Source organism: Azospirillum terrae, from assembly GCF_053470425.1.
Window position 1 is genome coordinate 111,472 of record NZ_JBPXMR010000011.1, and the last position, 44,704, is coordinate 156,175.

At 68.9% G+C, this 44,704-nt stretch carries 47 protein-coding genes, 1 pseudogene and 1 riboswitch (1 of these 49 cut by a window edge); of the genes and pseudogenes, 25 read left to right on the top strand and 23 right to left on the bottom strand.

Translation table 11 applies throughout. The features are described from left to right. Positions 1 to 24 carry the 3' end of an HNH endonuclease gene (locus ACSVDD_RS23125; protein WP_448191760.1) on the top strand. 741 nt of this gene lie to the left of the window's left edge, so only the last 24 of its 765 coding nucleotides appear in the window; its start codon lies beyond the left edge, outside the window; it ends in the stop codon at positions 22 to 24. A 248-nt stretch (positions 25 to 272) separates the two neighbouring features. Here ACSVDD_RS23125 and ACSVDD_RS23130 read toward each other — a convergent pair whose 3' ends face one another. The 4 genes from ACSVDD_RS23130 to ACSVDD_RS23145 all read right to left on the bottom strand — a co-directional run bounded on the left by ACSVDD_RS23130 (position 273) and on the right by ACSVDD_RS23145 (position 4,145). Continuing rightward, positions 273 to 542 (bottom strand): type II toxin-antitoxin system RelE/ParE family toxin, encoded by a 270-nt coding sequence (locus ACSVDD_RS23130; protein ID WP_448191761.1) that lies wholly within the window; start codon positions 540 to 542, stop codon positions 273 to 275. After that, positions 533 to 706, bottom strand: a complete 174-nt coding sequence (locus ACSVDD_RS23135; RefSeq protein WP_448191762.1) for a hypothetical protein — start codon at positions 704 to 706, stop codon at positions 533 to 535. The genes ACSVDD_RS23130 and ACSVDD_RS23135 overlap by 10 nt, the downstream gene beginning before the upstream one ends. Before the next feature lie 313 nt (positions 707 to 1,019). Continuing rightward, positions 1,020 to 1,292, bottom strand: coding sequence for a hypothetical protein (locus tag ACSVDD_RS23140; protein WP_448191763.1), 273 nt, complete (start codon positions 1,290 to 1,292; stop codon positions 1,020 to 1,022). A gap of 12 nt (positions 1,293 to 1,304) precedes the next feature. Continuing rightward, positions 1,305 to 4,145: a [protein-PII] uridylyltransferase gene (locus ACSVDD_RS23145; RefSeq protein ID WP_448191764.1), complete on the bottom strand. Its 2,841-nt coding sequence runs from the start codon at positions 4,143 to 4,145 to the stop codon at positions 1,305 to 1,307. Positions 4,146 to 4,338: 193 nt separating this feature from the next. On the opposite strand from ACSVDD_RS23145, the gene ACSVDD_RS23150 reads away from it, so the two are divergent. Beyond that, complete coding sequence (locus ACSVDD_RS23150; RefSeq protein WP_448191765.1) at positions 4,339 to 4,758, top strand: Rap1a/Tai family immunity protein; 420 nt, start codon at positions 4,339 to 4,341, stop codon at positions 4,756 to 4,758. Between the two features lie 126 nt (positions 4,759 to 4,884). After that, positions 4,885 to 5,430: a fasciclin domain-containing protein gene (locus ACSVDD_RS23155; protein WP_448191766.1), complete on the top strand. Its 546-nt coding sequence runs from the start codon at positions 4,885 to 4,887 to the stop codon at positions 5,428 to 5,430. Between the two features lie 49 nt (positions 5,431 to 5,479). Here the strand turns inward: ACSVDD_RS23155 and ACSVDD_RS23160 are convergent, their stop codons facing one another. Both ACSVDD_RS23160 and metZ read right to left on the bottom strand, forming a co-directional pair. Then, complete coding sequence (locus tag ACSVDD_RS23160; protein ID WP_448191767.1) at positions 5,480 to 5,995, bottom strand: phasin family protein; 516 nt, start codon at positions 5,993 to 5,995, stop codon at positions 5,480 to 5,482. A 76-nt stretch (positions 5,996 to 6,071) separates the two neighbouring features. Beyond that, positions 6,072 to 7,277, bottom strand: a complete 1,206-nt coding sequence (gene metZ, locus ACSVDD_RS23165; protein ID WP_448191768.1) for an O-succinylhomoserine sulfhydrylase — start codon at positions 7,275 to 7,277, stop codon at positions 6,072 to 6,074. A gap of 44 nt (positions 7,278 to 7,321) precedes the next feature. After that, positions 7,322 to 7,401: riboswitch (SAM riboswitch) on the bottom strand. 106 nt (positions 7,402 to 7,507) lie between these two features. On the opposite strand from metZ, the gene ACSVDD_RS23170 reads away from it, so the two are divergent. The 3 genes from ACSVDD_RS23170 to ACSVDD_RS23180 all read left to right on the top strand — a co-directional run bounded on the left by ACSVDD_RS23170 (position 7,508) and on the right by ACSVDD_RS23180 (position 8,678). Next, entirely contained in the window at positions 7,508 to 7,957 is a 450-nt protein-coding gene (locus tag ACSVDD_RS23170) for an STAS domain-containing protein (protein ID WP_448191769.1), read from the top strand. Between the two features lie 113 nt (positions 7,958 to 8,070). Continuing rightward, positions 8,071 to 8,364 (top strand): type II toxin-antitoxin system CcdA family antitoxin, encoded by a 294-nt coding sequence (locus ACSVDD_RS23175; protein ID WP_448191770.1) that lies wholly within the window; start codon positions 8,071 to 8,073, stop codon positions 8,362 to 8,364. Then, positions 8,364 to 8,678 (top strand): CcdB family protein, encoded by a 315-nt coding sequence (locus tag ACSVDD_RS23180; protein ID WP_448191771.1) that lies wholly within the window; start codon positions 8,364 to 8,366, stop codon positions 8,676 to 8,678. Before ACSVDD_RS23175 ends, ACSVDD_RS23180 begins: the two co-directional genes overlap by 1 nt. 49 nt (positions 8,679 to 8,727) lie before the next feature. On the opposite strand, the gene mutS is transcribed toward ACSVDD_RS23180, so the two are convergent. Further along, entirely contained in the window at positions 8,728 to 11,361 is a 2,634-nt protein-coding gene (mutS, locus tag ACSVDD_RS23185; RefSeq protein ID WP_448191807.1) for a DNA mismatch repair protein MutS, read from the bottom strand. 174 nt (positions 11,362 to 11,535) lie between these two features. On the opposite strand from mutS, the gene ACSVDD_RS23190 reads away from it, so the two are divergent. Together ACSVDD_RS23190 and ACSVDD_RS23195 are read left to right on the top strand one after the other, a co-directional pair. Further along, the gene (locus ACSVDD_RS23190; RefSeq protein WP_448191772.1) at positions 11,536 to 12,045 is read left to right on the top strand and encodes a hypothetical protein; all 510 of its coding nucleotides are present in this window, start codon (positions 11,536 to 11,538) and stop codon (positions 12,043 to 12,045) included. A 103-nt stretch (positions 12,046 to 12,148) separates the two neighbouring features. Further along, complete coding sequence (locus tag ACSVDD_RS23195) at positions 12,149 to 12,799, top strand: outer membrane lipoprotein (RefSeq protein ID WP_448191773.1); 651 nt, start codon at positions 12,149 to 12,151, stop codon at positions 12,797 to 12,799. Positions 12,800 to 12,805: 6 nt separating this feature from the next. Here the strand turns inward: ACSVDD_RS23195 and ACSVDD_RS23200 are convergent, their stop codons facing one another. Genes ACSVDD_RS23200 through rsmI form a run of 6 tightly spaced genes read right to left on the bottom strand, consistent with a single transcriptional unit; the run spans position 12,806 to position 18,078 of the window. Beyond that, positions 12,806 to 13,555 carry a molybdate ABC transporter substrate-binding protein gene (locus tag ACSVDD_RS23200; protein WP_448191774.1) on the bottom strand — a complete coding sequence of 250 codons (750 nt, stop codon included), beginning with the start codon at positions 13,553 to 13,555 and terminating at the stop codon, positions 12,806 to 12,808. Positions 13,556 to 13,562: 7 nt separating this feature from the next. After that, on the bottom strand, positions 13,563 to 14,915 hold the full coding sequence (locus ACSVDD_RS23205) for a class I SAM-dependent DNA methyltransferase (RefSeq protein WP_448191775.1): 1,353 nt from the start codon (positions 14,913 to 14,915) through the stop codon (positions 13,563 to 13,565). Continuing rightward, complete coding sequence (gshB, locus tag ACSVDD_RS23210; RefSeq protein WP_448191776.1) at positions 14,912 to 15,871, bottom strand: glutathione synthase; 960 nt, start codon at positions 15,869 to 15,871, stop codon at positions 14,912 to 14,914. The genes ACSVDD_RS23205 and gshB overlap by 4 nt, the downstream gene beginning before the upstream one ends. Positions 15,872 to 15,902: 31 nt before the next feature. Further along, positions 15,903 to 16,736, bottom strand: a complete 834-nt coding sequence (locus tag ACSVDD_RS23215) for a SirB1 family protein (RefSeq protein WP_448191777.1) — start codon at positions 16,734 to 16,736, stop codon at positions 15,903 to 15,905. Positions 16,737 to 16,768: 32 nt separating this feature from the next. Then, entirely contained in the window at positions 16,769 to 17,137 is a 369-nt protein-coding gene (locus ACSVDD_RS23220) for a YraN family protein (RefSeq protein WP_448191778.1), read from the bottom strand. Further along, on the bottom strand, positions 17,134 to 18,078 hold the full coding sequence (gene rsmI / locus ACSVDD_RS23225; protein ID WP_448191808.1) for a 16S rRNA (cytidine(1402)-2'-O)-methyltransferase: 945 nt from the start codon (positions 18,076 to 18,078) through the stop codon (positions 17,134 to 17,136). The genes ACSVDD_RS23220 and rsmI overlap by 4 nt, the downstream gene beginning before the upstream one ends. 161 nt (positions 18,079 to 18,239) lie before the next feature. Here rsmI and ACSVDD_RS23230 point away from each other — a divergent pair, with 161 nt between their 5' ends. Further along, the gene (locus ACSVDD_RS23230; RefSeq protein WP_448191779.1) at positions 18,240 to 19,265 is read left to right on the top strand and encodes a penicillin-binding protein activator; all 1,026 of its coding nucleotides are present in this window, start codon (positions 18,240 to 18,242) and stop codon (positions 19,263 to 19,265) included. A 28-nt stretch (positions 19,266 to 19,293) separates the two neighbouring features. Beyond that, a complete protein-coding gene (locus ACSVDD_RS23235) occupies positions 19,294 to 20,172 on the top strand; it encodes a DMT family transporter (RefSeq protein WP_448191780.1) in 879 nt (292 codons plus the stop codon). A gap of 15 nt (positions 20,173 to 20,187) precedes the next feature. Here the strand turns inward: ACSVDD_RS23235 and ACSVDD_RS23240 are convergent, their stop codons facing one another. Then, positions 20,188 to 20,373, bottom strand: coding sequence for a hypothetical protein (locus ACSVDD_RS23240; protein WP_448191781.1), 186 nt, complete (start codon positions 20,371 to 20,373; stop codon positions 20,188 to 20,190). 253 nt (positions 20,374 to 20,626) lie between these two features. On the opposite strand from ACSVDD_RS23240, the gene ACSVDD_RS23245 reads away from it, so the two are divergent. Both ACSVDD_RS23245 and ACSVDD_RS23250 read left to right on the top strand, forming a co-directional pair. Next, positions 20,627 to 21,796, top strand: coding sequence for a zinc-dependent alcohol dehydrogenase (locus tag ACSVDD_RS23245; protein WP_448191782.1), 1,170 nt, complete (start codon positions 20,627 to 20,629; stop codon positions 21,794 to 21,796). 11 nt (positions 21,797 to 21,807) lie between these two features. Next, positions 21,808 to 22,317: a cyclase dehydrase gene (locus ACSVDD_RS23250; protein ID WP_448191783.1), complete on the top strand. Its 510-nt coding sequence runs from the start codon at positions 21,808 to 21,810 to the stop codon at positions 22,315 to 22,317. 6 nt (positions 22,318 to 22,323) lie between these two features. On the opposite strand, the gene hemW is transcribed toward ACSVDD_RS23250, so the two are convergent. The 3 genes from hemW to rph all read right to left on the bottom strand — a co-directional run bounded on the left by hemW (position 22,324) and on the right by rph (position 24,951). After that, positions 22,324 to 23,490 carry a radical SAM family heme chaperone HemW gene (gene hemW, locus ACSVDD_RS23255; protein ID WP_448191784.1) on the bottom strand — a complete coding sequence of 389 codons (1,167 nt, stop codon included), beginning with the start codon at positions 23,488 to 23,490 and terminating at the stop codon, positions 22,324 to 22,326. Continuing rightward, the gene (gene rdgB / locus ACSVDD_RS23260) at positions 23,478 to 24,077 is read right to left on the bottom strand and encodes an RdgB/HAM1 family non-canonical purine NTP pyrophosphatase (protein ID WP_448191785.1); all 600 of its coding nucleotides are present in this window, start codon (positions 24,075 to 24,077) and stop codon (positions 23,478 to 23,480) included. Before rdgB ends, hemW begins: the two co-directional genes overlap by 13 nt. A gap of 154 nt (positions 24,078 to 24,231) precedes the next feature. Further along, positions 24,232 to 24,951 carry a ribonuclease PH gene (gene rph / locus ACSVDD_RS23265; RefSeq protein WP_448191786.1) on the bottom strand — a complete coding sequence of 240 codons (720 nt, stop codon included), beginning with the start codon at positions 24,949 to 24,951 and terminating at the stop codon, positions 24,232 to 24,234. Positions 24,952 to 25,102: 151 nt separating this feature from the next. On the opposite strand from rph, the gene hrcA reads away from it, so the two are divergent. The 4 genes and pseudogenes from hrcA (at position 25,103) to ACSVDD_RS23285 (ending at position 28,477) form a co-directional block, all read left to right on the top strand. After that, positions 25,103 to 26,137 (top strand): heat-inducible transcriptional repressor HrcA, encoded by a 1,035-nt coding sequence (gene hrcA / locus ACSVDD_RS23270; RefSeq protein WP_448191787.1) that lies wholly within the window; start codon positions 25,103 to 25,105, stop codon positions 26,135 to 26,137. Between the two features lie 13 nt (positions 26,138 to 26,150). Further along, positions 26,151 to 26,768: pseudogene (gene grpE, locus ACSVDD_RS23275) on the top strand (nucleotide exchange factor GrpE); the annotation flags it as partial. Between the two features lie 150 nt (positions 26,769 to 26,918). Further along, positions 26,919 to 27,284, top strand: a complete 366-nt coding sequence (locus ACSVDD_RS23280) for a response regulator (protein ID WP_448191788.1) — start codon at positions 26,919 to 26,921, stop codon at positions 27,282 to 27,284. A gap of 29 nt (positions 27,285 to 27,313) precedes the next feature. After that, the gene (locus ACSVDD_RS23285) at positions 27,314 to 28,477 is read left to right on the top strand and encodes a glycosyltransferase (protein ID WP_448191789.1); all 1,164 of its coding nucleotides are present in this window, start codon (positions 27,314 to 27,316) and stop codon (positions 28,475 to 28,477) included. Here ACSVDD_RS23285 and ACSVDD_RS23290 read toward each other — a convergent pair. Further along, positions 28,455 to 29,348 carry a DUF1848 domain-containing protein gene (locus ACSVDD_RS23290; RefSeq protein ID WP_448191790.1) on the bottom strand — a complete coding sequence of 298 codons (894 nt, stop codon included), beginning with the start codon at positions 29,346 to 29,348 and terminating at the stop codon, positions 28,455 to 28,457. The two genes, ACSVDD_RS23285 and ACSVDD_RS23290, sit on opposite strands and share 23 nt — an antisense overlap. 92 nt (positions 29,349 to 29,440) lie before the next feature. Here ACSVDD_RS23290 and ACSVDD_RS23295 point away from each other — a divergent pair, with 92 nt between their 5' ends. After that, the gene (locus tag ACSVDD_RS23295) at positions 29,441 to 29,938 is read left to right on the top strand and encodes a hypothetical protein (RefSeq protein WP_448191791.1); all 498 of its coding nucleotides are present in this window, start codon (positions 29,441 to 29,443) and stop codon (positions 29,936 to 29,938) included. Positions 29,939 to 29,990: 52 nt separating this feature from the next. On the opposite strand, the gene ACSVDD_RS23300 is transcribed toward ACSVDD_RS23295, so the two are convergent. Beyond that, the gene (locus tag ACSVDD_RS23300) at positions 29,991 to 30,194 is read right to left on the bottom strand and encodes a hypothetical protein (protein ID WP_448191792.1); all 204 of its coding nucleotides are present in this window, start codon (positions 30,192 to 30,194) and stop codon (positions 29,991 to 29,993) included. 553 nt (positions 30,195 to 30,747) lie between these two features. Between ACSVDD_RS23300 and dnaK the strand changes: the two genes are divergently transcribed. The 4 genes from dnaK to ACSVDD_RS23320 all read left to right on the top strand — a co-directional run bounded on the left by dnaK (position 30,748) and on the right by ACSVDD_RS23320 (position 35,871). Next, positions 30,748 to 32,664, top strand: a complete 1,917-nt coding sequence (dnaK, locus tag ACSVDD_RS23305) for a molecular chaperone DnaK (protein WP_448191793.1) — start codon at positions 30,748 to 30,750, stop codon at positions 32,662 to 32,664. Between the two features lie 106 nt (positions 32,665 to 32,770). After that, positions 32,771 to 33,925 (top strand): molecular chaperone DnaJ, encoded by a 1,155-nt coding sequence (dnaJ, locus tag ACSVDD_RS23310; RefSeq protein WP_448191794.1) that lies wholly within the window; start codon positions 32,771 to 32,773, stop codon positions 33,923 to 33,925. A gap of 108 nt (positions 33,926 to 34,033) precedes the next feature. Continuing rightward, complete coding sequence (locus tag ACSVDD_RS23315; RefSeq protein ID WP_448191795.1) at positions 34,034 to 34,483, top strand: hypothetical protein; 450 nt, start codon at positions 34,034 to 34,036, stop codon at positions 34,481 to 34,483. Between the two features lie 260 nt (positions 34,484 to 34,743). After that, positions 34,744 to 35,871, top strand: coding sequence for a GGDEF domain-containing protein (locus tag ACSVDD_RS23320; protein WP_448191796.1), 1,128 nt, complete (start codon positions 34,744 to 34,746; stop codon positions 35,869 to 35,871). A gap of 24 nt (positions 35,872 to 35,895) precedes the next feature. Here the strand turns inward: ACSVDD_RS23320 and ACSVDD_RS23325 are convergent, their stop codons facing one another. Continuing rightward, positions 35,896 to 36,060 carry a hypothetical protein gene (locus ACSVDD_RS23325; RefSeq protein ID WP_448191797.1) on the bottom strand — a complete coding sequence of 55 codons (165 nt, stop codon included), beginning with the start codon at positions 36,058 to 36,060 and terminating at the stop codon, positions 35,896 to 35,898. A gap of 158 nt (positions 36,061 to 36,218) precedes the next feature. Here ACSVDD_RS23325 and ACSVDD_RS23330 point away from each other — a divergent pair, with 158 nt between their 5' ends. Beyond that, a complete protein-coding gene (locus ACSVDD_RS23330) occupies positions 36,219 to 37,442 on the top strand; it encodes an ABC transporter substrate-binding protein (protein WP_448191798.1) in 1,224 nt (407 codons plus the stop codon). Between the two features lie 86 nt (positions 37,443 to 37,528). Here the strand turns inward: ACSVDD_RS23330 and ACSVDD_RS23335 are convergent, their stop codons facing one another. The 3 genes from ACSVDD_RS23335 to ACSVDD_RS23345 form a co-directional block, all read right to left on the bottom strand. Further along, complete coding sequence (locus ACSVDD_RS23335) at positions 37,529 to 38,251, bottom strand: Bax inhibitor-1/YccA family protein (protein ID WP_448191799.1); 723 nt, start codon at positions 38,249 to 38,251, stop codon at positions 37,529 to 37,531. A 136-nt stretch (positions 38,252 to 38,387) separates the two neighbouring features. Further along, positions 38,388 to 40,901 (bottom strand): ABC transporter permease, encoded by a 2,514-nt coding sequence (locus tag ACSVDD_RS23340; protein ID WP_448191800.1) that lies wholly within the window; start codon positions 40,899 to 40,901, stop codon positions 38,388 to 38,390. A 1-nt stretch (position 40,902) separates the two neighbouring features. After that, a complete protein-coding gene (locus tag ACSVDD_RS23345; RefSeq protein WP_448191801.1) occupies positions 40,903 to 41,634 on the bottom strand; it encodes an ABC transporter ATP-binding protein in 732 nt (243 codons plus the stop codon). Between the two features lie 58 nt (positions 41,635 to 41,692). Here ACSVDD_RS23345 and ACSVDD_RS23350 point away from each other — a divergent pair, with 58 nt between their 5' ends. Genes ACSVDD_RS23350 through ACSVDD_RS23360 form a run of 3 tightly spaced genes read left to right on the top strand, consistent with a single transcriptional unit; the run spans position 41,693 to position 44,556 of the window. Next, a complete protein-coding gene (locus ACSVDD_RS23350) occupies positions 41,693 to 42,340 on the top strand; it encodes an arylesterase (RefSeq protein ID WP_448191802.1) in 648 nt (215 codons plus the stop codon). A 3-nt stretch (positions 42,341 to 42,343) separates the two neighbouring features. Beyond that, positions 42,344 to 43,501, top strand: coding sequence for an FIST signal transduction protein (locus ACSVDD_RS23355; protein ID WP_448191803.1), 1,158 nt, complete (start codon positions 42,344 to 42,346; stop codon positions 43,499 to 43,501). Between the two features lie 11 nt (positions 43,502 to 43,512). Next, on the top strand, positions 43,513 to 44,556 hold the full coding sequence (locus tag ACSVDD_RS23360; protein WP_448191804.1) for an aldo/keto reductase: 1,044 nt from the start codon (positions 43,513 to 43,515) through the stop codon (positions 44,554 to 44,556). Positions 44,557 to 44,704: the final 148 nt, after the last annotated feature.

The window sequence follows — 44,704 nt, forward strand, 5'->3', positions numbered from 1 at the left end:
CGCGCCATTGTCGGGGTTCGCTAGCAAGTACTCGCCTCATCGTTTCGGCAGAACTAATTCTCTTCAAATTTAATAAACGATGAGGTGCTCGTAATTGGGTCATTTGCTAAACGTAAAATTTGGCTCCTAATTTTAGATGCGTGGTGCAGTCTCAAATAACTATTCGCGGCACGACTCAGGAGTCCACTCCTGGCGCAAAGCGGACAGCGCCGAGCAGGGGAGGGCGTTTCCCCTGCCCCCCGGCCCATGAGCAGCCCTCGTAAGCATATGGGCTACAGACGGTTCTGCGCCCCATGCCAGACCCGCAGAATGGTGACTTGGACGGATGCCACGTCGTAGACGATGACATAGGGATGCACAGCGACCAATTCCCGCGCGCCGTCCGCCCGACAGCGCCCACGTTCAGGAAATTCAGCGAGGCTTTCGGCTGCGGCTCTGAGGCGGAGGGCTATGCGCCGTGCGGCTGCGGGATTGAAATGGCCGATGTAGGTACGGATAGCGATCAGGTCAGCAACGGCAGCCGGGGTGAAGACTACTTCCACGACGGTGCCGAACGTTCCTCGGGTGTGCCCCAGGTGTCGAGCCAGCTTGCGACGTCGCTCAAAGGGATCGTCTGCCCAGCCGCCGCCTGTGCCCGCGCTTGGGCAACGGCACGTGTCAGCGCCTCATCGTCGGTCGGCTCGAAAACAGTCGCAGGCTCGGCCATGTGCCACCTCCACTCCCAATATAGGCGCCGGACACGGACTAAGCCACGCCCCTCTTTGCGAGCCTCTGTCCGTCCTCCGGCATAGTCATTCGCGTCATGCAAATCGCCAAAACGAGTCGCCCTCCCCGTCCCATACCGTCGAGCCGAAGCGCTGACACACCAGCTCTCTTCATCGTCCTGGCCGTCCCCGGACTTGATCCGGGGATTGACCCGGCCATCCACGCCCCGCACGTCAGCGCCGGCCATCGTGGATGCCCGGGTCAAGCCCGGGCAGGACGGCATGGGGATGTGTCAGGACTTTCGTTCGGCGGTATCAACCCGCCCGCGCCGTCTCCGTGAAGAAGGCCTCCGTCACCACCACCGCCGTGGCCAGCGCCGCCCACAGTTCGCCGGGGATCATCGTGTCCGACGTGACCGAGAGGATCAGGCCGACCACGCCGGCCCACAGCGCCGAGAACAGCGCCGCGCCGCCCGCCGCCGGCATCCGGCCGTGCTCGCCGCTGCGCATGGTGCGGTAGGACAGCACGCCGGGGGCGGCGATCGACAGCGCGACGAGGATCTGGGCCAGAAACTGAAGGGGCAGCATCACCCTCCCCCCTCAGTCGGCCGCGTCGGCGGAGCGGGCGCGGCGCACCGGCGACTGCAAGGGCGGCTCGCCGGCCGGGTCGGCCAGGGCGTGCAGCAGCCGCTCGCGGATCTGCGCCAGCTTGGTGTCGTGCGTCACCTTCAACCCGAACACGTCCTTCACATAGAACACGTCGATGGCCTTCTCGCCGAAGGTGGCGATCTTCGCCGAGGAGATCTGCAAGGACAGGTTCGACAGCGCGCGCGTCACGTCGTACAGCAGCCCCGGCCGGTCGCGCCCGTTCACCTCGATCACCGTGTGGGTGGTGGAGGCGGCGTTGTCGATCAGCGCGCGCGGCGGCACGTGGAACACCCGCGCCCGGCTGGTCATCGGCGAGCGCCGGTTCGCCAGGTCCTGCAAGGGTTTCAACTGCCCGCCCAGCACCTTCTCGATGGTGACCGACAGCTTGGCGAGCTTGTCGCCGCCCTCGAAGGCGCCGCCGCTCACCGCGTCCTGCACCGAAAAGACGTCCAGCGCCATGCCGTTGGTCATGGTGAAGATCTTGGCGTCCACGATGTCCGCCCCGCTGGCCGCGAAGGCGCCGGACAGGCGCGAGAACAGGCCGTGGTGGTCGGTGGTGTGGATCGTCACCTCGGTCACCGCCCGGCCGCGATCGACCCGCGTCTCGACGGTGAGCGGGCGCTGGTCGCGCTCGGCCGAGCGCATCAGGCGGGCGTGGCGGCCCAGCGTCTCGGCGTCGAAGCTCAGCCAGTAGGCCGGGTAGCCCAGCGTCAGGTGCGCGTCGACCTCGGCCGGCTCGAAGTCGGCGGCCAGTTCCTCGCGCAGCGCGCCTTGCGCGGCCTGGATGCGGCGCTCGCGCCCCTCGGCGGACAGGCCGCCGGACATCAGCTCCTCGGAGCGGTTGTACAGCTCGCGCAGCAGCGTGGCCTTCCAGTTGTTCCAGCGCTGCGGGCCGACGGCGCGGATGTCCGCCACGCTGAGCACCAGCAGCAGGCGCAGGCGTTCGGGCGACTGCACCAGCGCCACGAAGTCGCGCGCGGTCTTCTCGTCCTCCAGGTCGCGCTTGAACGCGGTGAAGGTCATGGCGAGGTGCCAGCGCACCAGCCACGCCACGGTTTCCGTCTCCTCGGCGCTCAGCCCCAAGCGCGGGCACAGCTTTTCCGCCACGCGGGCGCCGAGCACGGAATGGTCGCCGCCGCGGCCCTTGGCGATGTCGTGCAGCAGAACGGCCACATAGAGCGCCCGGCGCGACACCACCTTGTGGATGATGTCGGACGACAGCGGCAGTTCGTCCTTCAGCTCGCCGCTTTCGATCTTGTGCAGGATGCCCAGGGCGAACAGCGTGTGCTCGTCCACGGTGAACACGTGGTACATGTCGTACTGCATCTGCGCCACCACGCGCCCGAAATCGGGCACGAAGCGGGCCAGCACGCCGGCCTCGTTCATCCGGCGCAGCGTGATCTCCGGGTCCTTGTTGCCGGTGACCATCTCCAGGAACAGCCGGTTGGCCTCGGGGTCGTTGCGCACCTTGGGGCCGAGCGCGGAGAGCGAGCGGGTGATCGAGCGCAGCGCGTTGGGGTGGATGTCCAGATCGTTCTGCTGCGCCACGTGGAACAGCCGGATCATGTCGATCGGGTGCTCGCGGAACTGCTTGTCGTCGCGCACGTTCAGGCGCTCGCCGTCCAGCACGAAGCCGTCGATGTCCTTGCGCCGGGTGAGCGCTGCGAGGCGCAGGATGTTGAACTTGGGCGGGCGCTTGGATTCCGCCTCCAGCGCGGCGCAGAAGATGCGCGTCAGGTCGCCGACGTCCTTGGCGACCAGGAAATAGTGCTTCATGAAGCGCTCGACACCCTTGGTGCCGGCGTGCTCGGTGTAGCCCATGCGGGCGCCGATCTCCGACTGCACGTCGAAGGTCAGGCGGTCCTCCATGCGGCCGGTCAGGTAGTGCAGGTGGCAGCGCGCCGTCCACAGGAAGTTCTGCGCCTTGGCGAAGCGCTGCGCCTCCTCGGGCAGCAGGACGTGCTTGCCGACCAGCTCGTCCACGTCGTCGACGCGGTAGAGGTACTTGGCGATCCAGAACAGCGTCTGGAGGTCGCGCATGCCGCCCTTGCCGTCCTTCAGGTTGGGCTCCAGCACATAGCGGCTGTCGCCCAGCTTCTGGTGGCGGCTGTCGCGCTCGGCCAGCTTGGCCTCGACGAACTCGGCGCCGGTGCCGGCGACGACCTCCTTGTCGAAGCGCTTCTTCAGCTCCTGGAACAGCTTGCGCGGACCCCAGAGGTAACGCGATTCCAGGATGGCGGTGCGGATGGTGAAGTCGGCCTTGGATTGACGGACGCACTCGTCGACGCTGCGCACCGCGTGGCCGACCTTCAGCCCGAGGTCCCACAGGATGTACAGCATGTACTCGACCACCTGCTCGACCCGCGGCGTGCGCTTGTAGGGCAGCAGGAACAACAGGTCGATGTCGGAGAACGGCGCCAGCTCGCCGCGGCCGTAGCCGCCGGTGGCGACGATGTCGAACTGCTCGCCCAGGGTCGGGTTGGCCGAGGGGAAGACGTGCATCAGCGTGAAGGCGGCCAGCGTGCGGATGAGCCGGTCGGCCAGATAGCAGTTCTCCCGCACGCACTCCTCGCCCGAGCCGCCGGTCTCGAAGCGGCTGCGCACCTCGGCCCGGCCGCGGGCGAGGGCGCCGCGCAGGCAGGCGATGACCGGCTGGCGCACCGCGTCGCCGGTGCCGTGCTGCTCGACCAGCGCGTTCAGCTCCTCCATCAGCTTCGCCTTGGAAATGATGGCCCGCCGGTTCGGGATCTCGCGGGGCGGGGCAGCGGAGGCGGCGGCGCGGGGGGACAGCATCGATGCAGGCTTTCCGGGCAGGCGGTGCGGAAGGACCCGACTATAGACGGTTTCCAAGGTGCGTGCACGGGGGACGGGGGCTTCGCGGCCCGAGCCTCGATTTGCGGTCAGCAAGCTACCGCGCAATTTCCGTTATGGAATGAGCACTAATTCTGTAGCCTTGTTGCGCATCATGCAGCGAACGGAGGGCTCCATGCGGAGCCTTGCCCTTGGTCTGGCACTTCTCTCTGTGCTGGCGGGCGGCGCCCACGCCGACAGCGACGCCGCCCTGCGCCGCGCCCTGGCGATCGAGAGCGTCTCGGATCTGGCGGCGGCCTGCCGCGGCATCACGGAGCTTGCCGGCCGGGAGGACGACCGGGACGAGACGTACCGGCTGCTGTCCTGCATCAGCTACGTCCGCGGCACGCAGGCCCTCTACGCGTCGTACCAGAAGGCATTCGGCACCCGGACCTTCTGCCTGCCGGCCGGGGTGACGCTGGGCGACCAGATCGGCGCGTTCCTCGCCTGGACGGACGCCAACCAGGACCGCCGCGGCGAGAACGCCGGGCAGGGCTTCATCGTCTCGCTGGTGCACGGCTTCCCGTGCGCGGAGACGGCCGAGCGGGCCCGCTGACCGGACCGGCCCTACCCCAAAATAAAATTCGACTCGACACCGTTTCCGGTGATCCGGGCGCTGAAAGCTGCCGTATCTGTGACGCAACCTCGCTGATGAGGTTCGTAAAAATCAAAAGGAAGCGTCATGAAGAAGACAGTCCTCGTGGCTGTTGCCACGATGTTGCTTGCCGGAACTGCTTATGCCGCGACGGAGAAGATGGTCGGCGGGGCAGCGATGTACTCCAACAAGACCATCGTCGCCAACGCATCCCAGTCGAAGGACCACACCACCCTGGTCGCGGCGGTCAAGGCGGCGGGGCTGGTGGACACGCTGAACGGCAAGGGTCCGTTCACCGTCTTCGCGCCGACCAACGAGGCGTTCGCCGCCTTGCCGCAGGGCACCGTGGACACGCTGCTGAAGCCGGAGAACAAGGCCCAGCTGTCGAAGATCCTCACCTATCACGTCGTCGCCGGCCGGATCGACGCCAGGGAGCTGGCAGCCGACATCAAGAAGGGCAACGGCAAGGCGGTGCTGAAGACGGTCGCGGGCGAGCCGCTGACCTTCATGCAGCAGGGCAGCCGGATCATGGTCGCCGACCAATCCGGCAACACCGCCGACGTCACCATCGCCGACGTGGCGCAGTCGAACGGCGTGGTGCACGTCGTCGACAAGGTGTTGCTGCCGAAGTGATGCGGCCGGGGATGCGGCGAGGGGGTTGTCGCCCTCGCCGCCGCCTCTCTTACCGGCGCTTCGCCAGACGGCGCGCGTTGGCGCTGGCGCGGCGGTGGAAGGCCGGCAGGCCGGCGCCGGCCAGACTGGCGGCGGACTCCACGAAATGCATGCCGGCGTTCATGCCGGCGCTGACGCTCTCTTCCCACCAGCGCTGCTGGATCCCCAGCAAATCCATGGGCGAGCGGCAGGTGCCGAGGCTGGTCACCGCCAGCGTCGCCGCCTGCACCGGGCCGGTGAACAGCGCCATCCAGGCGTGCTGAAGCTCGGCCACGCCGACCGCCATGGCGGTCGTCGCCTCGGCCACCGCTTCCATCTTCTCGGCACCCATGCGCACGAACTCGGGGTCGGTGATCGACATGGGGTCGTTCAGCGTCTCCGCCATCATCGCCGTGCGGTAACCAATGGTGCGGACCGCCGCCACGCCCAACTCGCCGTGCTTGCCGGCGGTGCGCGACAACTCGTCCACCACCGCGTTGAGACGTGCGGTGGTGCCCATCGGTCCGGTGGCCCGTCGATCCGCCATGTGTGCCCTCTTGCGCTGCAAACGGAAAACCCAACCCCCAACCCCAGAATGAGGGATGGGTTCCGTAGCGCGGGTTCTACGCGGAACGCAGCGCGCGGTCCAGATCCTCGACGATGTCCAGCGGGTCCTCGAGGCCGACCGACAGGCGGAGGAGGTCCGGGCGGATGCCGGCGCGGGCCTTGTCCTCGGGCGCCACCTTGGCGTGGGTGGTGGTGTCGGGGTGGGTGATCAGGCTCTTGGCGTCGCCGAGGTTGTTGGAGATCAGCACCATCTCCAGGCCGTTCATCAGGCGGAACGCCTCGTCCTTGCCGCCCTTGATCCGGAAGGCGACCATGGTGCCGCCGCCGGTCATCTGCCGGCGCGCCAGAGCGTGCTGCGGGTGGCTGGGCAGCGTCGGGTAGAGGACTTGGGCCACCTTGGGGTGGGTGGACAGGTATTCCGCCACGGTGGTGGCGGCCTGGGTCTGGGCGTTGACGCGCAGTTCCAGCGTCTCCAGGCCCTTGGCGAGGACCCAGGCGTTGAACGGGCTGATGGTCGGGCCGGTGTGGCGGACGAAGGGATGGATCACATCGGTGCCGAACTTGGCGTCGGACAGGATGATGCCGCCCAGGCAGCGGCCCTGGCCGTCGATGTGCTTGGTGGCCGAATAGACGACCACGTCGGCGCCGAACTCCAGCGGGCGCTGGAGCACCGGCGTGGCGAAGGCGTTGTCCACCACCACCTTGGCACCCGCGGCGTGGGCCAGATCGCACACCGCCTTGAGGTCGACGATCTCCAGCCCCGGATTGGACGGGGTTTCCAGGAACACCGCGGCGGTCGGCTGGGACAGCGCCTCCTCCCACGCCTGGAGGTCGGTGCCGTCGATCAGCACCGGCACGATGCCGTAGCGCGGGCAGAGGTTCTTGATGACGTGCAGGCACGAGCCGAACAGCGCCCACGGCGCCACGATGCGGTCGCCGGCCTTGAGGAAGCTCATCAGCGAGGCGAACACCGCGGCCATGCCGGAGGTGGTGGCGTAGGCCCACTCGGCGCCCTCGTAGCTCGCCAGACGGTCCTCGAACATGGCGCAGGTCGGGTTGCGGAAGCGCGAGTAGACCTGGCGCTGGCCGTCGTTGAGGAAGGCGCTCTCCGCCTCCTCGGCCGAGGCGTAGACGAAGCCGGAGGTCTGGAAGATCGCCTCCGACGTCTCGTCGAAGCCCGAGCGGTTGGTGCCGCCGTGCACCAGCTTGGAACGCGGGCGCAGCCCGGTGACGTTGGGTTTGCGGGTATCGGTCCTGGACATGCCGCCTCACACAAAAAAGCCCCGACCGTGTTACAGGTCGAGGCGCGGACGCGGCTCGGACCTTTTTAGCGGATTGTTTTACGTGGCCCGCAAGCCGGTCGCCCAAATCACCACGTGGACCCGGTTTTAGGCCCAGCCGGCCGGCGCGTCAAGCGTCCGTGCGGCAACGTCACGCAGGCGTATGCACAACGTCGGCATTGCCATAGTTCCGTTGCCGGATCATACAATTTTTGAAGTACTCCTACTCTGGTGACGACGTGCAATACCGCAAGCTCCATGAGCGCCACTTCACGCGGATGGTGGTCACCGGGCGCCTTACCGGCCAGGACGGTGACGGCGTGCGCGATCTGATCGCCGGGATCAAGCAGGCCTCCGACCGGCGGTGCGTGATCGACCTGACCGGCCTGGAGTTCATCGATTCCGCCGGCATCGGCATGCTGCTGGTGGTGAACGGCGAGGCGGTGGCGGCCGACAAGGCGATCGCCATGCTGGTCGCCGAGGGGCAGGTGAAGAAGGTCGTCACGCTGACCCGCATCGCCATGATCATCCCGCAGTACGACAGCCTGAAGGCCTATGTGGAGTCCTGCGTGCCGGAGGAAGTGCTGGCCGAGCACCCCTGCGCGCCCGGCGAAAACCCGCTGGCCCTGGCGGCGCGGGCGCTGAAGGTGGAAGCGGCGTAAATCGGCGTGCATAGGCCGCGGATCAGTCCGCATGACGGTTGCCGGCGGGACGGTGATGCTTGCCATCTTCGCTCATGTGTATCACCATACACACTGCGTGTAGGAGGTGGCTCATGAACCATGCGCAGAGGACTGAGGCGGGCTACGACGTCGAGGCGTCCAAGAAGCGCATCAACATTACGGTCAATGAAGATTTGCTGCATGTAGCCCAAGCGTACACCGACAATCTGTCCGGCACCATTGAGGCTCTCCTGGCCGCCTGGATGCAGACGGAGCGGCGAAAGCGGGAGAACGACCGGAAGCATCGGAAGAAGGTCGTGGCCGCCTGGAATGAGTTCGACGAAAAACACGGGCGCTTCGCGGACGAGTGGAATCGTGATTTCATGCCGGACGACGAGGGCCGCTGATGGCGCAGTTCGACGTGCACCGCAATCCCGGCCGTACGAAGACCGCCATTCCCTTCGTCCTCGTCGTGCAGAGCGACCGATGGGAGGAGCGGCCCGACCGGGTTGTCGTTCCGCTGGTGCTGGCCAGCGAGGTGAGCTACCGCGACAAGACGTTGAACCCGGAGTTCGTCATTGAGGGCATCGCGGTCCTTATGAATCCGCTCCAGATCGCGACCATTCCCAACAGGGTGCTCGGAGCTGCGGTGGGCAGCCTGGACAGCAAGTACGTTCAGGTCATCGCCGCGCTCGATGCCCTGATCGCCCAAGGCCGGTAGCACAAGCGCGACAGCCTGCGCGGCAGCGCGCCTGCGCTTTGACAGGCCTTTATCCCTTCAGCATCCCGCGCAACCGGTACAGCTCCTCCAGCGCCTGACGCGGGGTCAGTTCGTCGGGGTTGACGGCCTTCAGCGCCTCTTCGACCGCCGAAGGCTGAGCCTCCGCAGGCGCCGCAACGGCCGGCGCCGGGCGCTTCATGGCGGCGCTGAACAGCGGCAGATCCTCGGCGAGGCGATGAATTGCGGCGTTCTGGTCGCCGGCTTCCAGGATCTCCAGCACCTCTTCGGCACGGCCGACCACCGCCGCCGGAAGTCCGGCCAGCTTGGCGACGTGGATGCCGTAGCTGCGGTCCGCCGCACCGGCCGTCACCTCGTGCAGGAAGACCACGTCGCCCTGCCACTCCTTGATGCGCATGGTGTGGCAGTTGAGCGCCGGCAGCTTGGAGGCCAGCATCGTCAGCTCGTGGTAGTGCGTGGCGAACAGCGCGCGGCAGCGGTTCACGTCGTGCAGGCTCTCGACGCACGCCCAGGCGATGGACAGGCCGTCGAAGGTCGCCGTGCCGCGACCGATCTCGTCGAGAATGACCAGCGCGCGCTCGCCGGCCTGATTGAGGATGGCGGCGGTCTCGACCATCTCCACCATGAAGGTGGAGCGGCCACGCGCCAGATCGTCGGCGGCGCCGACGCGGCTGAACAGGCGGTCCACCACGCCGATGTGCGCGGCCTCCGCCGGCACGAAGCTGCCCATCTGCGCCAGCACGGCGATCAGCGCGTTTTGCCGCAAAAACGTCGATTTACCGGCCATGTTCGGGCCGGTCAGCAGCCACAGCCGGTTCTCCGGCGCCAGATCGCAGTCGTTGGCCACAAAAGGCCCGGCGTTCTGGCTGTCCAGCACCGCCTCGACCACCGGATGGCGGCCGCCCTTGATGGTGAAGCCCAGGCTGCCGTCCACCACCGGGCGGCTGTAGCGGCGTTCCGCCGCCAGTTCGGCCAGCGACAAGGACACGTCCAGCGCCGCCAGCGCGCGGGCGGCGTGCACGATCAGGTCAGCGCGGTCGGTGACCAGGGCGACCAGCTCCTCGAACAGGCCCAGTTCCACGGCCAGCGCCTTGTCGGCGGCCTCGGAAATGCGGCGCTCCAGGTCCGACAGCTCGACCGTGCCGAAGCGCACGGCGTTCGCCATGGTCTGGCGGTGCATGAACATCTCGCGGTTCTTGCCCGACAGCAGCTTGTCGGCGTGCGTCGCCGTGACCTCGATGTGGTAGCCGAGCACGTTGTTGTGCTTGACCTTCAGGGCCGGCACCCCGGCCAGCTCGGCGTATTTGGTCTGGAGCCCGGCGATGAGGCGCCGGCTCTCGTCGCGCAGCGTGACCAGCTCGTCCAGCGAGTAGGAATAGCCGGGCGCGATGAAGCCGCCGTCGCGCGCCAGCAGCGGCAGGTCGGGGGCGAGCGCCTGGGCCAGCCGGTCCACCAGCTCGAAATGCTCGCCCAGGTTCCGCACGATGGCGCCGAGGCCGTCGGGCAGGGGCGATACACGGGACAGCAGCGCCTTCACCTCGGCCGCCGCGCGCAGGCCGTCGCGGATGCAGGCGAGGTCGCGCGGGCCGCCGCGGCCCAGCGCGAGGCGCGACAGCGCGCGCTCCAGGTCCGGGCAGCGCTTCAGCACCTCGCGGCCATCGGCGCGCAGGCGGTCCTCGCCCAGCGCGAATTCGACCATGTCCAGGCGCTTGGCGATGGCGAGCGGGTCGGTCAGCGGGGCGGACATGTGCATCGCCAGCATGCGCGCCCCCGCGCCCGTCACCGTGCGGTCGATGGTGGCGAGCAGGCTGCCGCGCCGCTCGCCGGTCAGCGTGCGGGTCAGTTCCAGGTTGCGCCGGGTGGCGGCGTCGATCTCCATGACCGCGCCGGGGCCGACGCGGCGCGGCGGCGACAGGCGCGGCATGCGGCCCTTCTGCGTCAGCTCGACATAGCCGACGAGCGCACCGGCCGCCGCCACTTCCGAGCGCGTGAAGCCGCCGAAGGCGTCCAGCGTGCCGACCCCGTACAGCGTCATCAGGCGCTGCCGGCCGTTCTCCGAGTCGAAGCGCGGGTTGGCCTGGACGGTCAGGCGCTCCTTCCACTCGGCCCACAGCTCGAACAGGTCGGGGTCCTGGCACAGGCGCTCGGAGACCAGCACCTCCTGCGGTTCCAGACGGCCCAGCGCCGCGCCCAGGGCGGCGCGCTCCACCGGCTGCACGACCAGTTCGCCGGTGGACATCTCCAGCCACGCCAGCCCGAGCGAGCCCGCCACGTCGGCCACCGCCGCCAGCCAGTTGGAGGAACGCGCATCGAGCAGCGTGTCCTCGGTCAGCGTGCCGGGGGTGACGATGCGGATGACCGCGCGCTTCACCACCGACTTGGAGCCGCGCTTCTTCGCCTCGGCCGGGTCTTCCATCTGCTCGCAGATGGCGACGCGGATGCCGCTGCGGATCAGGCGTTGCAGGTAGGCTTCGTGGCTGTGCACGGGGACGCCGCACATGGGGATGTCCTCGCCCGCGTGCTGGCCGCGCTTGGTCAGCGCGATGTCCAGCGTGCGCGCGGCGGTGACGGCGTCTTCGAAGAACATCTCGTAGAAGTCGCCCATCCGGTAGAACAGCAGGCAATCGGAGTGCGCTTGCTTGATCTCGAGATACTGCGCCATCATCGGCGTGGCGTCGGGCAGGGAAACGGCAAGGTCGGACAAGGCAAACCCGGTGTACAGTGGTGTCTGAGGATGAAGGCGACCCTAGCACGGGATGCGCTCTGGCGCACCGCCCCAGCGGTTGGCTAGAGTGGGGTTGGCTAGAGTGGGTTCCCTGAACGTCGTGAGGAGAAGTCCGTGACGCAAGCGTCCGATACCGCAAACCAAGGCGAAGTCCGCGAAGTGGTGGCCCTGTTCGAGACGCGGGAGGCCTTCGACCGCGCGGTGAACGCCCTGCTGGCGTCCGGCTTCGCGCGCGAGGACCTGAGCGTGCTGGCCAGCCACACCTCGCTGGAAGCGTCCGAAAAGCGTCCGGCCACCCCGCGCGACGAGGCGCTGACCGGGCTGGTGGGCGAGCTGAAGTACGCGTTCCCGCTGACCACCGCCGGCCTGATCGCCATCGTCGGCGGCCCGATCGCCGCCAGCGTGGCGGCGCTGGTGGCCGCGGGCCTCAGCGGCATCGCCATCAAGGACTATTTGGACGAGCTGACCAGCCACCCGGAAACCGACGAGTTCGCCCGCGCGCTCGAGGCCGGCGGCGTCATCCTGTGGGTCCGCGCCGACAGCCCCACCGCTGAGCTGGACGCCAGCGCCGTGCTGACGCGCGAGGGCGGCAAGAACGTGCATGTGGCGGTGCGCGAGGAATAGAGGGGCGGCGCCGGCCGGTCTTGCCTGACCCCGGAAAATGTCGGGTGACTCCGGCCGGCGAATCCCCTATCAAACGCCCGAGCTTTCAAGCGGGTGAATCCTCGTGTTGCGATCCGTCACCTTCGGTCTGCTCGCCGTCGGACTCGCCGGCGTCGCGGGCTGCACCCCCAATTACTCGCCGAACACCTACGCCGCCGGCGCCGTCCAGCAGGCGAACAAAGTGGAGACGGCCATCGTCGTCGGCTTCCGGCAGGTCGCCATCAGCGCCAACGGAACCGTCGGCGCGGTGACCGGCGGTGCGGCCGGCGGCGTGCTGGGCTCGCAGAGCAGCACCTTCGGCGTGAACTCGGCGCTCGGCGCGGTCGGCGGCACGGCCATCGGCAGCCTGCTTGGCACCGCGGTCGAGCACGTCACCGGCGACACCAAGGGCTGGGAATACATCGTCCGCAAGCCGGACGGCACGCTGCTGTCGGTCACGCAGCACGAGGAGAAGCCCATCGCGCTGGGCCAGAAGGTGCTGGTCATCACCGGCAGTCAGGCGCGCATCGTCCCGGACTACTCGGTGGCGCCCGAACCGGCCCCCGCGTCGGCCCCCGCGCCGTCCCAGGACCCGACGCCCGCTCCGGCCAAGCCGAAGCCCGACGAGGTGACGGTGGCGAAGGAGCCGCCCCCGGCGGAACCGGCGGCGAACGCCACCCCGGAGCCCTTCGTGCCGGCACCGGTCCCGGCCGAGCCGGCGGTGCCACCGGCGTAACGTCCCCTACTCCACGCCGTTCGCCACCAGCAGCGCTTTGGCCGCCGGGCTGCCGAGGAAGCGCACGAAGGCGCGGGCACCCTCCGGGTTGGCGGCGGCGGTCAGCGCCGCGGCGGCGTAGCGGGTGTGGTTCTGCACCTCGGCCGGCAGCGGACCGACGAAGCTCAGGCCCTTGCCCCGGTACAGCATGATCTCGGTGATGGCGCCGAAGCCGATCTCCGGCCCCTTGCCCTTGATCAGGTGCTCCATAACGGCGGCGCCGTCCGGATAGCGCGTCGTCTTCTGCTTCGCCTCGTCCCACAGGCCGAGCTTTTGCAACAGCCCCTCGACGTAAACGCCCGTGGACGCTTGGTTGAACACCAGCGAGTCGGCACCGCGCACGGCGGCCTTCAGCGTCTCGGCGCTCGACAGGTCCGGCTGCGGCACGCCGTCGCGCACCGCCACGCCGACGCCGACGCGACCGATTTCGGCGCGCGCCTGCGGGTCGGCCTTGCCGGTGCCGACGGCCTCGTCGATCAACGCCGGGGGTGCGACCAGCACGTCGGCGGCCTCACCCTCCGCGAGCTTCTTGCGCAGAGCCGGCGCGGTGGCGAAGCGGATCGTCACACGGTCGCCGCTCTGCTGCCGGTAGGCATCGGCCGCCGCGGCCAAGCCGGGCTCGACCGCACCGGCGCTCAGCACCTGGATCTCGCCGGCCTGAACAGCCGTGGTCAGGAGGGCGAACGCCAGCAGGGCGGGAATCAACGCGCTTGCCATGGTGTCCTCAGCCGTTCAGGGATTGCAGCACCACCACCAAGCCCGACACCGGCTTGCCGTCCTGCAGCCGCAGATGCTCCTCGTCCATCTGGAGGATGCCGAACCCGCAGGCGGTGGCGACGCGGCGGACCTCGTCGCGGCTGTGGGCGAAGCGGCCGGAGGCGTTCAGGCGGAAAGGGCCGCCCTGCGGGCACAGCTCCATGGAGAACACGCAATATCCTTGCGGCTTCAGGCGTGCCTTGACCGCGTGCATCAGCGGCTCGGTGTTGCCGAAGTACGGCATCACGTCGCCGGCCACGATGAGGTCGAAGCGGCGCGGGTCGGCCGACAGCGAGGCGATGATCTCGGCGACGTCGAGTTCGTCGTAGAGATCCTTGCCACGGGCGATCTCGACCATGCCGGGGCTGAGGTCGACGCCCTTCAGGAAGGACGCCCGCTCCCGCAGCACCACGCCGCACAGCCCGGTCCCGCAGCCGATGTCCAGCACGGCGAGGCCGGAGCCGGGCACGTGCCGGTCCGTCGCCTTGGCGATCAGGCCGGGAATGCGGCATTGCAGCCCGTTCATCATGGACTCTTCGAAGCTGGCGGAGGCGCCGTCGAACACCGCCTTGACGTAGTCGGGGTCCGCCGTGTCGGGCGCGGAGCCGTTCAGCGTGGCGAGCATGTGCCGGGCGTAGCCGTCGTCCGGCGCCCGGAGCAGGATGCGCTCGAACGCGCCGGCCGCCTCGGCCTTGCGGCCGGACAGCCGGAAGGCGTTGCCGAGGTTGCGCAGGATGTGGACATCGTCCTTGAACCGCAGCAAGGCGGCCTCGCCGAAGCGGATCGCGTCCTCGTCGCGGTTGAGCCGCATCAGGCAGTCCATGCGCGACAGCACGATTTCGGCATCGTCCGGCGCCAGCGTGCCCGCCGCGCCGAACAGCTCCTCGGCCGCCTCGTAGGCGCCCTGGCCGTACAGGATGCCGGCCAGCTTGACGAAGCGGACCGGATCGTCCGGGGCAGCCTTCAGCGCCTCGTAGGCGAACATCGTCGCCTCGTCCACGCGCCCCACGGTGAGCATGTGTTCGGACAGCAGGCCGTTCGCCTCCGCATCGGCGGGCGCGGTCGCCACCGCCGCCGCCGCGTCCTTGATGGCGCCGACGAGGTCTTTGGCCCCGGCGCGCAGACGCGACCGCAGAATCAGGCCCGGCAGGTAGGTGTCGCACGCCTCCAGCGCCGCATCGAGGACGGTGAGGGCCTGCGACAGGCTGGCGGCGTCGCCTTCCTGCGCCAGCAGCCCCGCGGCGTCCACGGCGCGGCGGAGGTCGGCCTCCGGCACCGGAGCGGCCACGGGAGCCGGCGCCTTCCCGCCGGGCTCGCTCATGGCTGCGCCTTGTTCGCCGCGTGGCGGCGCTCGATGGCGTCCCACAGCGTGACTTCAAGCTGCGAGCCGTTCAGGCGGTTGATCTCCTGGATGCCGGTCGGCGAGGTGACGTTGATCTCGGTCATGTAGTCGCCAATCACGTCGATGCCGACGAACAGCAGCCCCTTTTCGCGCAGCACCGGGCCGATGGCGGCGCAGATCTCCTGCTCGCGCTTGGTCAGTTCGGTTTTTTGGGCGGCGCCACCGGCGTGGAAGTTGGCGCGCGCCTCGCCGTCCTGCGGCATGCGGCTGACCGCACCGGCCGGCTCGCCGTCGATGAGGATGATGCGCTTGTCGCCCTGGCGGATCTCGGGCAGGTATTTCTGCACGATCACCGGCTCGCGGTAGAGCTGGGTGAACATCTCCAGCAGCGAGCCGAGGTTCTCGTCGTCCGGCTTCAGGTGGAAGACGCCGGCCCCGCCGTTGCCGAACAGCGGCTTGACGATGATGTCCTTGTATTGGGCGCGGAAGTCGAGAACCGCCTGCTTGTCGGACGTGATCAGCGTTGGCGGCATCAGGTCGGGGAAGCGGGTGACGAACAGCTTTTCCGGCGCGTTGCGCACCTCGGCCGGGTCGTTCAGCACCAGCACCTTGGGCTGCACGTGTTCCAGGAGGTGGGTGGCGGTGATGTACGCCATGTCGAAGGGCGGGTCCTGCCGCATCAGGATGATGTCCATGGTCGACAGGTTCACCACGGACTGATCGCCCAGCGTGTAATGGGCGCCGCGCTTGCGCTCGACCGTCATCGGCCGCACGCGGGCGGTCAGAACGTTGCCGGTCAGCGACAGGTCGCGCGGGTGATAGTGGAACAGCCGGTGTCCACGCCGCTGCGCCTCCAGCGCCATCATGAAGCTGGAGTCCGTGTCGATGTTGATGGACTCGATGGGGTCCATCTGAAGGGCTACGGCGAGGCTCATGCATGGTCTCCGGGGGCTAATTCAGGCGTGTCTAATCTAGACGGTTCTTGAGCTGCTGGACCAACATGGCGGCCTGATGCAGCTGGTGGTCGCTGCCGCCCAGGCGGATGAAGGTTTCCAGGGCGGTGATGGCCTCGTCCAGGTTGCCGCGGTGCGCTTCCAGCAACCCGGTCTCGCGCCACAGCGCCGATTCGCCGGGCGCCATCAGGCGCATGCCCTCCAGCACGTCCAGCGCCTGCGGCACGTCGTTGTTCGAGAGATGGCGGAGCTTCAGGTTGTTTTGCAGGCGCAGCAGAATGTCGCGGTTGCCGACCGGCTGGTAGTAGGCGGGCTCCAGCTCGGCGGCGGTGCCGGCGGTGGCCTTCAGCAGCTCGCGCAGGTCGACGGCGGTGCGCACCTGCCCGGCGTTGAAGGGGTCGAGGATGGCGCGCTCGGCGTGCACGTCCAGGCGCACCAGGAAATGGCCGGGGAAGTTCAGCCCCACCATGCTCCAGCCCATGGACCGCGCGGCGTGCAGGTAGAGGATGCCCAGCGCCACCGGCAGCCCCTTGCGGCGGTCGATGACGCGCAGCAGGTTGGCGTTCTGCAAATCGTCGTAGGTGTCGGTGTCGCCGGTGTAGCCGTGGCGGTCGATGATCACCTCGTGCAGCAGGGTGATGCGCGATTCCAGGCAGTCGGTGTCGGGGTCGAAGCGCTCGGCCATGTCGCGGGCCAGCGCCGCCAGATGCCGGCGGTAGCGGTCGAGCGGCTGGTCGGAACGGTCCAGCGCGCCCAGGGCCAGCGCCGCCTCGGCGAGGTCGATGTCCTCGTCCGGCTGGTTGCCGATGCGGCGCAGGATCTCGCGGGCTTCGCGGCGGCTGTTCAACGGACGTGTCCTTAGTCTTTCCCTGGCCTGTCCTATAACCGCCAAGCGTCCACCAGGTGGCGCGGTATCGCGAAAGGGGTAACCAGCATCACGTCGAAGCGCAAGGTCAACCCGGCGTATTGCGGATTGGCGCCCAGGAAGACGTGCGCCGCCCGCGACAGCCGGCCGAGCTGGCGTGCGCCCACCGCCTCGCCCGCCGTTTGCCAGTCGCGCCGGGCCTTCACCTCGATCACCGCCAGCGTGTCGCCGCGCCGCGCCACGATGTCGATCTCGCCCAGCGGCGTCCTCAGCCTCGTGGCCAGGATGCGGTAGCCCTTCACCCGCAACAGGCCGCGGCACAGCGCTTCGGCAAAGCGGCCGTACCCCTCGCTGCGCCGCCGTCGTTCGTCGGTGGCCGTCATCGGCCGTCCTCCCGTGCCACTGCCCGGCTGAGTTCAAGAGCGCGGGCGTACACCTCGCGCTTCGGCCGCCCGGTCATCAGCGCCACCTCGGCCGCCGCGTCGCGCACCGACAGCCGGCCGAGAGCCTCGCGCAGCGCCGTGTCCACGTCCACCGCCTGCGCCTCGGCCTCGGCGCCGGGCGGGGCGACGACGATGACCACCTCGCCCTTCGGCGGGCCGGCCTGTTCGTAGTGCGCGGCGAGGTCGGGCAACGGGCCGCGCCGCACCTCCTCGTACAGCTTGGTCAGCTCGCGCGCCATCGCCGCTTCACGCGGTCCGAGCACGGCAGCCATGTCGGCCAGCGAGTCGGCCAGCCGTTGCGCCGATTCGTAGAAGATCAGCGTCGCCGGGACCGCCGCCAGCTCGCCCAGCGCGGTGCGGCGGGCGGCGCTCTTGTTGGGCAGGAAGCCGGCGAACAGGAAGCGGTCGCTGGGCAGCCCGGACAGCACCAGCCCGGTCAGCACCGCCGACGGCCCCGGCAGGGCGGTGACCGGCACGCCCGCCTCGACGCAGGCGCGCACCAGCTTGTAGCCGGGGTCGGAGACCAGCGGCGTGCCGGCGTCCGACACCAGCGCAATGGCTTCGCCCGCCTGCATGCGCTCGATGAGGACCGGACGCATCCGCTCGGCGTTATGCTCATGGTAGGAGACCAGCGGAGTCGTCACGCCGTGCAGGCCCATCAGCTTGGACGTGACGCGGGTGTCCTCGCAGGCGATGGCGCCGGCGCGCTTCAGCGTGTCGAGCGCGCGCAACGTGATGTCGGCCGCGTTGCCGATGGGCGTGGCGACGACGTACAGTCCGGCGGCCGGTTTACTTGAACGGCCGCTGCCGCTACCTTCACCGTGGCTTATGGCGCCGTGGCTGTGGGCCGGATCAGGATTGGAGACCTTCGGTGGCACGATTGGCGACACCTTTCTCGCGCTCTCGGGGGCCGCGGATCGCGCGCGGCCTGTGGGTGACGGCGGTTCTTCTGACGGCCGCCTGCGCGCCGAATGTAGCGGCCCCGCCGCCAGCGGCACAAGCGCCGCAATCCCCATCCGCCATTCAGCCTATGGGACCGGTGGTGCAGAAGGTGGCCTTGCTGCTGCCGCTGACCGGCCAGAACGCCGAAATCGGCCAGTCCATGCTGGACGCCGCCCAGCTGGCGCTGTTCGATGTGGCCGGCGAGCAGTTCCAGCTGCTGCCCCGCGACACCAAGGGCACCCCCCGCGGCGCCGCCGACGCGGCGCGGCAGGCCATTTCGGACGGTGCGCGGCTGATCCTCGGCCCGCTGTTCGCGCAGGAGGTCCAGGCGGTCAAGCCCGTCGCCAGCGGTGCGGGGGTGGAGGTGCTGGCCTTCTCCAACGACGCGACGCTGGCCGGCAACGGCACTTACATCCTGGGCTTCACGCCCACCGACCATGTCGGGCGGGTCACCGGCTTCGCCCGCTCGCGCGGGGTGACGCGATTCGTGGCGCTGGCGCCGCGCAGCCCCTATGGCAACGCGGTGCTCAACGCGTTGCAAACCTCGACGCAGCGATTCGGCGGGCAGGTGGCGCAGGTGGAGCGCTATGACCCGGCGTTGAGCGACCCCGCCGTCCCCGCCCGGCAGGTGGCGCAGGCCCCCGTCGCCCCGCAGGCGGTGCTGCTGGCGGAAACCGGCGAGCGGGTGAAGACGCTATCCTCGGCCTTGCTGGCCAACGGCGTGGACCCCGGCCGGGTCAAGCTGCTGGGTGCCGGCGTGTGGGACGAGCCGGGCCTGGGACGCGAGCCGGCGATGGTCGGCGGCTGGTACGCCGCCCCGTCGCCCGAGCAGCGCGCCGACTTCGAAGCGCGGTTCGAGGCGCTGTACGGCAAGAAGCCGCCGCGCGTCGCCACGCTGGCCTACGACGCCACGGCGCTGGCGGGTGCCCTGGCGCGCCTGGGCGGCCCGGCGCCGTTCGACACCGCCAACCTGACCAACCCGAACGGCTTCGCCGGTGTGGACGGGCTGTTCCGCCTGCGCCAGAACGGCGTGGCGGAGCGCGGTCTGGCCGTGCTGGAGGTGACCCCCGAGGGTTCGCGCGTCCTCGACCCGGCGCCGCAGAGCTGGGAAGTTCTGGGACAGTAACGCAAATCTCTCCGCACTGGATCTTACCTTGTCCCGTCCACTCGCCAATCTGGCGCTTCTCTTCACGGCGGCCATCTGGGGCGGCGCCTTTGTCGTCCAGAAGTTGGGGGGCGCGCACCTCGGACCGATGACCTTCACCGGCGTGCGCTTCCTGGTCGGTGCCCTGGTGGTGCTGCCGTTCGCGGTGCGGGCGTGGCGCAGCGCGCGGATCGACGGGCGTGACCGGTTGGTCATGCTGGCGGTCGGCTGCGCGCTGTTCGCGGGGTCGGTGCTTCAGCAGATCGGCGTCAACCACACGACCGCGACCAACGCCGGCTTTCTGACGACGCTCTACGTGCCGCTGGTGCCGCTGCTGGTCTTCGCCGTGGCGCGCACCACGCCGCATCCGGTGCTGTGGCCGGCGGCGGCGGGCTGCGTCGCCGGCACCTGGATGCTGAGCGGCGGCGGCACGCTGGATTTTGCGCCCGGCGATCTGTGGGTCCTCGCCTCGGCGGTGTTCTGGGCGGTCCAGGTCAGTCTGGTCGGTGCGGTGTCCGCACGCACCGGGGCGCCGACGCTGGTGGCCTTCGTGCAGTTCCTGATCTGCGGCGTGCTCAGCACCGCATGGGGCGTGGCGAGCGAGCCGGCCACCCTGGCCAACCTGTCCAACGCCGGCTGGGCCATCTTCTACACCGGCGTGTTGTCGTCGGGCGTGGCGTTCACCATCCAAGCGGTGGGGCAACGCTACACCGCCGCAGCGGACGCCGCGGTGATCCTCAGTTCCGAGGCGGTGTTCGCGGCGCTCGCCGGTGCGGTGGTACTCGGCGAGCAGCTTTCGGCGCAGCAGATGCTGGGCTGCGCGGTTATCCTGGCCTGCATCCTCGCGGTGGAACTCCTGCCGGCGTGGCTGGCGCCGCGGCCGGCGTAAAAGCCGCCGGCGGAATCAGTCGTTCCACGGATAGCCGCTGTCCACCTCGGCGAGGATGGCGGTCTCGCGGCGGGCGTCGCTGTGGTCGTGCAGCGGCAGCATGGGCGAGGGCGCGTGGTAGCGCACCTCGTGGCCCCGCTTGGGCGTCATGGCGCTGATCGTCGCGGCGTCGGGAACATGAAAGGGCAACGGACGGGGCATCTCGGATCTCCATCGGGAGAGGGGTGTCTGGTGGACGAACACTGCCACAGCGCCGCCTATTCCCGCTGTGAGACGGCCCACAGGAACACTCAACGGTCGCGCAGCCATTCTTCGAAGCTGCCGGACGGCGAGGGGGCCTCGGCCGACTGCGCCAGCGTCCGCGGGAACCCATTGCCGCGCGAAATGTCATCGCATCGAGGGGAACGGAGGGGCAGCGTGTGCGTGCCTGCCCGGCAACGATGGGAAACCAGCCATGAAAGCGCTGTGTTGGCACGGCAAAGGCGATATCCGCTACGACACCGTCCCCGACCCGACGATCGAGCACCCGCGCGACGCCATCATCAAGGTGACGAGTTGCGCCATCTGCGGTTCGGACCTGCACCTCTACGACGGGTTCATGCCGGGCATGGTGTCCGGCGACGTGGTCGGCCACGAGTTCATGGGCGAAGTGGTCGAGGTCGGCACCGACAACAAGGCGCTGAAGGCCGGCGACCGCGTGGTGGTGCCCTTCACCATCTTCTGCGGCGAGTGCGAGCAGTGCCGGCGCGGCAACTACTCGGTCTGCGAGCGCTCCAACCGCAACAAGGACATGGCGGACAAGCTGTTCGGCCACACCACCGCCGGGCTGTTCGGCTACACGCACCTGACCGGCGGCTATGCGGGGGGGCAAGCGGAGTACGTGCGCGTCCCCTTCGCCGACCGGACGCACGTGAAGATCCCCGATGGACTGAGCGACGAGCAGGTGCTGTTCCTCGGCGACATCTTCCCGACCGGCTGGCAGGCGGCGGCGCAGTGCGACATCCAGCCGACCGACACCGTGGCGATCTGGGGCTGCGGCCCGGTCGGCCAGATGACCATCCGCAGCGCCATCCTGCTGGGGGCGAAACAGGTCATCGCCATCGACTGCGTGCCCGAGCGCCTCAGCATGGCCAAGGCCGGCGGCGCCATCACCATCAACTTCGAGGACGAGAGCGTCATCGAGCGCCTCAGCGAACTGACCGGCGGCAAGGGGCCGGAGAAGTGCATCGACGCCGTGGGCATGGAGGCGCACACCACCGCCACGGTGGACGCCATGATGGACCGCGCCAAGCAGGCGGTGATGCTGGAAACCGACCGGCCGCACGTGCTGCGCGAGATGATCTACGTCTGCCGGCCGGCGGGCACGCTGTCGATCCCCGGCGTCTATGGCGGGCTGCTCGACAAGATCCCGTTCGGCGCCGCCATGAACAAGGGCCTGACCTGGCGCATGGGGCAGACGCACGTGAACCGCTGGACCGACGATCTGCTGAAGCGGATTCAGGAGGGTCAGATCGACCCGTCCTTCGTCATCACCCACACCGTCGGCCTCGATAAGGGGCCGGAGATGTACGACACCTTCCGCGAGAAGCGGGACGGCTGCGTCAAGGTGGTGCTCAAGCCTTAGGAGGTTACGCGATGGCGTACTATCACAACTCGACGGCGGACACGCTGGCGCGTGGCCTGGGGTGGTTCAGCATTGGATTGGGCCTGACCGAAGTGGTGGCCGGCCGCCGCCTCGGCCGCTGGCTGGGCATGGAGGAGCATGCCGGGCTGATCCGCGGCTATGGCGTGCGGGAGATCGGCGCCGGCATCGGCTTGCTGGCGGTGGGCGATCCGAAACCGTGGATGTGGGGCCGCGTCGTCGGGGACGCGCTCGACCTCGGCACGCTGGCGGTCGGGCTCGGCCGCGACAACCCGCGGCGCGACAACGTCGGCATCGCCATGGCGGCGGTGGCCGGCGTGACGGCGCTGGACATCGCCTGCGCCCAGATGCTGCGCGGCGAGGGCGAGCCGCAGGGGCCGCCGCGGAATTACAGCGACCGCGTCGGCTTGGCCCGCTCGCCCGCGGAGATGCGGGGTGCCGCCCGCAACGCGCCGATCGGCGAGGACATGCGCACGCCGAAGATGCTGCAACCGCTGGAGTAGGGGCTTTTACGCCAGCAGGCTGGACAGCACCGCGTTGAGGCGCTGGCGGCCCTCGGCGGTGGCGCGCAGGGCGGTGGCGTCCACCTCCAGGAAGCCGCCGTCCACCAAGCGTTTCAACGCGTGCGAGTCCACGAGAGCGTCCAGGTCGCGGCCGGTTTCCTCGACCAGACGGGCGCGGGCGACGCCTTCGGTCAGGCGCAGGCCCATCATCAGCAGCTCGGTGGCGCGGGAGTCGGCGTCGACGGCCTCCGGCGTGTGGCCGCCGTGGCCGTGGCGCTCGACGCGCTCCAGCCAGATTTCCGGCGCGCGGTGGGCGCGGGTGGCGTGCTTCGTGCCGTCCAGCGTCAGCCGGCCGTGCGCGCCGGGGCCGATGCCGACATAGTCGCCGTAGCGCCAGTAGGTGAGGTTGTGCCGGCTCTCCTCGCCGGGGCGGGCGTGGTTGGAGATCTCGTAGGCCGGCAGGCCGGCGGCGCCCAGCAGATCCTGCGTCGCCTCATAGAGGTCGCCGGCCAGTTCCTCGTCGGGGATCTGGAATTCGCCGCGCCGGTGGGCGGGGTGGAAGGCGGTGCCCTCCTCGATGGTCAGTTGGTAGACCGAGATGTGGCCGACCGCGAAATCCAGCGCGCGGGTCAGCTCGGCCTGCCACGCCGCGACGGTCTGCTCGGGCCGCGCGTAGATCAGATCGAAAGAGAAACGATCGAACGTTCGCGCCGCCAGGTCTATGGCGCCCAGCGCCTCGGCGGCGTTGTGCTGACGGCCGAGGAAGCGCAGGGACGCGTCGTCCAGCGCCTGGATGCCCAGCGACACCCGGTTCACCCCGGCGGCGCGGAACGCCTGGAAGCGGCTGGCCTCCACCGAGGTGGGGTTGGCCTCCAGCGTGATTTCCAGGCTGTTGGCGACGCGCCAGCGCTGCTGGATGCGGTCGATCAGCGCCGCCGTGGTGTCCGGGTCCATCAGCGAGGGCGTGCCGCCGCCGAAGAACACCGACGTGACGGTGCGGCCAGCCGTTGCGTCTGCGTAATGATCGAGTTCATGCAACAGCGCATCGCGCCAGCGCGGCTGGTCGATGCGCTCGCGGACGTGGCTGTTGAAATCGCAGTACGGGCACTTCGACTTGCAGAAGGGCCAGTGGATGTAGATCCCGAAGCCGGGATCGGGGACTATCTGAAGCATCGCTCCACAAGCTGGCGGAAGGCGTCGGCCCGGTGGCTCATCTCGTGCTTCTTGGCCGGGTCCATCTCACCGAAGGTAATGCCGTAGCCATTGGGAATGAAGATCGGGTCGTAGCCGAACCCCTTTTCCCCACGCGCCGGCCACACCAGCGTGCCGTGGCAGCGCCCCTCAACCGTCTCCACATGCCCGTCCGGCCACGCCAGCGACAGCGCGCAGACGAAATAGGCGGAGCGGTCGGATTTGCCCGCCAGCCCGTCCTCAACCTTTTGCATGGCGACGCGGAAGTCCTTGGTCGGGCCGGCCCAGCGCGCCGAGTAGATCCCCGGATCGCCGCCCAGCGCCGGCACCACCAGCCCGCTGTCGTCGGCCAGCGCGATGTGCCCGGCCTTGGCGGCGGCCAGAGCCTTCAGTTCCGCATTCGCAACGAACGTGCTGCCGGTTTCTTCCGGCTCGGGCAGGCCGAGGTCGATGCTGGACGCGAAATTCTTGGCGTAGGGCCGCAGCAGGTCGGCGATCTCCCGCACCTTGCCGGGATTGTGCGTGGCGATGACCAGCGTGTCGCCGGTGAAGTGGCGGGGGGTGGTCATGGTGAGGCGTTCCTTCTCAGTCCCCTCTCCCCCCTGGGGAGAGGGTTAGGGTGAGGGGGATGCGCGTGTGCCGGACGTACCGAAACGGCGGGACCCCCTCACCCCTACCCTCTCCCCAGAGGGGAGAGGGGAAAAGAGGTGGCCCGCAAAAGCCTCAGGCGATGCCCAGCGCCGCCTTCTGCAAGGCGGCCAGTTCGGCGATGCCCTTCTGGGCCAGGGTCAGCAGGTCCATGAACTGGGCCTGTTCGAAGGGCTTCTCCTCGGCGGTGCCCTGGATCTCGACGATGCCGCCGCGGCCCGTGAGCACGAAGTTCGAATCCGCCTGCGCGTTGGAATCCTCGGCGTAGTCCAGGTCGAGCACCGGCGTGCCCTTGTAGATGCCGCAGGACACCGCGGCGACCTGATCGGTCAGCGGCATCTTCTTCAAGGCACCGATGCTCATCAGGTGCTGGAACGCCAGATGCAGCGCCACGTAGCTGCCGGTGATCGCCGCGGTGCGGGTGCCGCCGTCGGCCTGGAGCACGTCGCAGTCCACCTTGATCTGCACCTCCGGCATGAGAGCGCGGTCGGTGACGGCGCGCAGCGCGCGGCCGATCAGGCGTTGGATCTCCTGCGTGCGGCCGGATTGCTTGCCCTTCGCCGCCTCGCGGTCGGTGCGCGAATGCGTCGAGCGCGGCAGCATGCCGTACTCGGCCGTCACCCAGCCCAGCCCGGTGCCCTTGAGGAAGCGCGGCACGCTGTCGTCGACGCTGGCGGTGCACAGCACGTGGGTGTCGCCGAAGCGCACGAGGCACGAACCCTCGGCGTATTTGCTGAAGCCGGGCTCCAGCGAAACGGTGCGCAGCTGGTCGGGGGCGCGGCCGGAGGGGCGCATCGGCAAAGGTCCTATGGTCGTTGAAATGGGGGGCGATCGGGCAGGGAAGCTAGCGCCCCGGCCCCCTTCCGTCCAGAGCCGGCGTTGATTCGCCCGGCCGACCCGCCTAAATTCCAACGCGCACTCCGCGCACGGGATTCGCAACCGCCCCATGATCACCGAGCTGAACCAAAGGTCGCGCGACATCTTCCGGCACATCGTCGACGCCTATGTGGCGACGGGTGAGCCGGTGGGCTCGCGCACGATCTCGCGGCGCCTCGGCATGGCTCTGTCGCCGGCGACCATCCGCAACGTCATGGCCGACCTGGAGGAGCTGGGGCTGCTGTACGCGCCGCACACCTCCGCCGGCCGCATCCCGACCGAGCTGGGGTTGCGCATGTTCGTCAACGGCATTTTGGAGGTGGGCGCGCTGACCGAGGACGAGCGCGAGTCCATCGAGGCCCAGTGCTCCTCCTCGGGCCGTTCGCTGCCCGACGTGATGCGCGAGGCGTCGGCCATGCTGTCGGGCCTGTCGCACTGCGCCGGGCTGGTGCTGGCGCCGAAGACCGACCGGGCGCTGCGGCACATCGAATTCGTCTCGCTGGGGCCGGGCCGGGCGCTGGTGGTGCTGGTCAACGAGGATGGGCTGGTCGAGAACCGCGTCGTCGAGGTGCCCATCGGGCTGCCCGGCTCGACCTTGCAGATGGCGTCCAACTATCTGACCGCCCGGCTGGTCGGCCGCACGCTGGACGAGGCGCGCAAGGAAGTGCTGCGCGAGATCGCCGACCAGCGCTCCGAACTGGACGAGGTATCCACGCGCGTCGTCTCGGCCGGGCTCGCCACCTGGGCGGGCAGCGCGGGGGACGGCCAGCTCATCGTGCGCGGACAGGCCAAGCTGCTGGAGGACGTCACCGCCCTGTCCGACCTGGAGCGCGTGCGCTCACTGTTCGAGGCGCTGGAAACCAAGGAGGCGATGCTGCGCCTGCTGGAAGCCACCGGGCAGGGCGACGGCGTGCAGATCTTCATTGGTGCTGAAAACGTGCTGTTCAATCATTCGGGCTGCTCGCTGATCATTTCGCCGTTCCAGAACAGCCGCGAGCAGGTCATCGGCGCCATCGGCGTCCTCGGTCCAACACGGATCAATTATGCCCGTATCATTCCCCTGGTGGACTACACAGCGAAAGTCGTCAGCCGGCTCATCGGCTGAGGCTTGCGCCCAAGAAAACAACGAGAGAGACATGAGCGACAACAACATCTCCGCTGGCAACACCCCCGCCGACGCCGAACTCGAGACCAACGGCCAGCCGGCCGCCGCAGCCCCCGAGGCCGGCGCGGACGAGCGCGTCGCCAAGCTGGAGGCCGAGGTCGCCAGCCTGAAGGACCAGCTGCTGCGCGCCATGGCCGAGACCGAGAACACCCGCCGCCGCGCCCAGCGCGACCGCGAGGACGCGTCGAAGTTCGCCGTGTCCAGCTTCGCCAAGGATCTGGTCAGCGTCGCCGACAATCTTCGCCGCGCGCTGGACGCCGTGCCGCCCGAGGGCCGCGAGCAGGACGAGATGCTCAAGAGCCTCGCCGTCGGCGTCGAGGCGACCGAGCGCCAGCTGCTGGGCGCCTTCGAGCGCACCGGCATCAAGAAGGTCGATCCCACCGGCGAGCCGTTCGACCCGAACTTCCATCAGGTGATGTTCGAGATCGAGAACACCGGCAAGCCCGCCGGCACGGTGGTCCAGGTGCTCCAGCCCGGCTACACCATCCATGGCCGCCTGCTGCGCGAAGCGATGGTCGGCGTCGCCAAGGCCCCGCCGGAAGCCGCCGGGCACGTCGACACCACGGCCTGAGCGGGGGCCTGACCGGGGGCGTGATTCGGAGCGCCGGGGGCGGCGTAACGCCGCACCGCTCCCGGCCTTGCGCAAACCCTTCGCATTTGTAACGATTCAAGTTTGTGCGGCGACGCACGGGCAAACAGGCCAGAAAGCAGGGACGAGACCGTGGCGAAGACGATCCTGACCGTCGACGATTCCAAGACCATCCGCGACATGGTGACCTTCACCCTGCAAAAGGCCGGCTACGCCGTGCAGGAGGCTGCGGACGGTTCCGCCGGTGCGGCGCTGGTGGCGAAGCAGAAGTTCGACTGCATCATCACCGACCTGAACATGCCGGGCATGGACGGTCTGGCGCTGACCAAGGCGGTGCGCGCCAGCGCCACCAACCGCGCCACGCCGGTGCTGCTGCTGACCACCGAGGCCGACCCCGCCAAGAAGACCGCCGGCCGCGAAGCCGGCGCCACCGGCTGGCTGGTCAAGCCCTTCAACCCGGAAAAGCTGATCGAGACGGTCAAGAAGGTCTGCCCGTAAGGGGCTTTGACCTCATGTAAGGAGCCACCGTGTCGGCGCCATTCCTCGACCGTGCGGCGTCCCTGGTGCATCTTGGGCAGCTCGACGACGCCGAGGCGGTCTGCGTCGGGGCCACCCTGACGGACCCGGCCGACCCACAGGGCTGGATGGCGCTGGCCGAGGTTCGCGGCCTGAAGAACGATGCCGCCGGAACCGTGACCGCCCTGCGCGGGGCCTGCCGGGCGGCGCCGGCCGACCCGGACGTCCTGACGGCCTGCGGCGGCACCGCGCTGGGGATGGGGCGCACGCTGGACGGCGTGCGCTGGCTGCGTGCGGCGCTTCGCCGGAATTCCACCCACCTCCCGGCCATGCGGGATCTCGCCACCATCGTCCGCATCCTCGCGGAACGGCCACAGCCTGTGCGCCCGCCGTTGGCGCCGCCCGGTGGCGACACAATGGTCTCCGCCATCATTTGCAGCCCGGACGGGGAGCGCTCGGCCCGTGCCGTCGCCCATTGGCACACGCTGCTGGCCGGCCGCCCCGGTGAGGTGATCGCCATCGTCGGTCCATCCTCGCTGTCCGCCGGCTACACCGAAGGGCTGGCGCGGGCCAGGGGGGAGGTCGTGGTGCTCTCGCACGACGACGTGACGCTGCCGGCCGACGCGGTGCACCGCATGGTCGCCCACCTGCGCACGGTGGACGTGCTGGGGCTGGCCGGCACGACGCGGCTCAGCGGGCCGGGGTGGGTGTCGTCGGGCTGGCCGTACCTGCGCGGGCAGGTCGTGCACGTTCTGCCGGACGGGGCGGGGTGCTCGGTATCCGTGTACCACCCGCATCACGGGCTGATGGGCGGTGTCCAGGCGCTGGACGGCCTGCTGATCGCGGCGCGGCGCGAGGTCGCCGCGGCGGTGGGCTTCGACGCGCGGACTTTCGATGGATTCCACCTCTATGACGTGGACTTCAGCTTCCGCGCTCATCTCGGTGGCTACCGGGTGGCGGTCGCGGGGGACATTCCGGTGCTGCACGCCTCGACGGGCAGCTTCGACGCGGCGTGGGCCGAGGCCGCCGACGCCTTCGCCGCCAAGTTCGCCGGCCGGCTGGCAGCACCGATCGCGCGCACCGACACCTACCTTCAGGTGGACTTTGGCGAACCGGCCCCAGCCTTGCGGTTCTGCCGGGCGCTGGCGCGGCTCAGCCCCGCGCCGCCGGGCTGAACAGGAACTCACCCTCCGGGTCGTGCGCCTGGAAGCGGGTGCGCGCGGTGGTGCGGCTCGACACCGCGTAGCAGTAGACGCAGCCGTGCGGGCAGGTGTCGTAGGCGCCGATGTCGCGGCTCTCGGCGCACAGGCAGCCGGGGCGGTTGCCCTTCTGCTTCGCCATGACGGCGGCGCCGGCCACGTCCGACAGCCGGGCGGCATCGACGCAGCGCGCCGCCGTCACGCCGGGCACGTCCGTCAGGTCCGGCTGCGTGCAGATGGTGAGCGCCATGCCGTGCCCGGCCGCGATCCTCAGGAGGTCGGCGAGCAGGGTGCGCTTCTCCTCCGCGTCCGGGTCGTGCCAGGAGAACGCCGCCGCCCGCGCCGCCACGTCGAGGTTGCGGGCGGTCTTGCGGTAGGGCTGCATGAAGGAGGTGGTGACCTCGTCCGTCACGCCGCGCAGCGCGCCGGCCAAGCGGGCGAAGGTTTCCCGGTGCCAAGCCGGCGGCGTCAGCGTCGTGACGACGATGGGGTCGTAGCGCCACACCACCGCCCGCGGCCCCCAGCGGTCGCGGACGGCGCGCATTTGGGCGGCGGCGTCCTCCCAGGCGATGACCGAGCGCTCCAGCGCGCGGGGATAGGCGGTGACGGTGACCTGCGCGACGAACGGGGTGCGGCGGGCGTCCACCACATCCAGCGCGTCCCGGAAGGGGGCGAGATTCCGGGTCCAGAACACGAAGCCATCCACCGCCGCGGGCGTCAGGTCCACCCGCCCCGGCGGTCCGCCGTAGGGGTTGACGACGCGGGCGTACCCCGCCGCGAGGCGGTTGAGGAACCAGCGGCCGTAGAAGGCCGGAATGTCGGTGCGATAGCTGGCGGAAACGATCATCGGACTTTCATGGGACGCCGCTTGCCGCCGATCAAGGCTGGACCGGCGGCCCGAACGCCTTATGGTCACGGCAGCCGAGCGCGGAGGAACGGATGAACGAGGACTGGAAAGCGGTGGAGTGGGCCGGGACGGTGCGCTTCCGTGTGCCCATGGACTGGACGGTGTCGTCCGAAGACCGCGAGGGGATCGAGGTGGTGGCCTTCCATCCCCCAACCTCAAATCCGGGGGATTCCGGCGGTGGCGCCCTGCGCGTGCTGGCCGACGAGCGCACCCCGCGCCCCGGCGAAGCGGCGGAGGCGGTGCTGCACGAGATGGTGGTGCGCTTCGTGCGGCCGGACGACGGGCGGGTCAGCGACCGCAGCGTGGAAGACCGCGAGGACGGCGTGCGCCTCGCCCAGGCCGCCATGGTGACCGACGAGGACGGCCGGGAGGAGAGCCACTACCTCTGGCTGCTCGGCCATGTGCGGGACGGGCGGGTGCGGGTGGCGATGTTCAGCTACACGATGCCGGCGCTGTTCGACGGGCAGGAGCCGCACGTCTCGAACCTCGCCGGGCTCGACGCCGCAATCCGCGCGGCGGAGCTTTTGTAAGGATGCCCTGCGCCGGGGACGGGAACCGCCCCCGGAAAACCAGCGCTCCCTATCAGCAGTGGCCGACGCCGCCGGCCATCAACGCCTTCATGTGCATGGCCTTGGGATCGGCGGCCGTCGCGGCATCCTCGGCAGCCATGGCGGCCAGCCCGATGAAGCGCGCCAGATCGTCGAGATCCACGCGCGCGGCGTCGTCCTTCAGGCTGTCGAGGCAGGATTTGATGGCAAGCGCCACGCCACGCCGATCTTCGAACATCAGGTCACCCTTCAACCGGTTGTCTGCCGAGATATTATTCGCGGGCAGCAACGTTCTTACCGCAAGACCGTGCACCGCGTTACCGCAGCATATAACATAAATGCGCAGCTATCTCACTATTAGAATCTTGAGACATGCAGTAGTGGACGGGCGGTGACAATTGGTCGCGCATGCCACAGACAATCTTTTATTGTTAACGGAAGGTTAACTATCGGGGTTTGTCCAGGATTGCTTAGTTGCAGCACTATCATCATACTTCGCGCATCGGTAAGACTTGTCCCGTTTGGCTCCGCATACAAAACATATCACTGTATGCAGCCATGTTCTCATGTTCCGAGAGGCAGCGACGGCCGGCCGGCGCCCCCGTTCGCCCGATTGTGTCAACTTCGCGCACCGACGATGGCTTGAGGACGTTGCACGCCGTGACGCACCTGCCTATATCTCCGGCGACAGTCGCGTTCACCCCGACCGTTCCAACCGAACCGAATGGGGATCACGGCGGTGCCGGTTCACTGGGCCGCCGCCGATCTGCCGGAAAACAGAGGTTTTAGACATGAGCAAAGTGATTGGCATCGACCTCGGCACCACCAATTCGTGCGTGGCCGTGATGGAAGGCTCCAGCGCCAAGGTGATCGAGAACGCCGAGGGCGCGCGCACCACCCCGTCCATGGTGGCCTTCGCGCAGAACGGCGAGCGTCTGGTCGGCCAGCCGGCCAAGCGTCAGGCGGTGACCAACCCCGAGAACACCCTTTTCGCCATCAAGCGTCTGATCGGCCGCCGCTACGACGATCCGCTGACCGAGAAGGACAAGGGTCTCGTGCCCTACAGGATCACCGCGGGCGACAACGGCGACGCCTGGGTGGAGTCGTTCGGCAAGAAGTACAGCCCCAGCCAGATCAGCGCCTTCATCCTCGGCAAGATGAAGGAGACGGCGGAGAATTATCTGGGCGAGAAGGTGACCCAGGCGGTCATCACCGTCCCCGCCTACTTCAACGACGCCCAGCGCCAGGCCACCAAGGACGCCGGCAAGATCGCCGGCCTGGAAGTGCTGCGCATCATCAACGAGCCGACCGCGGCCGCACTCGCCTACGGCCTGGAGAAGAAGGGCGCCGGCACCATCGCCGTGTACGACCTGGGCGGCGGCACCTTCGACATCTCCGTGCTGGAGATCGGCGACGGCGTGTTCGAGGTGAAGTCGACCAACGGCGACACGTTCCTCGGCGGTGAGGATTTCGACGCCCGCATCATCGACTACCTCGCCGACGAGTTCAAAAAGGAACAGGGCATCGACCTGCGCAAGGACAAGCTGGCCTTGCAGCGCCTGAAGGAAGCGGCGGAGAAGGCGAAGATCGAGCTGTCCTCGACGACGCAGACCGAAGTCAACCTGCCCTTCATCACCGCCGACCAGTCCGGGCCGAAGCACCTCAACGTCAAGATGACGCGCTCGAAGCTGGAAGCCCTGGTCGACGACCTCGTCCAGCGCACCATCGAGCCCTGCAAGGCGGCCCTCAAGGACGCCGGGCTGAAGGCCAGCGAGATCGACGAAGTCATCCTCGTCGGCGGCATGACCCGCATGCCGAAGGTCTTCGACGCGGTGAAGCAGTTCTTCGGCCGTGAGCCGCACCGCGGCGTCAACCCGGACGAGGTGGTCGCCATCGGCGCCGCCATCCAGGGCGGCGTGCTGAAGGGCGAGGTGAAGGACGTCCTGTTGCTCGACGTGACCCCGCTGTCGCTGGGCATCGAGACGCTGGGCGGCGTGTTCACCCGTCTGATCGACCGCAACACCACGGTGCCGACCAAGAAGTCCCAGGTCTTCTCGACCGCCGAGGACAACCAGACGGCCGTGACCATCCGCGTCTTCCAGGGCGAGCGCGAGCTGGCCGCGGACAACAAGATGCTGGGCCAGTTCGACCTTGTCGGCATTCCGCCGGCCCCGCGCGGCGTGCCGCAGGTCGAGGTGACCTTCGACATCGACGCCAACGGCATCGTCTCGGTGATGGCCAAGGACAAGGCGACCGGCAAGGAGCAGCAGATCCGCATCCAGGCCTCGGGCGGCCTGTCGGACGCCGACATCCAGAAGATGGTGAAGGACGCCGAAGCCCACGCCGGCGAGGACAAGAAGCGGCGCGAGCTGATCGACGCCCGCAACCAGGCGGACGGCCTGATCCACACCACCGAGCGTTCCATCAAGGAGGGCGAGGGCAAGGTCCCGGCCGCCGAGAAGGAAGCCGCGGAGCGCGCCATCACCGAGCTGAAGGCGGTGCTGGACAGCGAGGATCTGGCCGCCATCAAGGCGAAGACCGACGCGCTGGCCCAGGCCTCCATGAAGATCGGCGAGGCCATGTACAAGGCCAGCGCCGGTGGTGACGCCGGGGCGGCGGGCGCTGCCGGCGCCGGTCATCAGGCGGACTCGGGCGTCGTCGACGCCGACTTCGAGGAAGTCGACGACGACAAGAAGAAGTCGGCGTAAGTCACGTCCGGTCTGACCGGACCCGTGTTATACCATCCGGCCCGCTGCCCATCAGGGAGCGGGCCGGAACGGTATGTCGGGTAGAACGCGAGGCGCTCGGGGCTCTATGGCGAAACAGGATTATTACGAACTGCTCGGTGTGGCGAAGACCGCCAGCGCGGACGAGCTTAAGAAAGCCTACCGCAAGCTGGCGATGCAGCACCACCCGGACCGCAATCCCGGGAACGACGACGCCGAGCACAAGTTCAAGGAAATCAACGAAGCCTACGACGTCCTGAAGGACGAGCAGAAGCGCGCCGCCTACGACCGCTTCGGCCATCAGGCGTTCGAGAACGGCGGCCGCGGTGCGCCGGGCGGCGGCTTCGGCGGCGGCGGCTTCGATTTTGGCGGCGGCGGCTTCGCGGACATCTTCGACGAGATGTTCGGCGAGTTCATGGGCGGCGGCCGTCGTCAGGGCGGCGGCTCCGGCCGCGGCCAGGACCTGCGCTACAATCTGGAGATCGGCCTGGAGGAAGCCTTCAAGGGCTCGCAGGCGACGGTGCGGGTGCCGACCTCGGTGGCGTGCGAGAGCTGCAACGGCTCGGGCGCAGCGGCCGGAACGCAGCCGGTCTCCTGCCCGACCTGCGCCGGCCACGGCAAGGTGCGCGCGCAACAGGGCTTCTTCACCATCGAACGCACCTGCCCGGCCTGCCACGGCCAGGGCCGCATCATCAAGGACGCCTGCAAGAGCTGCGGCGGCGCCGGCCGCCAGCGCAAGGAGAAGACCCTCCAGGTCAACATCCCCGCGGGCGTCGAGGACGGCACGCGCATCCGTCTGGCCGGCGAGGGCGAGGCGGGCTTGCGCGGCGCGCCGCCGGGCGACCTGTACATCTTCCTGGCGATCGCTCCGCACCCGCTGTTCCAGCGGGATGGCGCGAACATCCATTGCCGGGTGCCGATCCCCATGGTGACGGCGGCGCTGGGCGGCACGGTGGAGGTTCCCTCCATCGACGGCACCAAGGCCAAGATCACGGTGCCGCCGGGCACCCAGTCCGGCCACCAGTTCCGCCTGAAGAGCAAGGGCATGTCGGTGCTGCGCAGCCCGCACCGCGGCGACATGTACATCCAGGCGATGGTCGAGACGCCGATGAACCTCAACAAGCGCCAGCAGGAACTGCTGCGCGAGTTCGAGAAGGCCGGCGGCAAGGAAGGCGGCACCAACCCGCAGTCCGAAGGCTTCTTCGCCAAGGTGAAGGAGCTATGGGAGGACTTGAAGGAGTAGCGGGCGCGAATCGTGGGCGGTATCACAAGGCGCCATCGTTGTCCCTGGACAGCGGCCCGGCTCCTCGCGTAGGGGCTGAAGGGCAGCAACCCTCCGGGAGTTGGGACGATGGCCTATCCGCCGAGCGGGATGTGGACGCAGATCGCCAGCGACTACCGGAACGGTGCGCTGGCGACCGACCTCGCGCGGAAGTTCGGCTGCTCCGTCCGCGAAATTCAGGAGATCGTCAGCATCGAAAGCGGACGGCGCGAGCGCCCCGTGCTGCCGGATCTGTCGCACCTGCTGTCCGAGATGCACCCGCCGATGCCGCCGATCTTCCAATGGCCGGGCATCATCGGCGACGTCGCGGGGCGGATGGCGCCGGACGCCGTCGCCGCGAAGCACGGCATCAGTCTGGCGACGCTGGCCGCCGTCGTCGAGGCGCAGCGCTGGAGCGACCGGCTGGCGCAGGACGAGGAGCGCCGGCGCGCCATCGAGACCATGGAACGGCGCAAGCAAAAGACCTCCGCCCCACCGGCGATCACCCTCGCCTACCGCAAGCCGGAATCGGCGGAGTAGTCCAAGAGGCGCAACGTGCGTCGGCCAATCAGCCGGTGGCATTGCGTCGCAGGCGGTCCTACCACTTGCGGCTTGACGGGCGCCAAGTCCGGCGCGAATTTTAACCAAACCGCACGCTCTGCCGATGGCCGGGCGGTTTACGTCCGTGTGCGCGGACGGCCAACGATTTCACAGCGAAGTAAGTTGCCGTAAGGAGGGATCGCGTGTATCCAGGGGCCTTGAATCTCCTCAGGCGATTCGCGGAGAGGGCGTTCCAGGCCGTGAGCGGTGATCTGTCCATCGAACAGCTGCGCGACCTGACGCATCCCGGCGGTCACACGCCGATCATTCAGCGTCGCAGGGCTGTCCTTATCCATTCGCGCGTGCGGATGGTGGCGGCGGCGTTCGCCGTGTTGACCCCGCTGTGGATCGGCATCGACGTCTTCATCTTCGAATGGCCGCTGTCCGGCTGGCTGGCCCTGCTGCGCATCGTCGCCAGCTCGGCCTTCGGCGCGCTGGCGCTGGGTTACCGGGTCAGCGACGACATGGGCTCGGCGTGGCGCGGGTTGGCGCTGCTGCTGTCGGTGCCCACCGTGTTCTTCCTGCTGTCGCACCCCATGCTGAACGAACGCGAGATCGTCGGCGTCGCCGGGGCGGTGGCGGCGGGGTACGCGTTCCTGCCCTTCGTCATGGTCGCGGGGCTCAGCGTCTTTCCGCTGACCGTCGCCGAGGGGGTCCTGTTTTCCCTGCCGCTGCTGCTGGCGCATCTGGCGGCGGGGGTGTACGGGTCGCTGGTCTTCCCGTTCCCCAGCTATGTCGGCGCGTTGTGGCTGCTGGTGCTGATCACCGTGGTGGCGACGCTGGCGGCCATGAGCCAGCTGCACTTCATGATGGCGCTGGTCGATCAGGCCTCGCACGACAGCATGACCGGCGCCTTCGGCCGGCGCATCGGCGAGGAGCTGCTGCGCCTCCAGTTCGCGCACGCCCAGCGCAGCGACCATCCGCTGGCGCTGGTCTTCGTCGACCTGGACGATTTCAAGAAGGTCAACGACCGCTACGGCCACGACGAAGGCGACCGGGTGCTGCGCAACGCGGCCAGCGCCATCCGCGACATGCTGCGGCAAAGCGACGCTCTGGTGCGCTGGGGCGGCGAGGAGTTTCTGCTGCTGATGCCCAACACCGGGCGCGAGGGCGCGCGGGCCGCGGCCGAGCGGCTGCGCCAGATCGGCCTGGGCACCCGGCCGGACGGCACCCCGCAGACCGCCAGCATCGGCATCGCCGAGTACATGGCCGACCGCCCCGAGGACTGGGAGCGGCTGGTGGATCTCGCCGACCACCGCATGTACATGGCCAAGCAGGCCGGCAAGGACCGCATCGTCGCCGTCGAGATGGCCGACGCGGCGCTGTAGCGCGCCGCGTCACCCCCTTCCGCTCTACTGATACCCGCCCTTCTCCGCGCGCTCCCTGGCGGCGTCCTCCTGCGCCTTGGACGTCTCGTCGTCGAGTTTCTTCCCCCCGCCCTGCTCCGGCTTCTTGCCGGCAGCCTGATCTTTGCCGGCTTCGGTCTTGCGGGTGCCGTCCTGGCGTTGGCCGTTCATGCTCTGCTCCATGGTGGGACACACGGATCAAGAACAAGGCCGCACCCCCGACATCACGCGGAAGACAAGCGTGTTGCGCCCTGTCCGGCAATTCCCTAGGCTTAGCTTTGGTTGCTGAATGTCTTGATTCGTACAATACAAAAACAGGGAGCAAATGCATGAAGAAGGGCGTTCTTTCCGCCGTGCTGATGGCCGGTCTTTCCGCGGTCGCCCTGGCCTCGCACGCCCACGCGGCGACGCTGAGCAACAACGGCGTGAAGATCGGCGTGCTGACCGATCTTTCCGGCACCTACTCCGCCATCGCCGGCCAGGGCTCGGTCGTCGCCGCGCAGATGGCCGTCGAGGATTTCGGCGGCAAGATCGACGGCAAGCCCATCGAGGTGCTCTCCGCCGACCACCAGAACAAGCCGGACATCGCCTCGGCCGTCGCCCGCAAGTGGATCGACACCGACGGCGTCGACGTGCTCGTCGATCTGGTGACGTCGTCCGTGGGACTGGCCGTCCAGCAGCTCGCCGCCGAGCGCGGCGTTCCCACCATCAACACCGGCGCCGGCACCACGGCGCTGACCGGCGCCAACTGCACCGCCACCGGCATCCACTGGGCCTACGACAATTACGCGCTGGCCAAGGGCACCGGGACGGCCACCGTCAAGAACGGCGGTGACACGTGGTATTTCCTGACCGCCGACTACGCCTTCGGCCGTGACCTGGAGGCCACCACCTCGCAGTTTGTCAAGGCCGGCGGCGGCAAGGTGCTGGGCAGCGTCCGCCACCCGTTCCCGAGCAGCGACTTCTCGTCCTTCCTGCTCCAGGCGCAGGGCTCGGGCGCCAAGGTGATCGGGCTGGCGAACGCCGGCGCCGACACCACGAACGCCATCAAGCAGGCCAAGGAATTCGGCATCACCCAGGCCGGGCAATCGCTGGCGGGGCTGCTGATCTTCATTTCGGACGTGCACGCGCTGGGCCTGGAGACGGCGCAGGGCCTGTCGCTGACGACCGGCTATTACTGGGACATGGACGACGAGAGCCGCGCCTTCGCCAAGCGCTTCGCCGAGCGCAACGGCGGCGCCAAGCCGACCATGGTGCAGGCCGGCACCTACTCGGCCGTGCTGCACTATCTGAAGGCGGTCCAGGCCGCGGCGACGGATGAGGGCAAGACCGTGGTCGCCAAGATGCGGGAACTGCCCATCAAGGACTTCTTCGCCCGCAACGGCCGGCTGCGCGAGGACAACCGCATGGTCCACGACATGTATCTGGTGCAGGTGAAGAAGCCGGCCGAGAGCAAGGGGCCGTGGGACTACTACACCATCAAGACGGTCATCCCGGCGGAAGAGGCCTACCGCCCGCTCGCCGAGTCGGAATGCCCGCTGGTGAAGAAGTAAGCGCACGAAAAAGCCTGGAGCCGAGGGTTCGGCTCCAGGCTTTTCATCGCATCGGAAGGGGGCGGCTTGAGGCCGCCCCTTTTCCTTTAGTTGTCCCGCTGGCCCAGGAAGGAAAGCATGAACTGGAACAGGTTGATGAAGTCGAGGTACAGCGTCAGCGCGCCCATGAGCGCCAGCTTGCCGCTGCTCTCACGGTCGTAGCCCTCCGCATACTCTTCCTTGATGCGCTGCGTGTCGTAGGCGGTGAGGCCCGTGAAGATCAGCACGCCGAGCACCGAGATGGCGAACTGCAAGGCGCTGGAGGCCAGGAAGATGTTGACCAGACCGGCGATCAGGATGCCGATCAGGCCCATGATCATGAAGTGGCCCATGCTGGTCAGGTCACGCTTCGTGGTGTAGCCCCACAGGCTCATCGACAGGAAGGTCGCCGCCGTCACGAAGAAGGTCAGCGCGATCGACGAGCCGGTGAACACCAGGAAGATCGACGCCATCGACAGGCCCATGGCCGCGCAGTAGCCCCAGAAGACGCCCTGGGCGGCCGCGTAGGACAGCCGGTTGATGCCGAACGACAGCACCATCACGAAGGCCAGCGGGGCCAGCATAACCACCCACTTCAGCGGGGTCATGAAGATCGCCTGGAGCATGGCCGGGCTGGACGCCACGAACATTGCCACCAGTCCGGTCAGGACGAGGCCCGCACCCATGTAGTTGTAGACGCGCAGCATGTGCTGGCGCAGGCCTTCGTCGAAGTAGCCCCGATCGAACGCCCGGCCCGCGGTGTCGTAGCGCTGGAAAATCGGGTCAGCCATTGTCGTTCCTCTGAGAGATGGTTGGTCTCAACGCCGTACCATATTGTGAAGTCCGTGGCGCCGTTCAAGGTGAATCGAGAGTAGCCGGCGCTTTGTGAAACACACGTCACGCACACGAAAGGAAAACCGTCGCGGCTCACTCGTTCCGCAGCAGCGGTGCGGCCGGCTGTCCCAGCGCCCGCCACGTGCCCAGGAAGCCGAACACCAGCGTAATCGCCGTGCACAGCGCCGCCGTCCACAGCACGGCGGACGGCAGGAACGCCCAATCCCAATGCATCAGCCGCGTCAAAATCGCCCAGGCGGTGACCGTGCCGATGGCCCCTGAGATCACCGCGGTGACCAGACCCAGAAGGCCATATTCCATAAGGAAGGCCCCGAGGATGTCCCGGCGGGTGGCGCCCAGCACCTTCAGCACCACCGAATCGTAGACCCGCCGCCGGTGTCCGGCCGCCACCGCGCCCGCCAGCACCAGCGTGCCGGCCACCAGCGTGATCGCCGCGGTCAGCCGCACCGCCATGCCGATGTGACCCAGCATGCCGGACACCGTCTCCAGCGCGTCCTTGATGCGCACCGTGGTGATGTTGGGAAAACGCTTGAGCACCGCGCGCTGCACCTCCGGCTCGGCCGCGGGCGGGGCGCGGACCGTGGCGATCCAGGTCTGCGGCGCCTGCTCCAGCACGCCCGGCGACAGCACCAGCGTGAAGTTGATGGCCATGGTGGAGAAGTCCGCGGCGCGCACGTTCGCCACCTTCGCCTCGATGACGCGGCCGAGAATGGCGAGGCCGATGCGGTCGCCGACGCCGATGCCGAACGCCTCCGCCACGTCCTTGTGGATGGAGAGCAGCGGCGGCCCGCGGTAGTCCTCCGCCCACCAGGAGCCGGCGACGATCTGGCCGTTGCGCGGCGGCGCCGCGGAATAGGTGATGCCGCGCTCGTTGCGGACGATCCACGCCTTCTCCGGGTCCTTCAGCGCCTTGTCCGCCTCGACGCCGTTCACCGTGGCGAGCCGGCCGCGCAGGCTCGGCACCGCCTCGAACCCGCTGGCGCCGGGGGTGGACAGCACGGTCTGCTTGAACGCGTCGAACTGGTCGGGCTGCACGTCGACGAAGAAGAAGCTCGGCGCGTCCTTGGGCAGCACCTCGTTGATGCGGCGGGCGAAATTGCCCTCGATCAGCGCGATGGCGACCAGCACCGTCAGCCCCAGCCCCAGCGACAGCACGACGCTGGCCGTCGGGTTGCCGGGCCGGTGCAGGTTGGCGAGCGCCAGCCGCAGGCCCGGTTGCTTCGGCCGCCCGGCGCGCGCCGCGCCGCGGGTGACCAGCCACGCCGCCCCACGGAACGCCAGCAGCGTCGCGACGGCGCCGCCGACGAACCAGATGGCGAAGCGCTTGTCGGCCGCCGTGAGGATCGCCAGCGCCGCCAGCGCGGTTGCCGACGCCGCCAGCGCCGCGATATAGACCGCCCGCGGCCGGCCGCCGGACGGCGACACCACGTCGCGGAACAGCGCCCCCGCTGGCACCTCGCGCGCCCGGCCGAGCGGCCACAGCGAGAAGGTCAGCGCGGTCAGCAGCCCGAACAGAGCGGCGATCGCCAGCGCGCCGGGGTACACGCCGAAATGCGCGCTGACCGGCAGCACGCCCTCCAGCAGCCGCCCGAGCAGCAGCGGCGCCACGCCGCCGAGCACGAGGCCGAGCGCGATGCCGACACCGGCCAGCACCATGACCTGCACGAGGTAGGTGCGGAACACCAGCGCGCCGGGGGCGCCGACGCACTTCAGCGTGGCGATGGTCGCGGCGCGCGCGTCGAGGTGGGCATGCACGGCGTTGCTCACGCCGACGCCGCCGACCAACAGCGCCGTCAGCCCGACCAGCGTCAGGAACAGCGTCATGCGCTCGATGAAGTTCTCGATCTGCGGCGAGGCGCTGGTGTAGTCGCGCACCCGCCAGGACGCGTCGGGGAAGCGCTTGCCCAGTTCGTCCTTCCACGCCTTGGCGTCGGAGCCGGGCGGCAGGGCGATCTTCTCGGTCCAGTAGACGATGCTGCCCGGTTGCAGCAGGCCGGTGTCGGGCAGGGCGCCGGTCGCCACCATCAGGCGCGGCCCCAGCGCGAAGGCGCCGGAGGAGGCCTTGTCCGGCTCGCGCGCCAGCACGGCGCGCACCTCCAGCTCCGCCTCGCCGAGGCGCAGGCGGTCGCCGGGCTTCAACTCCAGCCGGTCGAGCAAGGTGTCCTCGGCCACCGCGCCCCACACGCCGTCGCGCTTGGCGAGTGCTGATTGCAGGTCGGCGGCGCCGCGCAGATCCACCGCGCCGTACAGGGGGTAGGCGCCGTCCACCGCCTTCAGCTCGACCAGGGTCGAGCGCTGGTCGTCGGTGGAGCGCGCCATGCCGCGCATCTCCGCCGACTCGGAGATTCGGCCGGAGTCCTTGAGGAAGGCCAGGGGATCGCCGGTGGGCGGTGTGTAGATCTGCCGGACGCTGACGTCGCCGCCGAGGATGGCGCGCCCGTCCGACTCCAGCCCGGCGAGGACGCCGCTGGACACCGACTGCACGGCGGCGATGGCGGCAACGCCCAGCGTCAGGCAGGCCAGAAAGATGCGGAACCCTTGCAAGCCGCTGCGCAGCTCGCGGAACGCAAGGCGGATGGGGAGCATCTCACTCTCCTGCCACGCGCAGCTCTTCACGCACCGTGCGCCGATCCTCGGCGATCCGCCCGTCGCGCAGCGTCACCGTGCGGTCGCAACGGGCGGCCAGCGCCGGGTCGTGGGTGATCAGCACCAGCGTCGTGCCGCGCCGCTCGGCCAAGCCGAACAGCAGCTCGACGATGGTGGCGCCGGTATCCAGATCCAGGTTGCCGGTGGGCTCGTCGGCCAGGAGCAGCGACGGCTCGGCGACGAAGGCGCGGGCGATGGCGACGCGCTGCTGCTCGCCGCCGGACAGCTGGCCGGGGTAATGCGTCAGCCGGTGGGCGAGGCCCACCGCCTCCAGCCCGGCGCGGGCGCGCTCGAAGGCGTCCGCCGCACCGGCGAACTCCAGCGGGATCGCCACGTTCTCCAGCGCCGTCATGGTGGGGATGAGGTGGAACGCCTGAAACACGATGCCCACATGATCGCGGCGGAAACGCGCCAGCCGGTCCTCGTCGAGGCCGCCCAGATCGTGCCCGGCCACGGTGATTCGGCCTGAGCTGGGGCGCTCCAGACCGGCCATCACCATCATCATGGTGGACTTGCCGGAGCCCGAGGGACCGACCACGCCGACTCTTTCGCCGCACCCGACCGAGAGTTCCAGCCCGCGCAGGATGTTGACGGGTCCGGCGGCGCTGTCCAATCTCAGGTGGACGTCCTGGAGCTGGACGATCGGAGACGCCGCGGAATCGAGTCGGGACATTGCGATGGGTCTCTTCAACGTACGGGCCAATGGACACACAGGACTTCCGCCATATGGCGTGGCACACCGCCTTTTCAACGCCGCGCTGGCGGCGCTGCTCGCGCTCGGGGTGTGGTCGATGAGCGCGGCGGCGAGCGCCGCACCGCTGCGACTCGTGGCGCTGGGCGACAGCCTGACCGCCGGCTACGGCCTGCCGCCGGAGCAGGGCTTCACCGCCGTACTGGAAAAGGCGCTGAAGGCCAAGGGGTACGACGTGCAGGTGGTGAACGCCGGCGTGTCGGGCGACACCACGGCGGGCGGCCGGGCGCGCCTGGACTGGACGCTTGGCGACAAGCCCGACGCGATGATCGTGGAGCTGGGCGCCAACGACATGCTGCGCGGCATCGATCCGGCGGTGGCGCGCGCCAATCTGGACGCCATCATGAAGGCGGTCACCGCGCGCAAGATCCCCGTACTCCTGGCCGGGATGATGGCGTCGGGCACGTACGGCAAGGCGTACGTCGAGAGTTTCAACGCCATCTACCCGGATCTGGCGAAGACGTACGGGGTGCCGCTCTACCCGTTCTTCCTGAACGGGGTGGCCACCGACGCCAAGCTGAACCAGGGCGACGGCATCCACCCGAACGCCGCCGGCGTCCAGAAGATTGTCGAGGGCATCCTGCCCCACGTGACGCGCCTGCTCGATCAACGGGCGCAGGGAGGCTGAGGCATGGACAGCACCACGACGACGCAATTCCACGCGGCGTCCGCCGCCGGGCCGGACTGGGGGCAGACCGTCAAGGCCTGTCTGGACCGGCTGGGCGAGGTGCGCGGCTGCAACCTGGGCTTCCTGTACGTCTCCGACCAGTTGGCCGATCAGGCGTCGAGCATCCTCAATCTGCTGCGCGGGGTGACGGGGATTCGCGACTGGGTCGGCACCGTGGGCCTGGGCGTGCTGGGTGGCGGTGAGGAGCTGTTCGACCAGCCGGCCATCGCCGTGATGACCGCGCGCCTGCCGCCCGAGTCGTTCCGCGTCTTCCCGGTGGTGAGCGGCGATCTGGAGCCGATGCGCCGCGCGGCCGGCGGCTGGCTGGATCGGCACGGGGCGCTGCTGGGGCTGGTGCACGGCGACCCGCGCAACGCCGAACTGGCCGATCTGGTGACGCGGCTGGGCGAGGCGACGGGCGCTTTTCTGGTGGGCGGGCTGGCGTCGTCGCGCAGCGAATACCCGCAGTTCAGCGTGCCGGCCTCCAGCGCCACCATGCTCGACGGGCCGGTGGCCGATGGGGGCGTGTCGGGGGTGCTGTTCGGCAATGGGCTGGAAGTGGCGACCGGGCTGACGCAGGGTTGCTCGCCCATCGGTCCGATGCGCACCATCACCGCCGCCGAGGAGAACCTGATCATCGAGATCGACGGCCGCTCGGCGCTGGAGGTGTTCAAGGAGGACATCGGCGAGCTGCTGGCGCGCGACCTCAACCGCGTGGCGGGGTACATCTTCGCCGGGTTGCCCATCGCCGGGTCGGACACGGCGGATTATCTGGTGCGCGACATCATCGCCATCGACCCGCGCATGGGCTGGCTTGCGGTGGCCGAGCGGGTCGAGCCCGGCCGGCGCATCCTGTTCACCCGCCGCGACCGGCAGGCGGCCGAAGCGGACATGACGCGCATGCTGACCAAGCTGAAGCGGCGCCTGTCCGGGCCGCCCAAGGGTGGCGTGTACGTCAGCTGCGTGGCGCGCGGCCCCAGCCTGTTCGGCGACGGCAGCCAGGAAGTCGCCATGATCCGCAAGGCGCTGGGCGACGTGCCGCTGGTCGGCTTCTTCGCCAACGGCGAAATCTCCAACGCCCGGCTGTACGGCTATACGGGCGTGCTCACCCTGTTTCTTTAAGGAATTTCCACATGCAATACCGCCCGCTGGGCCGCACCGGCCTCGAGGTGAGCGCCATCGGCCTCGGCACCATGACCTGGGGCCGCCAGAACACCGAAGCCGAGGGGCACGCCCAGATGGATCTGGCGTTCGACCACGGCGTGAATTTCTGGGACACCGCCGAGATGTACGCGATCCCGCCCATCGCCGAATCCTACGGCCGCACCGAGGAGATCATCGGCACGTGGTTCAAGAGGCACGCCGGGCGTGACCGGATCATCCTCGCCACCAAGGCCATCGGCGCTGCCCACGGCGGCTTTCCGTGGGTCCGCGGCGGCAACGCGAAGCTGGATCGCGCCAATGTGACGGCGGCGGTGGACGCCAGCCTGAAGCGCTTGCAGACCGACGTGATCGACCTCTACCAGCTGCACTGGCCCGACCGCGTCACCAACCGCTTCGGCCAGCGCAGCTACGCCCACAAGCCGCAGCAGGACGGCACGCCGCTGGCCGAGACGCTGGCGGTGCTGGGCGACCTGATCCAGGCCGGCAAGATCCGTCACATCGGGCTGTCCAACGAGTCGCCCTGGGGGGTGATGACCTGCCTGAAGCTGGCCGAGACTCAGGGGCTGCCGCGGATCGCCAGCGTGCAGAACGCCTACAACCTGCTGAACCGCACCTACGAGGACGGGCTGTCGGAGATCGGGCTGCGCGAGGATGTCGGGCTGCTGGCCTACTCGCCGCTGGGGGCGGGGACGCTGAGCGGCAAGTACCTGGGCGGGGTCGTGCCGCCGGGGACGCGGCGCGCCATCGACCACCGCAAGTCGCGCTACGCGACGCCCAACGCCGATGCGGCGACGCAGGCGTATCTGGACGTGGCGCGCCGGCATGGCCTGTCGCCGACGCAGATGGCGATCGCCTTCGTTCTGCGGCAGGACTTCGTGGCGTCGGCGCTGATCGGGGCGACGAACATGGAGGACTTGAAGTCCAACATCGGGGCGCTGGACGTGACGCTGAGCGATGAGGTGATGCAGGAGATCGAGGCGGTGCACGCGAGGCTGCCGGACCCGTGTCCGTGACGCATCACTCTTTCCATCGCCTTCTACCGTCATGGCCGGGCTTGACCCACGGCTGTCCGGTTAAGTTTTGTGGACGAGGCGCAGGGCATTGATTCTACTCGTGTCCAGACGTTGGCGCGTCTCCCGGACACGAAAACGGAGTCAACAC

Coding starts and splice junctions, on each gene's coding strand:
- ACSVDD_RS23160 (WP_448191767.1), bottom strand. CDS start 5,995: ATGGCGGATCGACGGGCCACCGGACCGATGGGCACCACCGCACGTCTC.
- ACSVDD_RS23200 (WP_448191774.1), bottom strand. CDS start 13,555: ATGGCAAGCGCGTTGATTCCCGCCCTGCTGGCGTTCGCCCTCCTGACC.
- ACSVDD_RS23135 (WP_448191762.1), bottom strand. CDS start 706: ATGGCCGAGCCTGCGACTGTTTTCGAGCCGACCGACGATGAGGCGCTG.
- ACSVDD_RS23220 (WP_448191778.1), bottom strand. CDS start 17,137: ATGACGGCCACCGACGAACGACGGCGGCGCAGCGAGGGGTACGGCCGC.
- ACSVDD_RS23175 (WP_448191770.1), top strand. CDS start 8,071: ATGAACCATGCGCAGAGGACTGAGGCGGGCTACGACGTCGAGGCGTCC.
- ACSVDD_RS23145 (WP_448191764.1), bottom strand. CDS start 4,145: ATGCTGTCCCCCCGCGCCGCCGCCTCCGCTGCCCCGCCCCGCGAGATC.
- gshB (WP_448191776.1), bottom strand. CDS start 15,871: ATGAGCCTCGCCGTAGCCCTTCAGATGGACCCCATCGAGTCCATCAAC.
- hrcA (WP_448191787.1), top strand. CDS start 25,103: ATGATCACCGAGCTGAACCAAAGGTCGCGCGACATCTTCCGGCACATC.
- ACSVDD_RS23355 (WP_448191803.1), top strand. CDS start 42,344: ATGGACAGCACCACGACGACGCAATTCCACGCGGCGTCCGCCGCCGGG.
- dnaK (WP_448191793.1), top strand. CDS start 30,748: ATGAGCAAAGTGATTGGCATCGACCTCGGCACCACCAATTCGTGCGTG.
- ACSVDD_RS23335 (WP_448191799.1), bottom strand. CDS start 38,251: ATGGCTGACCCGATTTTCCAGCGCTACGACACCGCGGGCCGGGCGTTC.
- ACSVDD_RS23330 (WP_448191798.1), top strand. CDS start 36,219: ATGAAGAAGGGCGTTCTTTCCGCCGTGCTGATGGCCGGTCTTTCCGCG.
- ACSVDD_RS23345 (WP_448191801.1), bottom strand. CDS start 41,634: ATGTCCCGACTCGATTCCGCGGCGTCTCCGATCGTCCAGCTCCAGGAC.
- ACSVDD_RS23245 (WP_448191782.1), top strand. CDS start 20,627: ATGAAAGCGCTGTGTTGGCACGGCAAAGGCGATATCCGCTACGACACC.
- ACSVDD_RS23360 (WP_448191804.1), top strand. CDS start 43,513: ATGCAATACCGCCCGCTGGGCCGCACCGGCCTCGAGGTGAGCGCCATC.
- rdgB (WP_448191785.1), bottom strand. CDS start 24,077: ATGACCACCCCCCGCCACTTCACCGGCGACACGCTGGTCATCGCCACG.
- ACSVDD_RS23180 (WP_448191771.1), top strand. CDS start 8,364: ATGGCGCAGTTCGACGTGCACCGCAATCCCGGCCGTACGAAGACCGCC.
- ACSVDD_RS23205 (WP_448191775.1), bottom strand. CDS start 14,915: ATGAGCGAGCCCGGCGGGAAGGCGCCGGCTCCCGTGGCCGCTCCGGTG.
- mutS (WP_448191807.1), bottom strand. CDS start 11,361: ATGATGGCGCAGTATCTCGAGATCAAGCAAGCGCACTCCGATTGCCTG.
- ACSVDD_RS23340 (WP_448191800.1), bottom strand. CDS start 40,901: ATGCTCCCCATCCGCCTTGCGTTCCGCGAGCTGCGCAGCGGCTTGCAA.
- ACSVDD_RS23325 (WP_448191797.1), bottom strand. CDS start 36,060: ATGAACGGCCAACGCCAGGACGGCACCCGCAAGACCGAAGCCGGCAAA.
- ACSVDD_RS23250 (WP_448191783.1), top strand. CDS start 21,808: ATGGCGTACTATCACAACTCGACGGCGGACACGCTGGCGCGTGGCCTG.
- metZ (WP_448191768.1), bottom strand. CDS start 7,277: ATGTCCAGGACCGATACCCGCAAACCCAACGTCACCGGGCTGCGCCCG.
- hemW (WP_448191784.1), bottom strand. CDS start 23,490: ATGCTTCAGATAGTCCCCGATCCCGGCTTCGGGATCTACATCCACTGG.
- ACSVDD_RS23150 (WP_448191765.1), top strand. CDS start 4,339: ATGCGGAGCCTTGCCCTTGGTCTGGCACTTCTCTCTGTGCTGGCGGGC.
- rph (WP_448191786.1), bottom strand. CDS start 24,951: ATGCGCCCCTCCGGCCGCGCCCCCGACCAGCTGCGCACCGTTTCGCTG.
- dnaJ (WP_448191794.1), top strand. CDS start 32,771: ATGGCGAAACAGGATTATTACGAACTGCTCGGTGTGGCGAAGACCGCC.
- ACSVDD_RS23315 (WP_448191795.1), top strand. CDS start 34,034: ATGGCCTATCCGCCGAGCGGGATGTGGACGCAGATCGCCAGCGACTAC.
- ACSVDD_RS23240 (WP_448191781.1), bottom strand. CDS start 20,373: ATGCCCCGTCCGTTGCCCTTTCATGTTCCCGACGCCGCGACGATCAGC.
- ACSVDD_RS23290 (WP_448191790.1), bottom strand. CDS start 29,348: ATGATCGTTTCCGCCAGCTATCGCACCGACATTCCGGCCTTCTACGGC.
- ACSVDD_RS23140 (WP_448191763.1), bottom strand. CDS start 1,292: ATGCTGCCCCTTCAGTTTCTGGCCCAGATCCTCGTCGCGCTGTCGATC.
- ACSVDD_RS23295 (WP_448191791.1), top strand. CDS start 29,441: ATGAACGAGGACTGGAAAGCGGTGGAGTGGGCCGGGACGGTGCGCTTC.
- ACSVDD_RS23155 (WP_448191766.1), top strand. CDS start 4,885: ATGAAGAAGACAGTCCTCGTGGCTGTTGCCACGATGTTGCTTGCCGGA.
- ACSVDD_RS23300 (WP_448191792.1), bottom strand. CDS start 30,194: ATGTTCGAAGATCGGCGTGGCGTGGCGCTTGCCATCAAATCCTGCCTC.